At 43.9% G+C, this 57,671-nt stretch carries 56 protein-coding genes and 1 riboswitch (1 of these 57 running past the window's edge); of the genes, 44 read left to right on the top strand and 12 right to left on the bottom strand.

The window, feature by feature from the left end; genetic code table 11:
- From thiI to rarD, 5 genes are all read left to right on the top strand, one after another.
- Nucleotides 1-136 carry the end of a tRNA uracil 4-sulfurtransferase ThiI gene (gene thiI, locus M3593_RS06160; protein WP_144477296.1) on the top strand. Its footprint begins 1,073 nt before the window's first position, so 136 of the gene's 1,209 nt are visible here — the last part of the coding sequence; the start codon falls outside the window, past its left edge; the stop codon is at nt 134-136.
- A gap of 91 nt (nt 137-227) precedes the next feature.
- Nucleotides 228-434, top strand: a complete 207-nt coding sequence (locus tag M3593_RS06155) for an alpha/beta-type small acid-soluble spore protein (protein ID WP_125479516.1) — start codon at nt 228-230, stop codon at nt 432-434.
- Nucleotides 435-629: 195 nt separating this feature from the next.
- The gene (gene mbcS, locus M3593_RS06150; protein ID WP_251541146.1) at nt 630-2,210 is read left to right on the top strand and encodes an acyl-CoA synthetase MbcS; all 1,581 of its coding nucleotides are present in this window, start codon (nt 630-632) and stop codon (nt 2,208-2,210) included.
- A 131-nt stretch (nt 2,211-2,341) separates the two neighbouring features.
- The gene (locus M3593_RS06145; RefSeq protein ID WP_144477302.1) at nt 2,342-2,662 is read left to right on the top strand and encodes an iron-sulfur cluster biosynthesis family protein; all 321 of its coding nucleotides are present in this window, start codon (nt 2,342-2,344) and stop codon (nt 2,660-2,662) included.
- Between the two features lie 105 nt (nt 2,663-2,767).
- A complete protein-coding gene (gene rarD / locus M3593_RS06140) occupies nt 2,768-3,703 on the top strand; it encodes an EamA family transporter RarD (protein WP_251541144.1) in 936 nt (311 codons plus the stop codon).
- Nucleotides 3,704-3,747: 44 nt separating this feature from the next.
- Here rarD and M3593_RS06135 read toward each other — a convergent pair whose 3' ends face one another.
- On the bottom strand, nt 3,748-4,548 hold the full coding sequence (locus M3593_RS06135) for an NAD kinase (protein WP_144477308.1): 801 nt from the start codon (nt 4,546-4,548) through the stop codon (nt 3,748-3,750).
- Nucleotides 4,549-4,692: 144 nt separating this feature from the next.
- Between M3593_RS06135 and sppA the strand changes: the two genes are divergently transcribed.
- The 10 genes from sppA (at nt 4,693) to M3593_RS06085 (ending at nt 13,896) form a co-directional block, all read left to right on the top strand.
- Entirely contained in the window at nt 4,693-5,703 is a 1,011-nt protein-coding gene (sppA, locus tag M3593_RS06130; RefSeq protein ID WP_251541143.1) for a signal peptide peptidase SppA, read from the top strand.
- A gap of 383 nt (nt 5,704-6,086) precedes the next feature.
- Entirely contained in the window at nt 6,087-6,536 is a 450-nt protein-coding gene (locus M3593_RS06125; RefSeq protein ID WP_251541288.1) for an RDD family protein, read from the top strand.
- A 71-nt stretch (nt 6,537-6,607) separates the two neighbouring features.
- Nucleotides 6,608-7,306, top strand: coding sequence for a DUF2953 domain-containing protein (locus tag M3593_RS06120; RefSeq protein ID WP_353056072.1), 699 nt, complete (start codon nt 6,608-6,610; stop codon nt 7,304-7,306).
- Between the two features lie 18 nt (nt 7,307-7,324).
- Nucleotides 7,325-7,849: a GerW family sporulation protein gene (gene ytfJ, locus M3593_RS06115; protein ID WP_251541141.1), complete on the top strand. Its 525-nt coding sequence runs from the start codon at nt 7,325-7,327 to the stop codon at nt 7,847-7,849.
- A 140-nt stretch (nt 7,850-7,989) separates the two neighbouring features.
- Complete coding sequence (gene tpx / locus M3593_RS06110) at nt 7,990-8,490, top strand: thiol peroxidase (protein WP_251541139.1); 501 nt, start codon at nt 7,990-7,992, stop codon at nt 8,488-8,490.
- Between the two features lie 303 nt (nt 8,491-8,793).
- Nucleotides 8,794-9,783, top strand: a complete 990-nt coding sequence (locus tag M3593_RS06105) for a class I SAM-dependent methyltransferase (protein WP_251541138.1) — start codon at nt 8,794-8,796, stop codon at nt 9,781-9,783.
- A gap of 259 nt (nt 9,784-10,042) precedes the next feature.
- Nucleotides 10,043-11,230: an acetate kinase gene (locus M3593_RS06100; RefSeq protein WP_144477323.1), complete on the top strand. Its 1,188-nt coding sequence runs from the start codon at nt 10,043-10,045 to the stop codon at nt 11,228-11,230.
- Nucleotides 11,231-11,328: 98 nt separating this feature from the next.
- The gene (locus M3593_RS06095) at nt 11,329-12,165 is read left to right on the top strand and encodes an EcsC family protein (protein ID WP_251541137.1); all 837 of its coding nucleotides are present in this window, start codon (nt 11,329-11,331) and stop codon (nt 12,163-12,165) included.
- Nucleotides 12,166-12,168: 3 nt separating this feature from the next.
- Entirely contained in the window at nt 12,169-12,681 is a 513-nt protein-coding gene (locus M3593_RS06090; RefSeq protein ID WP_144477329.1) for a MogA/MoaB family molybdenum cofactor biosynthesis protein, read from the top strand.
- Nucleotides 12,682-13,383: 702 nt separating this feature from the next.
- Nucleotides 13,384-13,896 (top strand): GNAT family N-acetyltransferase, encoded by a 513-nt coding sequence (locus M3593_RS06085; protein WP_251541136.1) that lies wholly within the window; start codon nt 13,384-13,386, stop codon nt 13,894-13,896.
- A gap of 195 nt (nt 13,897-14,091) precedes the next feature.
- On the opposite strand, the gene M3593_RS06080 is transcribed toward M3593_RS06085, so the two are convergent.
- Nucleotides 14,092-14,409 carry a DUF4391 domain-containing protein gene (locus M3593_RS06080; protein WP_251541135.1) on the bottom strand — a complete coding sequence of 106 codons (318 nt, stop codon included), beginning with the start codon at nt 14,407-14,409 and terminating at the stop codon, nt 14,092-14,094.
- A 198-nt stretch (nt 14,410-14,607) separates the two neighbouring features.
- On the opposite strand from M3593_RS06080, the gene M3593_RS06075 reads away from it, so the two are divergent.
- Complete coding sequence (locus M3593_RS06075; protein ID WP_251541134.1) at nt 14,608-15,813, top strand: argininosuccinate synthase; 1,206 nt, start codon at nt 14,608-14,610, stop codon at nt 15,811-15,813.
- On the top strand, nt 15,810-17,186 hold the full coding sequence (argH, locus tag M3593_RS06070; RefSeq protein ID WP_144477337.1) for an argininosuccinate lyase: 1,377 nt from the start codon (nt 15,810-15,812) through the stop codon (nt 17,184-17,186). Before M3593_RS06075 ends, argH begins: the two co-directional genes overlap by 4 nt.
- Before the next feature lie 42 nt (nt 17,187-17,228).
- On the opposite strand, the gene M3593_RS06065 is transcribed toward argH, so the two are convergent.
- Nucleotides 17,229-17,678: a universal stress protein gene (locus tag M3593_RS06065; protein WP_144477340.1), complete on the bottom strand. Its 450-nt coding sequence runs from the start codon at nt 17,676-17,678 to the stop codon at nt 17,229-17,231.
- Between the two features lie 105 nt (nt 17,679-17,783).
- Here M3593_RS06065 and M3593_RS06060 point away from each other — a divergent pair, with 105 nt between their 5' ends.
- The 3 genes from M3593_RS06060 (at nt 17,784) to M3593_RS06050 (ending at nt 20,540) form a co-directional block, all read left to right on the top strand.
- Nucleotides 17,784-17,939, top strand: a complete 156-nt coding sequence (locus tag M3593_RS06060; protein ID WP_186326762.1) for a hypothetical protein — start codon at nt 17,784-17,786, stop codon at nt 17,937-17,939.
- A 390-nt stretch (nt 17,940-18,329) separates the two neighbouring features.
- Nucleotides 18,330-19,451 (top strand): alanine dehydrogenase, encoded by a 1,122-nt coding sequence (gene ald / locus M3593_RS06055; protein WP_251541133.1) that lies wholly within the window; start codon nt 18,330-18,332, stop codon nt 19,449-19,451.
- Nucleotides 19,452-19,610: 159 nt separating this feature from the next.
- Entirely contained in the window at nt 19,611-20,540 is a 930-nt protein-coding gene (locus tag M3593_RS06050) for a manganese-dependent inorganic pyrophosphatase (RefSeq protein WP_251541286.1), read from the top strand.
- 80 nt (nt 20,541-20,620) lie between these two features.
- Here the strand turns inward: M3593_RS06050 and M3593_RS06045 are convergent, their stop codons facing one another.
- The 3 genes from M3593_RS06045 to deoC all read right to left on the bottom strand — a co-directional run bounded on the left by M3593_RS06045 (nt 20,621) and on the right by deoC (nt 22,503).
- Complete coding sequence (locus tag M3593_RS06045; protein ID WP_144477346.1) at nt 20,621-21,235, bottom strand: AmiS/UreI family transporter; 615 nt, start codon at nt 21,233-21,235, stop codon at nt 20,621-20,623.
- A gap of 134 nt (nt 21,236-21,369) precedes the next feature.
- Nucleotides 21,370-21,792 (bottom strand): cytidine deaminase, encoded by a 423-nt coding sequence (locus M3593_RS06040; RefSeq protein ID WP_144477349.1) that lies wholly within the window; start codon nt 21,790-21,792, stop codon nt 21,370-21,372.
- 36 nt (nt 21,793-21,828) lie between these two features.
- Nucleotides 21,829-22,503: a deoxyribose-phosphate aldolase gene (deoC, locus tag M3593_RS06035; RefSeq protein ID WP_251541132.1), complete on the bottom strand. Its 675-nt coding sequence runs from the start codon at nt 22,501-22,503 to the stop codon at nt 21,829-21,831.
- A 266-nt stretch (nt 22,504-22,769) separates the two neighbouring features.
- A riboswitch (PreQ1 riboswitch) is annotated at nt 22,770-22,816 on the top strand.
- A 95-nt stretch (nt 22,817-22,911) separates the two neighbouring features.
- Between deoC and queF the strand changes: the two genes are divergently transcribed.
- Complete coding sequence (gene queF, locus M3593_RS06030) at nt 22,912-23,409, top strand: preQ(1) synthase (RefSeq protein WP_251541123.1); 498 nt, start codon at nt 22,912-22,914, stop codon at nt 23,407-23,409.
- A gap of 290 nt (nt 23,410-23,699) precedes the next feature.
- Here queF and M3593_RS06025 read toward each other — a convergent pair whose 3' ends face one another.
- Complete coding sequence (locus M3593_RS06025) at nt 23,700-24,797, bottom strand: M24 family metallopeptidase (protein ID WP_251541121.1); 1,098 nt, start codon at nt 24,795-24,797, stop codon at nt 23,700-23,702.
- Nucleotides 24,798-25,007: 210 nt separating this feature from the next.
- Between M3593_RS06025 and M3593_RS06020 the strand changes: the two genes are divergently transcribed.
- The 3 genes from M3593_RS06020 (at nt 25,008) to M3593_RS06010 (ending at nt 27,507) form a co-directional block, all read left to right on the top strand.
- Nucleotides 25,008-25,688: a metal-dependent hydrolase gene (locus tag M3593_RS06020; protein WP_251541119.1), complete on the top strand. Its 681-nt coding sequence runs from the start codon at nt 25,008-25,010 to the stop codon at nt 25,686-25,688.
- Between the two features lie 102 nt (nt 25,689-25,790).
- Nucleotides 25,791-26,039, top strand: a complete 249-nt coding sequence (locus tag M3593_RS06015) for a hypothetical protein (RefSeq protein WP_251541118.1) — start codon at nt 25,791-25,793, stop codon at nt 26,037-26,039.
- 148 nt (nt 26,040-26,187) lie between these two features.
- Nucleotides 26,188-27,507, top strand: a complete 1,320-nt coding sequence (locus M3593_RS06010; RefSeq protein WP_144477366.1) for a CBS domain-containing protein — start codon at nt 26,188-26,190, stop codon at nt 27,505-27,507.
- Nucleotides 27,508-27,551: 44 nt separating this feature from the next.
- Here M3593_RS06010 and M3593_RS06005 read toward each other — a convergent pair whose 3' ends face one another.
- Nucleotides 27,552-27,848, bottom strand: coding sequence for a YtpI family protein (locus M3593_RS06005; protein ID WP_251541115.1), 297 nt, complete (start codon nt 27,846-27,848; stop codon nt 27,552-27,554).
- Between the two features lie 370 nt (nt 27,849-28,218).
- On the opposite strand from M3593_RS06005, the gene M3593_RS06000 reads away from it, so the two are divergent.
- Nucleotides 28,219-29,154 (top strand): DHH family phosphoesterase, encoded by a 936-nt coding sequence (locus M3593_RS06000; RefSeq protein ID WP_144477372.1) that lies wholly within the window; start codon nt 28,219-28,221, stop codon nt 29,152-29,154.
- 38 nt (nt 29,155-29,192) lie between these two features.
- Here the strand turns inward: M3593_RS06000 and M3593_RS05995 are convergent, their stop codons facing one another.
- The 3 genes from M3593_RS05995 to ytrH form a co-directional block, all read right to left on the bottom strand.
- Complete coding sequence (locus M3593_RS05995) at nt 29,193-29,516, bottom strand: hypothetical protein (protein ID WP_144477375.1); 324 nt, start codon at nt 29,514-29,516, stop codon at nt 29,193-29,195.
- 817 nt (nt 29,517-30,333) lie between these two features.
- The gene (gene ytrI, locus M3593_RS05990) at nt 30,334-30,837 is read right to left on the bottom strand and encodes a sporulation membrane protein YtrI (protein WP_144477378.1); all 504 of its coding nucleotides are present in this window, start codon (nt 30,835-30,837) and stop codon (nt 30,334-30,336) included.
- A 1-nt stretch (nt 30,838) separates the two neighbouring features.
- On the bottom strand, nt 30,839-31,168 hold the full coding sequence (ytrH, locus tag M3593_RS05985) for a sporulation membrane protein YtrH (RefSeq protein ID WP_144477380.1): 330 nt from the start codon (nt 31,166-31,168) through the stop codon (nt 30,839-30,841).
- Between the two features lie 169 nt (nt 31,169-31,337).
- On the opposite strand from ytrH, the gene dnaE reads away from it, so the two are divergent.
- The 8 genes from dnaE to M3593_RS05945 all read left to right on the top strand — a co-directional run bounded on the left by dnaE (nt 31,338) and on the right by M3593_RS05945 (nt 42,879).
- Nucleotides 31,338-34,700, top strand: a complete 3,363-nt coding sequence (gene dnaE, locus M3593_RS05980; RefSeq protein WP_251541113.1) for a DNA polymerase III subunit alpha — start codon at nt 31,338-31,340, stop codon at nt 34,698-34,700.
- Between the two features lie 221 nt (nt 34,701-34,921).
- Entirely contained in the window at nt 34,922-36,160 is a 1,239-nt protein-coding gene (ystJ, locus tag M3593_RS05975; protein ID WP_251541111.1) for an NADP-dependent malic enzyme, read from the top strand.
- A gap of 7 nt (nt 36,161-36,167) precedes the next feature.
- On the top strand, nt 36,168-36,791 hold the full coding sequence (locus M3593_RS05970) for a FadR/GntR family transcriptional regulator (protein ID WP_144477389.1): 624 nt from the start codon (nt 36,168-36,170) through the stop codon (nt 36,789-36,791).
- A 219-nt stretch (nt 36,792-37,010) separates the two neighbouring features.
- The gene (accD, locus tag M3593_RS05965; protein WP_144477392.1) at nt 37,011-37,889 is read left to right on the top strand and encodes an acetyl-CoA carboxylase, carboxyltransferase subunit beta; all 879 of its coding nucleotides are present in this window, start codon (nt 37,011-37,013) and stop codon (nt 37,887-37,889) included.
- Nucleotides 37,874-38,851, top strand: a complete 978-nt coding sequence (gene accA, locus M3593_RS05960) for an acetyl-CoA carboxylase carboxyl transferase subunit alpha (protein ID WP_251541109.1) — start codon at nt 37,874-37,876, stop codon at nt 38,849-38,851. The genes accD and accA overlap by 16 nt, the downstream gene beginning before the upstream one ends.
- Nucleotides 38,852-39,231: 380 nt before the next feature.
- Nucleotides 39,232-40,191, top strand: a complete 960-nt coding sequence (gene pfkA, locus M3593_RS05955) for a 6-phosphofructokinase (protein ID WP_251541107.1) — start codon at nt 39,232-39,234, stop codon at nt 40,189-40,191.
- A gap of 33 nt (nt 40,192-40,224) precedes the next feature.
- Nucleotides 40,225-41,985: a pyruvate kinase gene (gene pyk, locus M3593_RS05950; RefSeq protein ID WP_144477400.1), complete on the top strand. Its 1,761-nt coding sequence runs from the start codon at nt 40,225-40,227 to the stop codon at nt 41,983-41,985.
- 507 nt (nt 41,986-42,492) lie between these two features.
- Nucleotides 42,493-42,879 carry an FxsA family protein gene (locus M3593_RS05945; RefSeq protein ID WP_144477403.1) on the top strand — a complete coding sequence of 129 codons (387 nt, stop codon included), beginning with the start codon at nt 42,493-42,495 and terminating at the stop codon, nt 42,877-42,879.
- Nucleotides 42,880-42,976: 97 nt separating this feature from the next.
- Here M3593_RS05945 and ytvI read toward each other — a convergent pair whose 3' ends face one another.
- On the bottom strand, nt 42,977-44,104 hold the full coding sequence (ytvI, locus tag M3593_RS05940) for a sporulation integral membrane protein YtvI (protein WP_251541100.1): 1,128 nt from the start codon (nt 44,102-44,104) through the stop codon (nt 42,977-42,979).
- A 296-nt stretch (nt 44,105-44,400) separates the two neighbouring features.
- On the opposite strand from ytvI, the gene M3593_RS05935 reads away from it, so the two are divergent.
- The 11 genes from M3593_RS05935 (at nt 44,401) to polA (ending at nt 57,657) form a co-directional block, all read left to right on the top strand.
- A complete protein-coding gene (locus M3593_RS05935) occupies nt 44,401-44,859 on the top strand; it encodes a DUF441 domain-containing protein (protein WP_251541099.1) in 459 nt (152 codons plus the stop codon).
- A gap of 372 nt (nt 44,860-45,231) precedes the next feature.
- Nucleotides 45,232-46,347, top strand: a complete 1,116-nt coding sequence (citZ, locus tag M3593_RS05930; RefSeq protein ID WP_251541097.1) for a citrate synthase — start codon at nt 45,232-45,234, stop codon at nt 46,345-46,347.
- A gap of 171 nt (nt 46,348-46,518) precedes the next feature.
- Nucleotides 46,519-47,787 (top strand): NADP-dependent isocitrate dehydrogenase, encoded by a 1,269-nt coding sequence (icd, locus tag M3593_RS05925; protein ID WP_251541096.1) that lies wholly within the window; start codon nt 46,519-46,521, stop codon nt 47,785-47,787.
- Nucleotides 47,788-47,878: 91 nt separating this feature from the next.
- Entirely contained in the window at nt 47,879-48,817 is a 939-nt protein-coding gene (gene mdh / locus M3593_RS05920) for a malate dehydrogenase (protein ID WP_251541094.1), read from the top strand.
- 180 nt (nt 48,818-48,997) lie between these two features.
- Nucleotides 48,998-49,474 (top strand): MaoC/PaaZ C-terminal domain-containing protein, encoded by a 477-nt coding sequence (locus tag M3593_RS05915; RefSeq protein ID WP_144477421.1) that lies wholly within the window; start codon nt 48,998-49,000, stop codon nt 49,472-49,474.
- Nucleotides 49,475-49,609: 135 nt separating this feature from the next.
- Nucleotides 49,610-50,326 (top strand): response regulator transcription factor, encoded by a 717-nt coding sequence (locus M3593_RS05910; protein ID WP_144477423.1) that lies wholly within the window; start codon nt 49,610-49,612, stop codon nt 50,324-50,326.
- The gene (gene pnpS / locus M3593_RS05905; protein ID WP_144477426.1) at nt 50,323-52,089 is read left to right on the top strand and encodes a two-component system histidine kinase PnpS; all 1,767 of its coding nucleotides are present in this window, start codon (nt 50,323-50,325) and stop codon (nt 52,087-52,089) included. Before M3593_RS05910 ends, pnpS begins: the two co-directional genes overlap by 4 nt.
- A 73-nt stretch (nt 52,090-52,162) precedes the next feature.
- Complete coding sequence (locus tag M3593_RS05900) at nt 52,163-52,729, top strand: DUF4256 domain-containing protein (RefSeq protein WP_395883515.1); 567 nt, start codon at nt 52,163-52,165, stop codon at nt 52,727-52,729.
- 285 nt (nt 52,730-53,014) lie between these two features.
- On the top strand, nt 53,015-53,983 hold the full coding sequence (gene hflK / locus M3593_RS05895) for an FtsH protease activity modulator HflK (RefSeq protein WP_251541092.1): 969 nt from the start codon (nt 53,015-53,017) through the stop codon (nt 53,981-53,983).
- The gene (gene hflC / locus M3593_RS05890) at nt 53,976-54,911 is read left to right on the top strand and encodes a protease modulator HflC (protein WP_144477799.1); all 936 of its coding nucleotides are present in this window, start codon (nt 53,976-53,978) and stop codon (nt 54,909-54,911) included. The genes hflK and hflC overlap by 8 nt, the downstream gene beginning before the upstream one ends.
- Nucleotides 54,912-55,026: 115 nt before the next feature.
- Complete coding sequence (gene polA, locus M3593_RS05885; RefSeq protein ID WP_251541089.1) at nt 55,027-57,657, top strand: DNA polymerase I; 2,631 nt, start codon at nt 55,027-55,029, stop codon at nt 57,655-57,657.
- Nucleotides 57,658-57,671 lie beyond the last annotated feature (14 nt).

Raw genomic sequence — 57,671 nt, 5'->3', positions numbered from 1 at the left:
GCTGGATAAAGTCCAGAACTTTGAAAGCTTCTTCGACTTTGAAGAACTGATTCAGAGAGCTGTTGAAGGAACAGAGCGGATTATCGTCAAACCGGCTTCTGAAAGAGAAGATAATCCGGTGGATGATCTATTCTAACTTGTTAAAGATTTGTGAACATTTACCAATTAAAGTTTTGAATTAAGCCATGTGTTTCTACACACTCTATACTCACAAGGAGGTGAAACACATGGCAAACAACAACAACTCAAACCAACTTCTAGTTCCTGGAGTACAACAAGCTCTTGACCAAATGAAGTACGAAATCGCTACTGAATTTGGAGTACAGCTTGGCGGAGAAACTACTTCTCGCGCTAACGGTTCTGTAGGAGGAGAGATCACTAAGCGTTTGGTTCAAATGGCTGAACAACAACTTGGTGGCGGATTCTCTCGCTAATCAAAAAAAGAATAACATGGCTACAAAGAGCAGGGCGGATGCCCTGCTCTTTTTGTTGTGTAAAATTATTTCAGAATAACATTGTCATATAATTTTAAATTTTTTGAATAATTTAGTATAATGGGTTATGGGGATATGAAAGCTTGTTTTCTCATTCAAAGACAAGCGAAAAAAATGATAATCAGGGGGAAGAGTATGAAAAGGGAACAATTGATTGCACCTCAAAAGTATAATCTTGTATCAGAAATGGAGCGATTCGCCCAGGACCCGGCGAGAAAAGCGATTCTCTGGGAAAATGAAGCAGGAAGTACAAAAGAAATTACATACCAGGAGCTGCTAAAGAACGCCAATAAAATTGGAAACGTTTTCTTGGGAAATGGTTTGGCCAAAGGGGATGTAGTGCTTGTTGTCGTGCCAAGACTTATTGAAGCGTATCAGGTTTATATTGCCTCACTGAAAATGGGACTTGTTGTCATTCCAAGTTCAGAAATGCTGAGAAAAAAAGATTTTCAATATCGAATCAACCATGGCGATGTAAAAGCTATCGTCAGTTATGCTCCTTTTACCGGCGAGTTCGATGGAATCGAGGAAGTGGAAAAGCTGCCTAAGTTCATTATTGGGGCAGAAAAAGAAGGCTGGATTCAACTTGATAAAGAAATGGAAACTGCTTCCGAAGAGCTTCAGCTTGCCGACACCGATCGTGATGATATGGCATTCCTCAGCTATACTTCCGGTACGACGGGCAATCCGAAAGGTGTTGTCCATACACATGGATGGGCATATGCTCATTTGCGGACAGCGGCAACAAATTGGCTCGGCATAGAGGATGGGGACACTGTCTGGGCTACTGCCGGTCCTGGCTGGCAAAAATGGATCTGGAGTCCGTTCCTGTCCGTCATGGGAACGGGAGCTACAGGCCTCGTTTATCAAGGCAAATTCGAGCCGCAAAAATATTTATCGCTTTTGCAAAAGTATCATATAAATGTTCTATGCTGCACCCCAACTGAATACAGGCTGATGGCCAAAGTAGAAAATATTGGTGATTACAGTTTGCCTGGTCTTCATAGCGCGGTATCCGCAGGAGAACCGCTGAACCGTGAAGTCATCGACACATTCAGAAAGCATTTTAATGTTGAGGTGCGCGACGGCTATGGCCAGACAGAAAATACACTGCTTGTCGGTGTAACAAAGGGCATGGAGTTAAAGCCTGGATCAATGGGTAAGCCTACACCTGGCAACCGGGTTGAAATTATCAATGAGAACGGAGAACCATGTGCACCGGGTGAAGTTGGTGATATCGCTGTCCATATTGAAACACCTGCTTTATTCAAAAACTATTACAAGGATCCAGAGCGGACAGCCATGCAGTTCCGCGGGGATTATTACGTAACAGGCGATAAAGCGAGCAAGGATGAAGAAGGATATTTCTGGTTTGAGGGACGCGGGGATGATATCATCATCAGTTCAGGGTATACGATTGGTCCTTTCGAAGTCGAGGATGCACTCGTTAAGCATCCATATGTAAAAGAATGCGCAGTTGTCGCGTCACCTGACGAAATCCGCGGACATATCGTCAAGGCTTTTGTCGTCCTGCGTGACGGTGTCAGCCCCGAACTGGAAAATCTAGTTTCTGATTTGCAGCAGCACGTCAAGGATTTGACCGCTCCATATAAGTATCCGAGGAAAATAGAGTTCCTTGAAGAACTTCCAAAGACAACTTCAGGTAAAATCCGCCGCATTGAGCTGCGCAAGAAAGAATTAGAAGGCGCAAGATAATAGAATGCCATGAAAAAGCAGGCCAAAAGGTCTGTTTTTTTGTTGGCATTCTCAAGATTTTACTTTTAGATTGAGAGATGAGTGACACAACAAAACTTGGGTATATTTTTAATAAGAAAGGGTGAGGCAATTTGAAAATCGATATAAAAGAGGCTGCATTGGAACAGTTAAAAAAAGTCCAATTCGGTAATGGAGAAGGCATAAGAATATTAGCGGAGTTTGTAGGCACCTGTTCCATCGCGACAGATATCCAGCTTCAAATCGAAGAAAAGCAGGAAGATGATGAAGTGATATCAGAATCAGGTATCCATTTTTTCGTTCCAAAGAAATCAGTTGAGTCCCTTCCAGGCAGAATCTTTTTGGATTTCAAGCAGGGGCTGGGCTATAAGATTTCCTCCCCGGAAGAAACATTTGGCTACAACTTTAAATTAAACCCACGAACCACGAAATAATTCCGGCTTTGAATATATTGATTCAAAAAAAATGATTGTCAGCCCGGAGCATCCCCCTTATAATTGATATTATTTCGAGTCTAGAAAGATTAGGGGGATGTTCGGATGAATAACAGGACCGAACAACAGGCTGGCGTCTTGTACGCAGCCTTTTCATATATACTATGGGGGATTCTTCCGGTTTATTGGAAGCTATTGCAACATGTGAATGCTGATGAAATTCTTGCAAACCGCGTGTTTTGGTCATTTTTCGTTGTTGCATTCATATTGCTCCTGAATAAAAAATGGAGTCTTTTTACAGGGACCCTCCGCGGGCTTTCGCAAAACAAAAAACAGCTGGCGGCACTGACAATCGCATCAATCCTGATCAGCATCAACTGGTTCATCTATATTTGGGCTGTCAATAGCGATCAAATGATCGAGGCAAGTCTCGGTTATTATATCAATCCGCTTGTCAGTGTGCTTTTAGGAATGGTTTTCCTTAAGGAAAGACTGTCCCTGCCGCAGTACCTGTCATTTCTCCTTGCAGCCATCGGTGTGCTGATCATGACGATTTCTTACGGGCAATTCCCGTGGATCGCTTTATCACTGGCCATTTCATTTGGCCTGTATGGACTTGCAAAGAAATTGATCAAAGTTGATTCTTCGGTCGGCCTCGCGCTAGAAACGCTGGTCGTGATGCCGCTCTCCGCCATTTACATTGGCTATCTAGTTGCCCAGGGGACAAATTCGCTGTTCTCAGGTTCGTGGACAACAACGCTGCTGCTTGTCGGAGCAGGAGCAGCAACGGCGGTTCCTTTGCTGTTTTTTGCGAAAGGTGCACAGAGAATCCCACTTGCTACACTTGGGATCTTGCAATATATCGCACCAACTTTGACACTTATTTTAGGGGTATTCGTTTATCACGAAACATTTTCGGCGGTCCATCTGCTTGCCTTTACCTTTATCTGGTCGGCACTGATCCTGTACTCACTATCCCGGACAAAACTGGCAGCGGCCCTGACCCTCAAGTTAAAAAAAGAAAAAGGCATGCATATGTAACAAAGAGAGCTGCGGGGGATCCGCAGCTCTTTCTTAATAGGATTTTATAAAAATGTCCTTTTCACTTTTTCCCAGAAAGAATTGTCCTTGAGCTTAATTGTCTTGATGAATTTATTGCTCAATTTTACATCGAATTTTTCAACATGCTGGATGCTCAGCGCTTCGTTATCCATCCCCATGATTGGATAATCGTTGCCGTCCTGGGCAACCTTGAAGGTAAGCTTGCGGTCACCGCTAAGGATGAAGGATGAGCCGAGTGTCCGGTAATGATTATTGTTCACTGACGCAAGCTCACTCACCTGCATGCACGGCAGCAGCGGGTCCACAACCGCTCCGTTCACGGACTTGTTATAGGCGGTGCTGCCTGTTGGGGTTGCGACAATCATTCCGTCACCACGGAAGGTTTCAAAATGGTTGTCATCGATGAATACATCCATTACGAAAGCCTTTATAATCGCGGAACGGACGCTGAATTCGTTCAAGCATTCAAACGATGTTTCTCCGTCGATGGTTACCTCGATCGTCGGATAGCGCCTTACCTCAATTTCTGAATTCGTACTGGCCTGGATCATTTTATCAGTATCTTCAAGATGGAAATCACAGTACATATTGAGGGAGCCAGTGACTGATATGCCTGCGTACAGACAGTCATCGCGGAAACCAGTTTTCCTTACTGCCTCCAAAAAGGTACCATCGTTACCAATGCTGACAATGATATTGGCATTCTTGTGGTCAGTGACAATATTGAAATCATATCTGCGGGCTAGTTCGTAAAGGGGCTGTACTTTTTCCAGCATAGTTGTGTCAGGGGTATGGTGAAAATAAATATTGCGGCGATCTGGCATTACTGATTCCTCCAAACATTATGTATTTCTTCCAAATTTTTACCCACAATAAAAAACTTTTGCTAAAATATAGGTTATTGACATTAGTTTATCATTTTTTCATAAGGTTTTGAAAGTACAAGGAATTTTCAAGGGGGATTCAAAATGAATGGTAAAAGGTGGGCGGCATTAGGAATAGCCGCTGGTTTATTTATTGCGTCAATTGTGATTAATCTACTATCAACATTCGCATTCAGCGACGCGGAAAATGCGTTTGAAGATATGTTCGCTGTCTCGGAAGAAATGTTTGCTGAAGAAGTCATCGAAGAGGGTGACATGCTGAGCAAAATTGCGGTATTGACCATTAACGGAGTCATCCAGGATACCGGGGATGCACAATCGTTCTTTGAAAGCCCACTCTATAATCATCGGGTATTCATGGAGCAGCTTGATTATGTAAAAGAATCGGATGATGTGAAAGCCATTATCCTCCAGGTGAACTCTCCAGGCGGGGGTGTTGTGGAAAGCGCAGAAATCCACGATAAGATCAAGGAAATCCAGAAAGAAACGAAAAAGCCGATTTATGTATCGATGGGTTCAATGGCAGCATCAGGAGGATATTATGTGTCTGCTCCTGCCGATAAAATCTTTGCAAGTCCCGAAACACTGACAGGCTCACTTGGCGTCATCATGCAAGGCGTGAATTATGCAGGGCTTGCAGAAAAATACGGTGTCGAATTCACGACAATTAAGAGTGGTCCATACAAGGATATCATGAGCCCAACAAGACCGATGACGGATGAAGAACGGGAAATCCTTCAGTCCATGATCAACAACTCTTATGAAGGATTCGTCAAAGTCATTTCTGAAGGACGCGGCATGTCTGTCGAGCAGGTCAAAAAAATTGCCGATGGCCGCATCTATGATGGACGCCAGGCCAAGCAGCTGAACTTGATCGATGGATTCGGCTATCTGGAAGATGTCATTGACAACGTCAGGAAAGATGAGAAGCTTGGGGATGCGACTGTAGTAAAGTATACGGAAAGCATGGGCTTTGGTTCGTTTTTCAGCATGGGGGCACAGAAAATCATGGGGAAAGACGCAGAAATGGCAGGCCTGATGAAACTATTATCCCAGCCTAATTCTCCACGTCTAATGTACTTATACGCTGAATAAGGGGGGGACAAAAAATGAATTCCAAAGAATTTGATAAAGATGAAACGAAAGATTCGGCAGAACTTGGGCGGAATGATGTTCAAGGAGAATCTGGCGGCAACCTGGCTGATGCTAATCGTTTAGATACAGGAGACGGCAACATCCCTACAGATGCAGATCGTTTAGATCCAGAACACGGCAACATCACTACAGATGCTGATCGTTTAGATCCAGGACACGGCAACAACCCTACGGATCAAAAACATGACAGCATTGCGACAGATACTGATCGTACAAACCATAAAGAACATGAAAACATCCGACATAAAGGCGACAGTACTCGTTATGCAGAATCTGAAAAATCGGCACCACAGGCAGATTATGCAAATGCCTTTCATGATGAAATAGGCAGGCCAACTGGAGAGAATCATTTATTCGCTGGCCAATATGCCGGATTCTGGACGCGTTTTTGGGCCTATTTGCTGGATTTGATTGTCATTGGGAGTATTAACAGGCTGATCATCAATCCTGTTTTCCGGGCATTGGATATCCCATTACTTGAGGAAGGGGTCTTTTCACCTATGACCATCGCCACGGCTGTTGTTTTCTATTTGTATTTTGTGCTGATGACAAAATATCTCGGCCAGACTCTAGGGAAAATGGTGTTTGGACTGAAAGTGGTGGAACTGGACGGCACAAGCCTGACATGGAGCACTGTCATTTTCCGCGAGTGGATCGGCCGCTTCATTTCAGCAACCATTTTTGTGCTGTATGTTGTCGTTGCTTTTACAAACAAGAAGCAGGGATTGCATGACCTGTTCGCTGATACCACTGTCATATATGAACCACGCTAAAATGAACCTGCTGCGGCAGGTTTATTTTTTTGCCTTTTTGTTGATAATAATAGGCTGAAAGGTTGTGGAGGATGATGAAATGGGTGCTGCTTGCCATACTGCTCTTAACAGTGCTGGCCATTATAATCCTTTTTACTAGAGTTAAGATTTTTCTGGATTATTTCCACGGCAATGATAATGATCATCTAAAAGTGACATTAAAGGCCTGGGGTGGACTCATAAAATACAAGATTGACATCCCTGTCATAAAAATTGATGACAATTCCCCTTCTATCGTTGCCGAGAAAAAAACGGAAACAGGTCCTGATGAAACCATTAAAAAAGATCAAACCACTCAAGTAGACAAAAATGATGTACTGAACAGCATCCATGATATCAGGCAGCTCCTTACACATATTGCTGGCTTTCACAAAATCATCAGAGGATTTCTGAAGAAAGTAACGATCCGCAATATAGAATGGCATACTATGGTTGGCGTGGGTGACGCAGCAGCCACGGCGGTGATCACCGGTGCTTTTTGGGCGGCCAAGGGCGGTGTGATCGGGATTATGAGCCAGTATATGAAACTAAAAGAGATGCCGGTCATGACAATCACGCCAAGTTTTCAGCAAACCATTTCAATTACTAGTTTTAAATGTATGTTTCAAGTCAGAGTCGGGCATGCTATTTTAGCAGGAATAAAGCTGGTTAAATATTGGAAAGGCGGCTGGCCTGACTTCAAATCAAAGCAATTGTCCGCACTTTCCGGTGACAATACTAATTCTGTCTAAAATAAGGAGGAAACAGGAATGTCCGACCATCCAATTCAAGGACTAATGACAACTGCTATGGAAAGCTTAAAGGAAATGATTGATGTCAACACAATCATTGGGGACCCTGTAGAAACACCGGATGGAAGTGTAATCCTGACAGTTTCAAAGGTGGGTTTCGGATTTGCGGCTGGAGGCAGTGAATTCGTTTTGGAAAGTTCAAAGGGAGGATCAGGCGGCTCAGGCGGCTCAGGCGGCTCAGGTGGCTCAGGTGGCTCAGGAGGACAGCAAGGAGGACCGCAACATCCATTCGGCGGCGGTAGCGGCGGAGGGGTATCCATTACGCCAATCGCTTTCTTGATTGTGAGTTCAAGAGGCGTCAAGATGCTCCATCTTGATGAAAGCACGCATCTTTACGAGAAGATTCTTGATCTGGCACCACAAGCAGTGGAAAAAATCCAACAAATGATGTCCAAGAAAGATCAGGGCAGTCAGGAAGGCAACCAGAACAAGAACCAAAACCAAAACGACTACAACGGACCAAAAACTGACCTAGAGTTTTAAGCCAACGCTGCCTTTTCAAATTGAAGAGGCAGCTTGCTTATGTCATTGGCGACGTCAGTACAATTTTAAATAATTGCAAAAAAATTCTTTAAAAGATATATTAACACTGTACATAAAATGGACAAGGAGGATGAGCAGGTATGGCATCTGTTACATTTAAGGGGAATCAAGTTACATTATTAGGAAATGAAGTAAAGGTAGGAGACCAGGCACCTGATTTCAAAGTGCTTGCAAACGATCTTTCTGAAGTCACTCTCCAGGATTCAAAAGGACAAGTACGACTAATCAGTGTGGTACCATCACTTGATACAGGCGTCTGTGACGCACAGACTCGCCGTTTCAACGAGGAAGCTGCGAACCTTGATAACGTCAAGATTCTTACAGTAAGCGTTGACCTGCCATTTGCACAAAAGCGCTGGTGCGGAGCCGCTGGAATCGAGAACGTCCAGACTCTATCAGACCACCGCGAACTTTCTTTCGGTGAAGCATATGGAGTAGCGATCAAGGAACTTCGCCTGCTAGCTCGCGCAGTATTCGTTGTTGACTCAAACGACAAAGTAACTTACACAGAATATGTAAGCGAAGCAACAGACCACCCGAACTATGAAGCAGCAGTAGAAGCTGCAAAACAAGCAAACTAAAACAATCAGCCACCATGGAACAAGCCGCAGAATAAAACTGCGGCTTGTTTTGTTATTGTGATTGGACAGACGGAATGCTGGAATCGAGAAAAGTGTCCGATAGAAGGTGTCTAATTGACAAACAGAAGGCTGGGAACGTGTAGAATTTCAAAAGAAAGTCTTTTTAGGGATATAGAGAAGACGAATCATAAATCCCACATGACAAATGCTATATGGCTTGAGACATTCCAGCCATATACCTTGTACAGAACAAGAAACATGGCTAAAATAGATAAATATCTATTCAAATCGGGAGGAAGTAAATTGAGTATGACTCCGGTCGAACAATTATTTACCGCATTCAATACTACAGCGGACATTTTAAAAGAAGAACTTTCATGTACATATTTAGAGGCGCTGGCTGAAACAGGGGAAAATATTTTCCAGGGCACGGTGCTTCAGGACGAATTAGATGAAGTCACAAAGAAGAGGCTTGAAAAAGCATACAAAGATATCATTCTTGATTCTTTTAGCAAAGAGGAAATCCGCAAAGGCTTCCAGTTGGCGATCCTGAAGGGCATGAAGGAGCATATTCAGCCTAATCACCAGATGACGCCAGATTCTGTCGGCATGTTCATCGGATATCTCGTCAGTAAATTTGTTGACAAGAAATCATTCAGGCTGCTTGATCCGGCTGTCGGCACGGGGAATTTGCTGGCCACGGTTTTGAACCAGCAGACCAATAAAGAAATCGAATCTGTAGGTGTTGAGATTGATGATCTCCTCATCCGCCTCGCATTCGTCAATGCCAATCTGCAGAAGCATCCGGTTGAATTTTTTAACCAGGACAGTCTTGAACCATTGTTTGTCGATCCGGCGGATGTGGTCATTTGCGACCTTCCGGTTGGCTATTATCCAAATGACCTAAGGGCTGCGGATTATGAGGTCAAAGCAGCAGAAGGACATACGTATTCGCACCATTTGTTCATTGAGCAAAGCACAAGGCACCTAAAAGATGGCGGCTACTTGTTCTTCATGATCCCGAATGGACTTTTTGAAAGCGAGCAAGCTCCAATGCTGCATGAATTCATTAAGGATCATCTGATTGTCCAGGGGGTTTTACAGCTTCCAGCTTCTTTGTTCAAAACCAAGCAGGCTGCTAAGAGCATCCTGATCCTTCAGAAAAAGGGTGACGAAGTGAAGCCTCCAAAACAGGCACTCCTTGCAGAGCTGCCGAAATTCTCAGATGGGCCAGCAGTCAATCGGGTTCTGGATAAAATTGACCAATGGTATAAAGAGAATAAAAGGCAGTAAAATAGCGAAAAGGACCGGTTATTGCCGGTTCTTTTGTCGTTCAAAAGGGTAAATACACCATGATAATATTTTTTTCTAATCCTTAGAAGTATCAGAATAAAAACTCATTTTGCGTTTAAGCAAGCTTTTCTTGAAATGTGAAAAGGACAGTGTTTAAATGGGGTATTGAGAGATATATTCACGGCCTGTGGCACACAATAAAGGTGTACTATTTCACTGGGTTTTTAATCAGGTTGTTATATAAAAGGAGCGGTACAAAATGGCAAAAATCATTGCAATTAATGCCGGCAGTTCTTCACTTAAGTTCCAACTGTTCGAAATGCCGAGCGAAGAGGTTATAACAAAAGGAATCGTCGAGAGGATCGGTCTGAAGGATTCAATTTTCACAATCAGTGTGAATGGAGAAAAAAACAAAGAAGTTACCGATATTCCGAATCATGAGGTTGCGGTAAAAATCCTTCTTGATAAACTGACTACACTGGGCATTATCAAGTCATTGGATGAAATCGAAGGAATCGGCCATCGTGTCGTTCACGGCGGCGAGGAATTCAGTGATTCTATCTTGATCACAGAAGAGGTTTTACAGAAAATTGATCAGCTTTCCGAGCTGGCACCGCTGCACAACCCAGCAAACTTGACTGGTATCCGTGCATTCCAGCAGGTACTGCCGAATGTTCCGGCGATTGCTGTGTTTGATACAGCATTCCACCAGACGATGCCTGAAAACTCATTCCTTTACAGCCTTCCTTACGATTACTATAAAAAGTACGGTATCCGTAAATACGGCTTCCATGGAACTTCACACAAGTATGTTTCCCAGCGTGCTGCAGAAATGCTTGGCCGTCCTGTGGAACACCTTCGCCTGATTTCCTGCCACCTTGGAAATGGAGCTAGTATTGCGGCAATCGAAGGCGGAAAATCTATCGATACATCCATGGGATTCACACCTCTAGCAGGTGTGACGATGGGAACTCGTTCAGGAAATATTGACCCTGCATTGATTCCGTACATCATGGAAAAAACAGATAAGAGTGCGGATGAAGTATTGAATGTCCTGAATAAAGAGAGCGGTATGCTAGGTGTATCCGGATTCTCAAGTGACCTTCGCGACATCGAAGACGAAGCCGAAAAAGGAAATGACCGTGCAGAGCTTGCGTTGAAGGTGTTTGCTGACAGAATCCATAAATACATTGGATCATACGCAGCCCGCATGTGCGGTGTTGACGCCATCATCTTTACAGCTGGTATCGGTGAAAACAGTTCAGCAATCCGTGCCCGCGTATTGCAGGGACTGGAATTCATGGGTATCTACTGGGACCCAGCTTTGAATAAAGTTCGCGGGGAAGAAGCATTCATCAGCTATCCTCACTCACCAGTGAAAGTAATGGTCATTCCGACAGATGAAGAAGTCATGATTGCACGTGATGTTGTGCGTTTGGCGAAATAAATTGATTTCAGGCAGGAGCTGAGTGCTCCTGCCTTTTAATGTTGAATCCGAATTTATGCTATACTGGAAGAAAATTCACACTAGCTGGAGGGTTTTCGATGCCTTTGACTCAACGGGAACAAAAGGTGCTGGATGATTTGAATGCTTGGGAAAACAAGCTATATGACTATGAACCGAATGACTTTGAACTGGCATATGACCGATATCTTGAACGTTCTTTTACATCATTGCCAGTCGAGGTCCAGGAGCGCTTTTTTACGCTGTTCGACAGCTGGCTTTTCCACCTTCATTCTTTGATCCAGGGTTCGCAATTGCAAATGGATGCCAAGGAACGGATTCTTTCTGCTGGACGGGTATTCGATCCGGACTTAGATACGATCAAAGACCTGAGAGAACTGCCTATTGAGCAGCTGGAATTCATCGCCAAGCAGCAAATTGCCCGCCATAGACTCTATTCCTTTGTACAGGGAGGAATGTCAGGAAGCGGCGGAAACCTTGTGCTGGGAGTCGATATGCCGGCGATGGCGGTCATCAATCTGCGAATTGTTCAGCTTGTTGCGATGACATACGGTTTCGAGGTGAATACACCGTTTGAGATGATGGTCGCGCTGAAGGTCTTCCATACTGCCACAATGCCTTCGAGGATGCAAAGTGCCGGCTGGGAAGAATTGAAAAATGACCTTGACCAGGCAGAAGACTTCTATTTTTACGAAGGAAATGACGATCTTACAGACGTAACATGGCTTGAACAGCCAATTAAGCAAGTCTTCAAAGGTATGGCAATCTTGATGTTCCGCAAAAAGCATGTCCAGGGGATGCCGATCATCTCGATGGCAATCGGCGCAGGGGCAAACTATCAATTGACAAGGAGAGTCACCGATTTTGCCCATAGATTTTACCAAATGAGATATTTCAAAGAAAAAGGGGCATTGTAGGAAATGAGCATACAAGAGCATAAGCAGGCTGCACCAAGCCAAGTGCGCTGCAAAGTCATAACAGTAAGCGATACAAGGACACCCGAAACCGACAAAAGCGGGAAGTTGATGATGGAGTACCTTGAATCAGCAGGCCACAAAATCGTCGACTATGTGATTGTCAAAGATGAAGCAGAACCAATCAGGTCCGAAGTCCTGAAAGGCTCCGCCAACCCAGAAGTGGATGTCATCCTGACAAACGGCGGTACTGGAATCGCCAAACGTGACGTCACGATCGAAACAGTCCAGAGCCTCTTTGAAAAAGAAATCCCGGGATTCGGTGAGATCTTTCGGATGTTAAGCTATCAGGAGGATATTGGCTCAGCCGCATTGCTGTCAAGAGCCGCAGCAGGAGTCGTGAACGATCGGGCGGTCTTTTCAACACCAGGCTCAACAGGAGCAGTCCGCCTGGCCATGGAAAAACTGATTATCCCAGAGATTGGACATGTGGTGAGAGAATTAAAGAAGGACTTATAAATATTAAAGTGGATGGAATCTTAACGGATTTCATCTTTTTTTGTGGTGAAATGGGATTTGGTAAAAATTGTAGAATTAAGTATAGAAGTTTCCAGAGAAAAGGAAGTTGAAGTGTTGATAAAAGGAGACTCTAAAGCCGACTGAGGTAGTCAATCATTTGATAGGTTAGAGAGAAAAACGGGGAAGCTGTAAAAAGAGCCTGGATTCTGACAGGTTTGGACCATTTGGTGTTATAGCTGTCAAAATAAGTTCGGGATTATGACAGGTTTGAAGCAATAAGGGGAGAAGTTGTCAAAAAAAGTCCTGTATTCAGACAGGGTTGAAGCATTCAGAGGAAAAGCTGTCAAAAAAAGCCCTGGATTCAGACAGGTTTGAAGCATTCAGAGGAAAAGCTGTCAAAAAAAGCCCTGAATTCAGACAGGTTTGAAGCATTCAGAGTAAAAGCTGTCAAAAAAAGCCCTGGGTTCAGACAGTTTTGAAGCATTCAGAGGAAAAGCTGTCAAAATAACCGCTGAATTTAGACAGGTTTGAAGCATTCGGAGGAAAAGCTGTCAAAAAAAGCCCTGAATTCAGACAGGTTTGAAGCATTCAGAGTAAAAGCTGTCAAATAAAGCCCTGAATTCAGACAGGTTTGAAGCATTCGGAGGAAAGGCTGTCAAAAAAACACTGGAATAGGTTGAAGGGAACAAGGGGGAACTGGAAATGTTTAAGTTAAGAGAAATAAATAAAGATAAAGAGTTATTAAACCAAGTAGCGGACTTATATCAACAAGTATGGGCTCAAGAGGACCTTTCAATCAAGGAACGAGTTACGAGGCATGCAGGCTATGCTGACTACAGAGGGTTTGTGGCAATTTCCAATCAGGGGGAAATTGCTGGATATGCATATGGCTATTCTTCTCTACCGGGTCAGTATTATCATGGATTACTCTCAGACGCGTTAAATCCAGAAGAGGAACAAACCTGGCTGACAGATTGTTTTGAATTCGTTGAATTGGGTGTGCTTCCGGCATTCAGGAATCAAGGACTGGCAAAAGAGCTGGTAAATCACTTACTGGATGGAGCAGGTCATAAGACAGCGGTATTAACAACACAACTTGATAACGACTCTGCTAGGGGTTTATATGAAACATTGGGATGGCGCGTCATTAAACAGCCGTTTTACCCAAATGAAAATGGACAGCCTTATGTCATAATGGGAAAGCAATTGAGATGAAACTAATCATTGCCTTATTCATTGCCGTAATAGGAAATATTTTGATTGGTTCCTCTGTCAATGAACTCGGCCTGATGGGAAATGGCTGATTAAGGGTACGACTGTTCTTATTAGCGCGATCAATATAGGCAAAAAGCAGAGACACCAAAAATAGCCTGAGGCTCACCCAGGCTATTTTTTATGGAATTGAATGTGTTATCCGTGCATCTTCTCTGATGTAATATCCTGATGTGTTCGGTACCAGAGCCAGAGGTCGTTGATGATGGATGCGAGCTCGGCAATTTCGCTGTTTAATTCACAGGAGCGGATAAAGTTACTCTCATTTGAAAGCTCTGCTTGTTTATGGTTGATTGTTTTTTCGAGCTGGGCAATCCGGTCTGGAATGCTCCCGCGTATTTTTTCCCAGTGAAGCAGGATGGCGTGCTGTGTATCCAGGTCATATTCTTCCCAGTTCTTCTTAAAATCAGGCAGGGGTATGCCCAGTCGGCTGTTAAAAAGAAAATATTGATCCATTCGTGAAGCCCCCATTCCGGTAAACATGCTTACATTCTACTATACTTTCATTTCCTCTTCTACATTAGCCAATCAGAAGTTTTTTGGAAAATTAAAATTTAGCCTTGAAAAGTTCGATAAAACCTGTTAATTTTATAAACATGAATAAAAATTTATATGCATGCATAAATATCCGAACTAGAAAAGGAGATCAACAAAATGACTGAAAACAAAGTGGTGCTTGCCTACTCTGGCGGGCTTGATACATCTGTTGCGATTAAATGGCTAAAGGATCAAGGATACGCGGTAGTAGCGTGCTGCCTTGATGTCGGTGAAGGTAAGGACCTTGATTTTATTAAAGAAAAAGCTTTGAAAGTAGGGGCAGTTCAATCATACGTTTTGGATGTCAAAGAAGAGTTTGCCACCGAATATGCACTTTTCGCCCTCCAGGCACATGCGTTATACGAAGGGAAGTATCCGCTTGTTTCGGCACTTTCTCGCCCGCTTATTTCTAAGAAACTAGTAGAAATTGCAGAAATGGAAGGCGCTGTTGCTGTAGCCCATGGCTGCACGGGCAAAGGGAATGACCAGGTTCGATTTGAAGTATCCATCAAAGCATTGAATCCTGAACTTAAGGTGATCGCTCCAGTACGTGAATGGAAATGGTCACGTGAAGAAGAAATTGCTTATGCGGCCAACAATGGCATACCGATTCCCATCAATCTGGACAGTCCATTCTCTATCGACCAGAACTTATGGGGGCGAAGCAATGAGTGTGGAATCCTGGAAGATCCATGGCAGGCACCTCCAGTCGAGGCATATGAATTGACTGCTGAGCTGGAAGATACACCTGATACCCCTGATGTCATCGAGATTGAGTTTGTTGAAGGAGTGCCGACTGCCATTGACGGCAAAGCATATCCTCTTTCAGAATTGATCCTTGAATTGAATGCCGTTGCAGGCAAGCATGGTGTTGGAAGGATTGACCATGTGGAAAACCGCCTTGTTGGCATCAAGTCGCGCGAGGTGTATGAAGCACCTGCTGCGATGACTCTGATCAAGGCACATAAAGAATTGGAAGATATCACACTTGTAAAAGAAGTGGCCCATTTCAAACCGGTAATTGAGAAAAAAATGACAGAATTGATTTATGAAGGCTTATGGTTCTCCCCGCTTCAGGAAGCGCTGGCTGCATTCCTGAAGTCAACCCAGAAGCATGTCACTGGCACAGTACGCGTCAAGTTATTCAAAGGCCACGCCATCGTCGAGGGCAGAAAATCACCTTATTCTCTATACAATGAGAAATTGGCGACATATACTGCAGATGACGAGTTTGACCACAATGCTGCGGTTGGTTTCATCAACCTTTGGGGACTGCCAACAGTTGTCCACAGCATGGTCCAGGGCAAGAAGGTGACAGTGTGAAAAAATTATGGGGCGGCAGATTCACCGGATCTGCAGAAGAATGGGTAGATGAGTTCGGTGCATCGATCGGCTTTGACCAGGAATTGGCGAAGCAGGACATCGAGGGAAGCGTCGCCCATGCTACAATGCTTGCTGCCTGTGGAATCATCACAGAAGCGGAGGCGGACGAAATCATTCAAGGATTGAAAAAACTTGCGCAGCAAGCTGAGCAAGGTGAACTGGATTATTCAGCTAAACTGGAAGATATTCATTTAAATCTGGAGCATCACCTGACAGAATTGATTGGTCCGACTGGCGGGAAACTCCATACAGCAAGAAGCAGGAATGACCAGGTTGCAACTGATATGCATTTGTACCTGAAAGAGCAGGTGTCGGAAATCATTGCACTGATCACTGATTTCCAAAAAACACTCGTCGATCAGGCTGAGCAAAATATCGAGACACTGATGCCAGGGTACACCCATTTGCAAAGAGCACAGCCTATCTCGTTTGCACATCATCTCATGGCTTATTTTTGGATGCTGGATAGAGACAAACAGCGTTTTATCGATAGCCTGAAAAGGATCAATCTTTCGCCTCTTGGTGCCGGGGCACTCGCTGGGACTACTTTTCCGATTGACCGCCATATGACAGCTGAAATGCTGGGGTTTGCCGGTATTTATGAAAATAGTCTTGATGCGGTTAGTGATCGTGATTTCATTCTTGAGTTCCTGTCGGACAGTTCGATCTTGATGATGCACCTTTCAAGATTATGTGAGGAAATCATTCTCTGGACCAGCCAGGAATTCCAGTTCATCGAGCTATCCGATGCTTTTACTACTGGAAGCAGCATCATGCCGCAGAAGAAAAATCCTGATATGGCCGAATTGATCCGGGGAAAAACTGGCCGTGTGTATGGCAGCCTGATGGGTCTGCTGACCGTATTGAAAGGTTTGCCTTTAGCCTATAACAAGGATATGCAGGAAGATAAAGAGGGAATGTTTGATACAGTCAAGACAGTCAGAGGCTCCCTGAAGATTTTTGCTGGGATGATCAGTACGATGAAGGTTAAGAAAGAGAAGATGGAAGGCTCTGTAAAAAATGACTTCTCCAATGCAACGGAATTGGCTGATTATCTAGCCGCTAAAGGAGTTCCTTTCAGGGAGGCCCATGAAATCGTCGGCAAGCTTGTGCTGACTTGCATACAAAAAGGCTGTTACCTTGCGGATCTCCCGTTAGAGACATATAAAGATATGAACCCTTTATTCGAGGAAGATATCTATCATGCATTGAATCCGTATAATGCGGTAGAACGAAGGAAGAGTGCTGGAGGCACCGGTTTTTCACAGGTCGAGGTTCAAATCGGAAAAGCAAAAGCGTCCATTAAAATGTAAGAAGCACGCAGCTTTTGCTGCGTGCTTTATTCATGATGGTAATTAATCATTTTTGTCTGTTCTAACAACCAGGACATCACAAGATGCATAGCGGGTAATATGTTCAGACACACTTCCTATAAAGAAGCGTTCCACTGCGTTCATTCCTGTTGCCCCGCAAATAATCAGGTCGGCGTTGTATTTTTTCGCAACATCCTTCGCAATCTTGACCTTGGGTGAACCATAATCGATTTCGTAGCTTACATCTTTAATGCCGGCATCGGTTGCCTGTTGTTTGTAGCTTTCCATCAGCTCAGTGGCAAACTGGTTCGCACGCTCAGAGATTGTGCGGTCATATGCCTCAACAGTGGCAAATGTGCGCAAATCGATGATATGGGTCATGACCAGTCTGGCATCGTTCCTTTTTGCGATTTCAATGGCTTTCTTGAAAGCCCATGCTGCTTCTTTAGAACCATCAACGGCAACTAAAATATTCTTATAATATAGCGCCATAGTTCTCGCCTCCTTTACCTATATTATACAACAGTTTCCTTGGTATAGCTGTGACAATCCAACGAAAACTATATATGCAAGCATCACATCAAAGGAGGAACCAATATGGATAAAAAGGAGAGACAAGGCCGGTCATCCTATGATTATGATGACCAGGGTATTATGCAAGTCAGCCAGCAGATCATGGATTCCTACAACAGCGGAATAGTACCCCAGGAACAGATGAAAGCAGCCGCAGAAGCCGATGAGGAAATGAGATAGTTTTTAGGGAAATCAGCCTGAAAGGTCCTGCAAATTATAGAAAAAGTAGTAAGGGCTTGCTAATCTAGTGTTCTTAGCAAGCCTTTGACTTTTAAAAGGATAGCAATTTTTTGGCAAACGGAAGATGGCTGCAGTTGGAATAATGTAAAAGAGAGTGATTTTAAAAGTTAACCGTCAATATGAAATATAATTAAGAGAGATAATATCTTTAATATTCAGAATAGTATATTTTAGGGAAGTTCATACGAATTGTTTTGCCAAAAGCTCTTTTTTCTACTAAAATGAAAGTGTTTTCAATCTTGTTTCTTTTTACTTTTTTCCACTTTTAAAATAGTATGAAGAAGCAGCTTGAAATGGAAGAGCAATCTAATACATAGGAGGTATGCAAGAATGCGTATCGGTGTACCTAAAGAGATAAAGAATAATGAAAACCGTGTGGCGATGACGCCTGCAGGAGTCGTCAACCTTGTGAATTTCGGGCATGAGGTTTATATCGAAACAGGTGCCGGAATCGGCTCAAGTTTTACAGATGAGGATTACAAAGCTGCTGGCGCTTTAATCGTCGAGAGCGCTCAAGAAGCATGGGCACAGGATATGGTCATGAAGGTTAAAGAACCACTGCCAGAAGAATACGGATATTTCCGTGAGGGTTTAATTTTATTTACATATTTACACCTCGCTCCAGAACCTGAGCTGACAAAAGCATTGATCGAGAACAAGGTAGTCGGTATTGCTTACGAAACAGTTCAACTGGCAAACGGCTCACTTCCATTGCTGACGCCTATGAGTGAAGTGGCTGGCCGTATGTCCACACAAATCGGCGCTCAGTTCCTTGAAAAGGTACATGGCGGAAAAGGAATCCTTCTTGGCGGAGTTCCTGGTGTACAAAGAGGAAAGGTTACCATTATCGGCGGCGGTGTAGCCGGGACGAATGCAGCGAAAATGGCAGTCGGACTTGGTGCTGAAGTTACTATGATCGACTTGAATCCTGACCGTCTTCGCCATTTAGACGATATTTTTGGATCTGATATTACAACTTTAATGTCCAATCCTTTGAATATTGCTGAAGCAGTTAAAGCTTCTGACTTAGTGATCGGTGCTGTGTTGATTCCTGGCGCTAAGGCTCCTAAGCTTGTGACTGAAGAAATGATTCAGTCCATGAACCCGGGATCAGTCGTTGTTGATATCGCGATCGACCAGGGCGGAATTTTTGAAACAACTGACAGAATCACGACTCACGACAACCCAACTTATGAAAAGCATGGTGTTGTGCACTATGCAGTTGCCAATATGCCTGGAGCAGTTCCACGGACAAGCACAATCGCACTGACAAACGTAACAGTGCCTTATGCTGTGCAGATTGCGAACAAAGGGTACAAGAAGGCTTGCCTGGATAATGAAGCGTTGCTGAAAGGAATCAACACGCTTAATGGCTATGTAACATACCAGGCGGTCGCTGAAGCGCATAACCTTGTATATTCTGAAACAAAAACATTATTGGAACAAATCTAATGATTCACTGAGATCCGGAGCCAAGCATCCGGATCTTTTTATATGGGCCAATTTTGGACAAAGCTGTTTAAAATCTTTCAATTTTAGCGTATATTATTTATGGGATACGGGTTCTTTAATGGAATGTCCGTGATAAATTGTAACTTGAGGAGTGTCATGATGGAAAAAGTACTTGTTTTTGGTCATAAAAATCCTGATACAGATACAATCTGCTCTGCGATTGCGTATGCAAACTTAAAGCAAAAGCTTGGTGTCGATGCAGAAGCAGTCCGACTGGGCCAGGTCAATGGGGAAACTCAATATGCACTAGATTATTTCAAGGCTGAGGCACCTCGCCTTGCTGGAAGGGTTTCTGAAGAAGTGGACAAGGTCATCCTTGTCGACCATAACGAACGTCAGCAAAGTGCGGAAGATATTACTGATGTACAGATCGTTGAAGTAATTGACCACCACCGTGTGGCCAATTTTGAAACAAGCGATCCACTTTATTTCCGTGTTGAGCCAGTTGGCTGCACAGCGACAATCCTGAACAAGATGTACAAGGAAAACAATGTTGAAATCGATAAGAACATTGCCGGATTGATGCTGTCTGCAATCATTTCCGATTCCTTGCTATTCAAATCACCAACCTGCACAGACCAGGACGTGGCGGCTGCTCGTGAACTGGCTGAAATTGCTGGCGTGAATGCAGAAGAATACGGTCTTGAAATGCTGAAGGCTGGCGCTGATCTTAGCAGCAAAACGATTGAAGAGCTCATCTCCCTTGACGCAAAGGAATTCCAAATGGGTGAGTCCAAGGTTGAAATCGCCCAGGTGAACACAGTGGACGTCAATGATGTTCTCTCACGCAAGGTTGAGCTTGAGGATGCATTGAACAAGAAAGTGACTGAAAAGAAGCTTGGTTTATTCTTGCTGGTCATCACGGATATTTTAACAAATGATTCTGCTGCACTTGCGATTGGTGAAAAGGCTTCAGCAGTCGAAGAAGCATTCAATGTGACGCTTGAAGACAATACAGCGACACTTAAAGGCGTCGTTTCCCGCAAGAAGCAAGTCGTTCCAGTACTGACAAACGTATTGGCTAAATAATCGCCAACAAAAGAAAACCGTCCATGCCAAATCGGCAGGACGGTTTTTGCTTTTTTGGGGGTCAGATAAACCCATCTTGGCTAAGCGAATCTCTCAGATCTTGCTGTTGCTTTTTTCAGCTTGAATGTAATATAGGCAAAATAGACAAAAGCTGCAATCGAGAAATAGATCCATGCTTGCGCTACCTGATCAGTCTTCCATAGGCCGGTCATGGACAGCAATGCCGGGAAAGTCAAAGTCAGCCATGACTGAACCATTGCTACCTTGCCGACGTACGCATCGATTTTTTTGTTTATTCCCATCGACAGGAAGAACAGGAACCAGAGATAGGCCCACATCAGCCAAGTAAGCGTATTGACGATGTCTCCAAAATGGATATATGCAACGAATGCGTAAATAAGGGCTATGACAGCCACCCAAAGAGAGTACCAGCCCAGTCCGCTGCCATCAAGGTCCTTCAATAAGGTCATGCCAACATATAAATAAGTAAAGCCAAACAGAAAGATGCTGGCAAGGCTGTATATAGTCCAATTGCTTTGGTCAGATGCGATGATTAAATAGAATGGAACGATGACCTGCATGGCTCCGATAAATAAATTGAATACTGCTACACTTTTCGCATTCGCTTTTCCCAGAAGCATCAAGCTGTTCAGGAAAAGTGCTGCGCCTGATAATAATAAACCTGCGTCTCCCATGATGTATGCCGTCCTGATGAATGGACGGCTCTTTCCTCCTTTATCGAGCAGCGATAGATTAAATAAGAAAGAGCAATTCCAAAACCCTATTTTCGAGGATGAAAGGAATTGCTCCTTATGTTAACTTGCAGCTATTAAACCATTTTCTTCGACTGATCGACTTTGTCCATATCCTTGGATGTAAAATATCCCGGCAGGATCTCATCAATTGTCGTTTCCTTCACATCACCGTTCAGGTTCGAAAGATAGATTTTAGTATCCTCAGTCGCAAATTCTGCAATAACCTGGCGGCAGGCACCGCAAGGAGAAACAGGACCTTCAGTATCAGCGACTACTGCAATCGCCTTGATTTCTGTATCACCCTCGGATACAGCCTTAAAAATGGCAGTTCTTTCGGCACAGTTTGTCAGTCCGTAAGAGGCATTTTCAATATTGCAGCCAAGATAGACATTGTCATTGCTCGTAATGATTGCTGCGCCAACCTGAAACTTAGAATATGGAACGTATGCTGTGCTTCTTGCTTCTATAGCTTTTTCAACAAGCGTCTTTTTATCCATCGTCCATTCCCCATTCCCAAATGGTATTTTTGTTGCTTAGTATGAAGAGTCAGAAGACAATCCGTTGACAATTGCTACGCCAGAGCTTGCACCAATTCTTGTTGCACCAGCTTCGATCATGCTTTGTGCATCCTCAAGGCTTCTAACGCCACCTGATGCCTTAACGCCGATATCAGGGCCCACTGTTTTTCTCATCAAAGCGATGTCCTCCACAGTTGCTCCTCCTGTTGAGAATCCTGTAGATGTCTTGACGAAATCAGCTCCTGCACTAACAGAAAGCTTGCAAGCCATTTCTTTTTCCTCATCAGTAAGAAGGCAAGTTTCGATGATCACCTTAGTCAATGCTTTGCCTTTTGCTGCGTCAACAACAGCTTTGATATCTTTTTCAACAAGGTCATACTGCTTGTCCTTCAAAGCACCAATGTTGATGACCATGTCAACCTCAGTCGCGCCATTTTCAATTGCATTTTTTGTTTCGAATGACTTTGTTTCAGAAGTTGCAGCTCCAAGAGGGAAGCCGATTACTGTACAAACTTTTACACCTTCAGCATCCTTAAGAATTTCAGCAGCAGTCTTTACCCATGTTGGGTTAACACAGACAGAAGCGAATTTATATTCTTTTGCTTCCTCAGCCAGCTTTACAATCTCTGCTTCAGTTGCATTTGCTTTAAGCAATGTGTGATCAATCATACCCGCTAAATCTTTAATCATATAATTCATTCCCTTTCCAAAAAAAATGTAATGAAACGCTTTCATAATGAGCAAAAATATATAGCACAAAGTTATTATGTGTTACTTACATGAATAATATATCAGGTGGTTGAACAAATGTAAATAACCTAATGAACATATGTAAAAATAAAAACTGGAAATACACGGGATTGTCATAACTCCTTTTGTCTTTGTAAAATTTTCTTTTGACTTTAACAGGACATTTCTTTATAGTGGCAATATAAATTGAATACAAATCCTGCATCGCGGGAGAGGTTCATAGCGGACACCCTCTATAAAAAACTATGGATTTGAATAATTTCAACCATATCCATGAGGATGTGGTTTTTTTATTAGCAGGGTTTTCGGCCTCGTTTAGCGTTTGCGGACATTAGTGGAGGCTTTATAATGGCAGGAAGAAAAGATGAGGAAATGAAAGATTTGACGTTACTTGGAAACCAGGGGACCAAATACTTATTCGAATACAGCCCTGAAATATTGGAAACCTTCGAAAACAAGCATCCATACAGGGATTATTTTGTAAAATTCAATACACCGGAATTTACGAGCCTGTGCCCGATCACAGGACAGCCGGATTTTGCTTCGATTTATATCAGTTACATCCCGGATAAGCTGATGGTAGAAAGCAAGTCCTTGAAATTGTATCTGTTCAGCTTCAGGAACCACGGTGATTTCCACGAGGATTGCATGAACATCATCATGAATGACTTAATCAAGCTGATGGATCCAAGATATATCGAAGTCTGGGGAAAATTCACGCCAAGAGGCGGAATCTCGATCGATCCGTACACAAACTACGGAAAGCCAGGAACAAAATACGAGGAAATGGCTAACTACCGGATGATGAACCACGATATGTACCCGGAAAAAGTCGATAATCGCTAATTAGGAAAAAGAGCAGCTGCAGATGCTGCTCTTTTTTAACTGGAAAAAAACACGGATTTTTTCCAACTCGCTACAAAAATTCAAAAGTCGCTATATAAAAAAGAAAGTCGCTATAAAAAAGAAATTTTCGCTATATAAACAGGAAAGTCGCTATAAAAAATTTTTTCGCTATATAAAAAAGGAAATTTCCGCTATAAAAAATTGAAACTCGCTAAAAAAGAAGCTTCCTCAATGAAAATCAAAAACAAACCGCCTGGATCACATGACAGCAGGCGGTTTTTGGGCTTATTTTACGATACAAATACCAATTCTTTAGGGTATTTCGTTAAAATTTCAATTCCATCCTCGGTGATGACCACATCATCTTCAATTCTTACGCCCGCGACGCCTGGCACATAGATTCCCGGCTCTGCAGTGAACACCATTCCTTTTTCCATTAGTAATGGATTCGTGCTAGTCAATGATGGATACTCGTGGACGCTGACTCCGAGTCCGTGGCCTAGGCGGTGCGGGAAGTAGTCGCCGTATCCCGCTTCTTCAATCACTTTGCGTGCAGCAAGGTCAACCTCTGAGCAGGCTATGCCGGCACGAGCTGTATCCAAAGCTTTCAGCTGTGCTTTCAACACGGTGTTGTAGATTTCTTCCTGCTGTTTATTAATCTCGCCATAGGCAACGGTCCTTGTGATATCTGAGCAGTAGCCATCCATCACAACGCCAAGGTCGAATAAGACGAGGTCGCCTTTCTTGATCTTTGTCAGCCCTGGAGTGCCATGCGGAGCTGCAGCATTCTTTCCTGTGAGTACCATTGTTGAAAATGACATTTCTGTAACGCCTTTTTTCTTCAATTCATACTCAATTGCAGCAAGGACATCCAGCTCGGTTTTGCCTTCCTTGATCTCGCTGACTCCTGTCTCAATCGCAAAATCAGCCAGTTCACAAGCTTTTCCGAGCTTTTGCAATTCTTCTTCAGTTTTCACCATCCGCATCAGGCGCAGTTTTTCCTCTGCTGAAACGAATTCACCATTGCCTACAAGTCCAGTCAGCTTCTCATAACGCTCGACATTCAGCTGTTCCTTCTCAATTGCAATCTTCTTGATGGAAGAAATACGCTTCTTCATCGCATTGAAGGCAAGTTCCATTGAATCATCTGTGTCGCTGTAGCCAAGGATTTCAAGCTCCCATCCGGCATTCTTGGCATTTTCCTTATCCATAGCCGGGCAGATCATGAAAGGCTCAGCATCCTGGAACACGGCAACAGCCAGTAATCTTTCGTGTGGATCGCTTAAAAATCCGCTCAAATAAAATACATTATCAGGGGATGTAATAAATGTGACATCCACATCATTGTCCTTCATCCATCCTGATAACGCAGCCAATCTTTCAGTCATAGATATTCCTCCTCTATATGTACATCACACTATGAGAGTAGCAATTACCTGGTCAAAAGTAAAACTTTTAATGATAAGAGTTGTTGGGTAAAAAGAAAATGGAAGCAGGAGATTGTCAAAGGGTGTTGAAATAGTTTATTTATATGGCTGATTTTTGCAAGGTTTCTAACGTGATTTTTGTGAAAATAGCCCAATGAAAGGAGCGATAATATGAAAGTATCTTATCACGGCCATTCTGTTGTTAAAATTGAATCGAATGGGAAAACCATCCTGATTGATCCATTCATTACTGGAAATGACCTGACCGATCTGAAGGTGGAGGATGTGAAGCCAGATGTGATTATCCTCACCCATGCGCATGGAGACCACCTCGGGGATACCCTTGAATTGGCGAAGAAACATGATGCTCTGGTAATCGCCAATTTCGAAGTCGCTACATATTTAAGCTGGAAAGGCCTGAACACACATGGGATGTCGATTGGCGGCGCGTATGAATTTGATTTTGGCAAAGTCAAGATGACCCAGGCCTTCCATGGAACAGGTATGGTCACGGAAAACAATGAAGTGATTTATGGAGGCATGCCTGCTGGCATCCTGTTCATGGCAGAAGGAAAAACAGTGTTCCATGCGGGCGACACTGGTCTGTTTTCTGACATGAAGCTGATTGGCGAAAGGCATCCAATTGACCTGGCATTCCTGCCGATTGGCGACAATTTTACGATGGGACCAGAAGATGCGGCACTGGCTGCTGAATTTCTAGGCGCAAAGCAAGTTGTGCCAATCCATTTCAATACGTTCCCGCCAATCAAGCAGGATCCCCATGCCTTCGTAAAAATGCTGAAAAACAATCAAGGTCGTGTCCTTGAAGCGGGAGAAGCGATCGAATTGTAATACCCATGGCTGCACAAAATTTGTGCGGCTTTTTTATTTACCATGCTTTTTTCTGCCTGTTAAGCATAGATATGAATTAAGACAACCTATAGGAGGGCAAGAATGAAGAAGAACCGTTACTTATTGTACCTGCTGTTATGCGGCGTCATGCTTTACATCGCATTGCCGGAGATTAATCTCCAGGCGGGAGGAAAGGAAGCCCTGTTTGCAGGCTCCTGGCTGTTTCTCGCTCTGCTGGTTTTTGCCGGGAATCTGGCGGCTTTCTTATACACGGCGAAAAAGAAGGCCGGCACAGGAAGCGGAAAAATGGGAAGCAACCAGAAAAGAAAATCGCGCGTCTACACTGGCTGATTTAAATCGCCAGTTTTTCTTTTTAAGAGTATCATTCTTCTAAATTATGGCCTTGACCCTAATACAATTGAATCAAACCCTTTAAAACCTTATAATGTAAATGGATAGAGCTACATTGAACGGAAAATTATGATAAAGGGTGAAAGTCTTGGCAACTAAGCATGAACAAATACTTCAATATATAGATGAATTGCCAATAGGTGAAAAAATATCGGTGCGCCAAATCGCCAAGGCACTTAACGTAAGCGAAGGAACTGCATACAGAGCCATAAAGGAATCGGAAAATAAAGGGTATGTCAGCACGATTGAACGTGTCGGCACCATCAGGATTGAGCGGAAAAAGAAAGAAAATATCGAGAAGCTTACGTTCGCAGAAGTCGTCAACATCGTTGATGGACAGGTCCTTGGGGGACGCGGAGGGCTTCATAAAACATTGAATAAATTTGTCATCGGGGCGATGAAACTGGAGGCGATGATGCGCTATACGGGCGCGGGCAACCTGCTGATCGTCGGGAACCGCGATAAAGCGCACGAGCATGCGCTAAGAGCCGGAGCAGCCGTATTGGTTACTGGCGGTTTCGATGCCGAGGACCATGTCAAAAAGCTGGCCGATGAATTGCAGCTGCCGATCATCTCAAGCAGTTATGATACATTTACAGTCGCGACGATGATCAACCGTGCGATTTATGATCAACTGATCAAAAAAGAAATCATCCTTGTCGAGGATATCCTTACTCCGGTAGCCGAAACGGTTTTCCTTAAGGCGAATGACACTGTATCAGATTGGTATCGCCATAAGGACGAAACGCTGCACAGCCGTTTTCCTGTCGTCGACCACAATATGAAAGTGATTGGGATGATCACTTCAAAGGATGTCATGGGCCATGAACAGGATACCTTGATCGAGAAAATCATGACGAAAAGCCCAATGACCGTCAGCGGGTCGACGAGTGTTGCTTCATCTGCCCATATGATGGTGTGGGAAGGAATTGAGGTATTGCCAGTTGTTGATGATGGAAACAAGCTTCAGGGCATCGTCAGCAGACAGGATGTATTGAAAGCCCTTCAGATGGTCCAGCGCCAGCCGCAGGTAGGGGAGACGCTGGACGATACAGTGACGAACCAGCTTGTCCTGGCAAAAGGAAAAACCAAGGATGAAGATATTTTCCGCTGCCAGGTGACTCCGCAGATGACGAACCACCTTGGGACCATTTCATACGGTGTTTTTACAACCATCGTGACAGAAGCAGCGAACCGTGTGTTGCGAGGATATAAAAAAGGTGACCTGGTCGTTGAGAATATGACGATTTATTTTATCAAGCCTGTACAAATTGACAGTGTCATAGAAATTTATCCGAAGGTTCTCGAGGTAGGAAGGAAGTTTGGGAAGGTCGATATTGAAGCCTTCAATGACGGAGTTCTTGTCGGCAAGGCGATGATGATGTGCCAGCTGATCGACAGACATTAATAGATTAAAAAGCCGATCCGTGATTGGATCGGCTTTTTTGAACGTTAATTTTCCTGCGCTTCCTTCACGGCATGGGGAAGATAGAACTTGTAGGCTTTAATCCCGCCCCATACACTCAATGAACCTATGGCAATGAATATAGCACCAACGATGTAGGTGACAGTTGTCTGGAAAAGGAATAGCTGGTTAATCCCAAAAAATGCGACGAAAAGTCCCAGGGCGATGCTGGATTTGGCAGAAAGCCATTTACGCTCCGCAGGACGTTTGCTGCGGACATATTTAATCTTGTAAAAGATATAAAAGACGAATGAAAGAACGATCAAAAGTACGAGAATAGGCATTGCAATTCCTCCAAATTCAATAATCTACTCTATTTTACCGTTTATTTAAGCAGAATGCCATACAGTTGTCCTTGTAGCGGCCTTATATAAAGGTTAAAATCTATTATTTTCGAATTAACTCCTTCCCACATAAGCAAAAGAAATAATTATGTCACGAAAAAATTATTTATTCGCAAAAAGATAATTTTAATCGCAAAAAAAGGACTTTAATCGCAAAAAAAGAATTTTATTCGCAAAAACCACCATTCGCAAATTGGAAAAAAACACGGCTTTTTTTCAGCTCCACACTCCCCGTAAAATGTCTTCATGCTTTTCTTTTCCAAAAAATATGTTCATAATTGAGATATGAAAAAGGTGAAGGAGCATTTAAATGAAAGAGCAAATACTTGAGGCAATTGAAAATTATGAAACCATCATTATCCACCGCCATGTGAGGCCTGATCCTGATGCGTACGGTTCCCAGGGGGGACTTGCCGAGATTTTAAAGGCTTCCTATCCTGAAAAGAATATTTACACTGTTGGCGCAGAGGAACCATCACTTCATTATCTGAGAAGGCTTGACTCTGTTCAGGACGATATTTTTAAAGGTGCGCTTGTCATTGTCTGTGACACCGCTAATGCCGAGCGGATTTGTGACGAGCGTTACCGCCTGGGAGAACAGCTTGTGAAGATTGACCACCATCCAAATGAAGATCCATATGGTAACCTTCAATGGGTTGATACTACTGCAAGTTCCACGAGTGAAATGATTTATGAATTTTACCTTACTTTCAAGGATAGGGGCTTAAGGATGTCTGATGAGGCAGCAAGATTGCTTTATGCCGGGATTGTCGGAGACACGGGCCGATTCCTTTATCCAAGCACGACCAATAAGACATTTGCCTATGCGGGAGAACTGATTCACTACAATTTCTCACGCACAGAGCTATATGACAGAATGTATGAACTCGCACCTAATGTGGTGAAGTTGAACGGATACATCTTACAGAACTTTGAGTTGCTCGAAAATGGTGCTGCGAAGGTCGTAATGAAGCAGGAATTACTGGACCAGTATTCCGTGAAACCTTCAGAAGCATCGTTGCTTGTCAGTGAACTGGGCAATGTTGGGGGAATCAAAGCGTGGGTGTTCTTTATCGAAGAAGAAGACCAAATCCGTGTGCGTCTCCGCTCTAAAGGACCTGTCATCAATACGATTGCCAGGAAATATAATGGCGGCGGACATCCGCTCGCTGCAGGGGCGTCAATTTACTCATGGGATGATGTCGACCGTGTCCTGGCTGACCTTATCGAAGCTTGCAGAGAATAAAAATATGGTGCGTTTCATTCAGAAACGCACCTTTCCAATCATCTATTGTTAAAATAAACCCGCAAAGCATCAGCAATATCGGCATCCATTCCATCGGTTCTGATTGTATAATGGTCACCATCGAGGGACGAGGTAAAATCAGCGATGCCCTGCAGTTTTAAAAAGTCATCAATGTCGGATAGATGCTCACCCTGGTTCTTAAGGCTTTTTTGTCCGATAAAATCATCATTCACATAAACATCATACTGATCTTCATTTAGTTTTACCTGATTATCAGAATCAGCATTGTTCATCGCATAAGGCGGGAATAAACCACCTCCGACGCCGCTACCACTATTTCCAGCTCCGTTGTTAAAACTCATCTGAAATCCCTCCTGTCTATACTTGCTCTGATAATGTATGATTCCCGTATCTTGCAAGAGTCACACGAGTAGATAACGAATGGAATAAATTACCTTTGTTTATGGATATCGGGTGGGAAGCCCAAAACTGTCAAGAAAACGCGGTGATTGTGACAGGTTTCCGGGTTCAGTACCCAAAGCTGTCAAAAAAACGTAGTTATTGTGACAGGTTCCCGGGTTCAGAGGCCAAAGCTGTCAAGAAAACGTAGTTATCGTGACAGGTTTCTGGGTTCAAAGGCCAAGGCTGTCAAGAAAACACAGTTATCGTGACAGGTTTCCAGGTTCAGAGGACGAAGCTGTCAAGAAAACGTAGTTATTGTGACAGGTTTCCGGGTTCAAGGGCCAAAGTTGTCAAGAAAACATCGGTATTGTGACAGGTTACAAGGTTCAAAGCCCAAGGCTGTCAAGAAAACGTAGTTATTGTGACAGGTTTCAGGGTTCAGCGGCCAAAGTTGTCAAGAAAACATCGGTATTGTGACAGGTTACAAGGTTCAAAGGCCAAAGTTGTCAGGAAAACACGGTTATCGTGACAGGTTACAAGGTTCAAAGGCCAAAGCTGTCAAGAAAACATCGGTATTGTGACAGGTTACAAGGTTCAAAGGCCAAAGTTGTCAGGAAAACACGGTTATCGTGACAGGTTACAAGGTTCAAAGGCCAAAGCTGTCAAGAAAACGCGGAATCGTGTCGGGTTTCCAGCCATCTTCCTATTCTTGTCCTTCAAGCTGTATCCTCCAATGAGGTGTCCGAGCTCTAACCAAAAACTGTCTCGCAAACCCGGTCAATCCAGACTGATTTCCACCAGTATGCTGACTGATGTATAAATGACCATTGATTTGATTTTCAGTTTATAGCGTTTGTCACTGATTCTGATTGATTTATTTTCAATCACCTTTGTAATCAGTTCCCTGCTTTTGAAAACAGAATCGAGGTCTTTGGCGAGGAGCATGTTTAATTGTCCTTTGGTCTCCTCCTCGATTTCGTAGATGCTGAGTGTATCCAGCTGTTTATACTTTTTATCATTGACGATTTTCACCTTGATTTCCTGCACGGTGAGCTTTTCCTGGTTCTTTTTGTTTAATTCTTCATAATCCTCCATCCAGATTTCGATGTCACTTTTCAAGTCTGCGATTTCATCTTTTTGCTGCTCGATCGTTTTCGCGTGTTTTTCCATCCATGCGCCATTCATATATAAAAACAAAACCCAGCTTACGAGTGCGCCAACTGCTGCACCGGAAAAGAATCGCTGCCATTCTGGCTTTCGGTAATAAGGAGGAACCCTCATATCAGACATGCTCCTGTGTCAGCCAGTCAATGAGAAGGGCCCCAGTCTGGGCACCGCCCATGGCAGTGAGGATCAATAGAAACTGTTTGAAAATATCCTTTGTTTCTCCGTGTAAAAGTCCCTTTTCAAAGCTGTAGACAGTATCAAATGTGCCGCCAATCGCAGCGATGATGGCCCAGATCCGAATGGAGCTGGAGAAACGGGCGATTTCCGTCATTAAAGGCTGTCCTGTTAAAAAAGCGGCTAACCCTCCGATCAAAGAGCCGCCCAGCAAAACGCCTAGCGCAATGAAATATGCTTCAAACAAACCCGGGATAAATGGCTGGTTCATCGTATACACCCTTTGTAAAAAGTCGATTTTTTACCTCGTACTTCATCATATGGACAATCAGCCTGCGATATGTTTAAACTTACGTGAATAAAGGAGAACATATTTTCTTTTTTGGTCTTAAAAGCCTATAATGAAAGAAGATGAACCTTACCTAAAGGGTGTGAGAGATATGCCGTTTATTCACCTTCATGTCTATAGTGCATTCAGCCTGCTCACCAGTACGGCTACAGTCGAGCAGCTTGTCCGCGATGCAAAGGCAAAAGGCTTTTCCGCACTCGCACTGACAGATCATAATGTAATGTACGGAACGGTTGCATTTTATAAAGAATGCCTGAGGAATTCAATAAAGCCATTGCTGGGACTGACAGTTGATGTCGTCAGTACCTCTCTGGAAAATGAATCCTTCCCGCTTGTTCTCCTCGCGAAAAACAATGAGGGATTCCAGAATCTGATCAAGATATCAAGTGCTGTACAGACGAAATCCCCTGAAGGAATTCCGGTGAAGTGGCTGAAGCATTATGCCGCGGGACTATTTGCGATGACACCAGGTACCAGGGGTGAAATAGAATATTATCTGGCAAATGAAGAAAAAGACAAAGCATTAAATACAGTTGCTTCATATAAACAAATCTTTGGAAACGATAACTTTTACCTGGCCATACAGGATCACGGTCTCCCCGGACAGAAGGAGCTGGTCAAACAACTGGCTGGTCTAGGCTCGGAAACTAACACGCCATTGGCTGCTTCGAACAAGGTGCATTATCTGGACAAGGAGGATTCCTTTGCCCAGGAATGCCTGCTTGCGATCAAGAATGGCGATAAACTTCAGGATGATGCCCGCGAAAGGCTTGGCAGCAGCGAGTATTATCTGAAAACCGCAAAAGAAATGGGCGATTTGTTTTCGGAATATCCAGAAGCCTTGGAGAACACGCTGAAAATAGCGGAAGAGTGCAATGTCATGCTTGACTTTGGTACAAGGCATTTGCCAAAGTTTCCGGTCGAACCGGGTAAAAGTGCCGATGGGATGCTTGAGGAGCTCTGTTTCCAGGGGCTCGAAAAACGTTACGGAAACCCTTCACCCCAGCATGTGGAAAGACTTCAATATGAATTATCCATCATTAAGAAAATGAACTTCAGTGATTATTTCCTGATTGTATGGGATTTCATTAAATATTCGAGAGAAAAGGGGATTCTGATTGGTCCTGGCCGTGGTTCAGCTGCGGGGTCGATTGTATCCTATGTACTGTTCATTACCGATGCCGATCCGATTGAACATAATCTTCTCTTCGAAAGGTTCCTGAATCCGGAACGAATTTCCATGCCCGACATCGATATCGATTTTCCTGATAATCGCAGGGATGAGGTTATAGAATATGTTGCAGCAAAATATGGGGAGCTGCATGTCGCGCAGATTGCTACCTTCGGAACACTTGCAGCCAAGGCGGCGGTCAGGGACGTAGGCCGTGTTTTCGGTCTGAACACTAAGGAACTCGAGAGGCTCTCCAGGCTTGTTCCATCACGATTGGGAATCACTCTGAAGGATGCCATCAATGAATCCGGCGGACTCAGGGAGTTTATCGAAGAATCTTCAAAGAATAGGAGAATCCTTGAAACGGCGATGAAACTGGAGGGCTTGCCGCGACATACTTCCACTCACGCTGCAGGTGTCGTCATCAGTGAACAGCCGCTTACGAATGTCGTGCCGATCCAATCAGGCCAGTCAAGAGTGTTCCTTACCCAATATTCAATGGATCATCTTGAAGAAATAGGTTTATTGAAGATGGACTTCCTTGGCTTAAGGAATCTGACTTTAATTGATTCCATCCTGCATTCGATCCAGCATAAAACCGGGAAAAAGCTTAGGGTCCATGATATCCCTGGTGAAGATAAACAAACATTTCAATTGCTTGGCAGGGGAGAGACGACAGGGATTTTCCAGCTTGAGTCTGAAGGAATGCGGAAAGTACTGACAAGGCTGGAGCCAACACGATTTGAAGATATCGTCGCAGTCAATGCCCTTTACCGTCCGGGCCCGATGGAGAATATTCCTCTGTTCATTGACCGAAAGCATGGGAGACAGCAAATCGATTATTATCATAAGGACCTCGAACCGATCCTGCACGATACATATGGAGTCATTGTATACCAGGAGCAAATCATGCAGATTGCCTCTAAAATGGCTGGTTTCTCCCTCGGAGAAGCAGACCTGCTCCGAAGGGCGGTCTCGAAGAAAAAGAAAGAAGTCCTTGCCCAGGAACGGGAACATTTTGTGAATGGCGCGTTAAGGAAGGGATACGATACACAGACCGCCAATCTGGTCTATGATTTAATCGTCCGTTTCGCCAATTATGGCTTCAACCGCAGCCATGCTGTCGCGTACAGTATGATCGCCTATCAGCTGGCCTATCTCAAAACACATTATCCGCTTTACTTCATGGCTTCCCTGCTGACATCCGCCATCGGCAATGACACCAAAATCGCCCAGTATGCAAGGGAACTGCAGCAAATGGAAATCAAACTCTTGCCTCCATCCATCAACAGAAGCGCTTTCAGCTTCCAGCCGGAAGGAGACAGTGTTCGATACAGCCTGGCAGGAATCAAAGGCGTGGGAATCGCATCACTAAAGGAAATATTCCAGGCGAGAAGAACTGGGCATTTCAAGGATATCTTCGACTTTTGCATCCGTGTGCCGCAAAAGGCCGCAACAAGAAAAGTAGTGGAAGCTCTGATCTATTCAGGCGCTTTCGATGAATTCGGGCAGGACCGTGCCGTCCTTTTAGCGACTATAGATGTGGCGCTTGAACACGCACAGCTCGTAGCACCGGATGACAACGGGCAAATCGATATGTTCGCAGAAGCAGAGTTTTCCCTGAAGCCGAAGTATATAGAGGTTGATCCGATGCGAATAGAAGACAAACTCTGCCTTGAAAAAGAGGTCCTGGGAGTCTATCTCTCCAGGCATCCTGTTTCCATCCATGAGAAGGAGTTCGAGGCCGCCGGAGTTAAAAAGATTGCGTTAAAGGCTCCGGGGAGCAAAATAAGGCTTGGCGTCTATATAACGGAACAGAAGAAAATCCGCACAAAAAAAGGAGAAGCCATGGCCTTCCTCACTCTCAGTGACGCAAGCGGAGAAACAGAAGCGGTTGTTTTCCCAACTGTCTACAAGCAGTACGGACATGTACTGAAACAGGGTGGGATGGCGCTTCTGGAAGGAAAGTTCGATGAACGGGATGGAAGGAGCCAATTTATCGTACAGCAAGTGCTTGACCTTGAAAAAGAAGCACAAAAAAACGGACAGAAAAAGCCGGTCTTGTATTTGCGAATCACGAAGGGTGCCGACAGCGCCGGTAAAATGAATGAACTTAAAGCTTTATTGAAAAAACATCACGGCACTGTTCCGGTTATTGTGTATAACGAAGAGAACGAAAAATCCATGCTGTTGCCAAATGAGTTCTGCGTGAATCCCGAACGGGGAAGTGTGGGAGAATTAAAGAAGATATTGGGCGACAAGAATGTTGTCCTGAAAAATTAGTTCTTTACAAGTATAATAGATGTGTTATATTGGAAAAGGATATGTGTGGTCAGACCACTGAAGTAGGCAGCTTTTTTAAATAATCAGGCCGTTCGCCTATTATTGTGTCGCTGATCTTTCGCATTTTTCATCGAAGAGTACCAGCCGTAGTCAAGAGTGCGGAATATGATGAATGCAATGATATTGTCGGAGAGAGCCCATAATTAAGGAGTGGACCTGAGTTGACTTTACGTGAAGAAGCTTTGCACATGCACCGTGTGAATAAAGGGAAATTAGAGTCGAAATCGAAAGTGCCTGTAAGGAATGCCAGAGATTTAAGCCTGGCCTATTCTCCGGGTGTCGCGGAGCCTTGCAAGGAAATATATGATAAGCCAGAAACTGTTTATGATTATACAATGAAGGGCAATATGGTGGCGGTCGTATCCGATGGCACTGCTGTCCTTGGACTGGGAAATATCGGTCCTGAAGCCGCGCTGCCTGTAATGGAAGGAAAGGCTGTCCTTTTCAAAAGCTTCGCTGGTGTAGATGCTTTTCCAATCTGTCTAAACACAACGGATGTAGATAAAATTGTTGAAACGGTGAAGCTGCTTGAACCAACATTCGGCGGTGTCAACCTTGAGGATATAGCTGCACCAAACTGTTTTGCAGTAGAAGAACGTTTGAAAAAAGAGACAAATATCCCTGTTTTCCATGATGACCAGCATGGAACGGCAATAGTGACCGTGGCAGGTCTCGTCAATGCGCTGAAAATTGTCGGGAAAAAAATGAATGAAATCAAGGTGGTTGCCAACGGAGCAGGAGCTGCAGGAATTGCCATCATCAAGCTTCTGTATTCATACGGTGTCCGTGACATCATCATGTGTGATACTAAAGGCGCGATTTACGAAGGACGCCCAAACGGCATGAATGCAATCAAGGACGAAGTAGCGAAATTCACTAACCGTGACAATGTTGAAGGTTCCCTGGCTGATGCGATCAAAGGTGCAGATGTTTTCATCGGCGTTTCTGTTGCTGGAGCACTGACTTCAGAAATGGTCGCAACAATGAATAATGATTCAATCATCTTTGCGATGGCTAATCCGGTTCCGGAAATCATGCCAGAGGAAGCGAAGGCTGCGGGGGCTGCTGTAATTGGTACTGGCCGCTCCGATTTTCCTAACCAGGTGAATAATGTTCTCGCTTTCCCTGGAATCTTCCGTGGAGCATTGGATGCAAGGGCTACCCATATCAACGAAAAGATGAAGGTGGCTGCTGTGGAAGCAATCGCTGGGCTGATTGAGGAATCAGAACTTTCAAGCGATTATGTGATCCCCGGCCCATTTGATCCTCGTGTAGCACCTGCTGTTGCCGCAGCTGTCGCGAAAGCCGCGATGGAAACCGGGGTTGCGCGAATCAAAGTGGATCCTCAGGAAGTCAGGGAGCGTACTGAACGCCTTGCATTGATTGGAAAAGGTGAGTGATTTCTTAGTGGCACAGCCTGAGAAGAGCACGAAAGTATATGTTGAAATCGTCAGGCAGCTAAGGGAAATGATTAATAAAGACGGCTTGAAGCCCGGAGATAAAATTCCTTCCGAACGTGAACTCTCAGAGCGCCTGAATGCTGGGCGCTCCTCTGTTCGCGAAGCCTTGCGCGCCCTTGAGCTCCTCGGGCTGATCGAGACAAGAAGGGGAGAAGGAACCTTTATAAGGGACTTCCGCGGCAACCAGCTGGTCCAATTATTAAGTACCTTTATTCTGCAGGATAAAAAAGCCAAAGATGATGTGGTGGAAACGAAAAACATGATCGAGGCAGATTGTCTATATCTTGCGGCTGAAAAGATCCGGGAAGATGAAATCAGAAGATTAAAGGTCTGGATTGATGACCATAATTTTGAGGACGAGGAATTTTTCAGGAAAATTGCCGAACTTGCTGACAATCACCTTTTTTATCGAATTTGGTATATATTGAATGATTATTACAAGGCACTTGAGCTGAAAGCAATTCCAGCTGAAAAAGAAGAATACCATCTGTTGCTGGACTCGCTTGCAACAAAAAATGGAGAACTGATTCTGAATAGGCATCGCATGCTGCGGAAAATGTCGACGGAATGACGACATGAAGTAACATCTTTCGAAGAGAGGATGTTATATACTTGTGGACATGCCTATGATGCCAGGATGGCAGTCTCTCTTTCTTTTTTGCTGTAGTGGTCTGACCACCTGGGGCTTTATGACTAAGGCTCTTTTCGCAACTGAAAAAACAAGTGGAAGATAAGCCTTACAATTTAGGATATTACAAAACAACCAGTATTATTCGGAGGGGGTTATACATTGCTTAAGGAACTTTTTACGAAAACGAAAAAGAAAAAGTACGCGACAATTCCTTCTGAAGCAGCAAAGCAGGATGTTCCTGAAGGAATCATGACAAAATGCCCGAACTGCAAAAAAATCATGTATACGAAAGAACTAAATAAAAACTGCAAGGTTTGTATACAGTGTGGTTATCATCATCAAATGAATTCTGCAGAACGAATCGAAAGTTTCCTGGATTCAGAAAGCTTCCGTGAACTGGATCGGGAAATGGTATCCGGCAATCCGCTCGGATTTCCTGGATACGAAGAAAAGCTTGAAAAGGACCGGGAGAAAACGGGTCTAAATGAGGCAGTAGTTACTGGCATAGGCACTGTGAACGGATATGATGTCGCCATCGCGATCATGGATGCTACTTTCAGAATGGGAAGCATGGGATCGGTTGTAGGCGAAAAGATTACGAGAGCGATCGAGAAGGCTGATGAATTGTCCATTCCATTCATCATCTTTACCGCATCAGGCGGAGCAAGAATGCAGGAAGGTGTATTAAGCCTGATGCAAATGGCGAAAACCAGCGTGGCTTTGAAAAGATTCAGCGATAACGGAGGGTTGATTATCTCCATCATGACCCACCCCACCACTGGAGGAGTTTCTGCAAGTTTTGCCAGTCTGGGGGACTATAATTTCGCCGAACCAGGAGCACTGATCGGCTTCGCAGGACGAAGGATCATCGAGCAGACAATTCGAGAGGAACTGCCGGAAGACTTCCAGACAGCCGAGTTTTTGCTGAAGCATGGGCAGCTTGATGCAGTGATTTCGAGAGTCGATATGAAGGAAAAGATTGCGGGAATACTTGAAATCCATCAGCCAGGAGGGACGTTCGAATGGCAGGAGAACTAGAATTCGAGAAACCGGTATTGGAATTAAGGAAAAAAATCAGTGAGCTAAAGGAATTCACCAAAAATACGGATGTGGATCTCACATCAGAAATAAATAAACTTGAAGCAAGACTGCAAAAGCTCGAATCAGAAGTTTATGAGAACATGAAACCGTGGGACCGGGTGCAGATTGCCCGTCACCCAAATCGTCCGACGACCCTTGAATATATCTCATTGCTGTTTACCGACTTCTTCGAATGTCACGGCGACAGATTATATGGAGATGATGAAGCGATTGTTGGGGGAATTGCCAAATTCCATGGCTATCCCGTGACAGTCATTGGCCATCAGCGTGGGAAAGATACAAAGGAAAATATCCGCAGGAATTTTGGTATGCCGCATCCTGAAGGTTACAGAAAAGCTTTGCGTTTGATGAAGCAAGCGGAAAAATTTAAGCGTCCGATCATTTGCTTCATCGATACTAAGGGTGCTTACCCTGGTAAAGCAGCAGAAGAGCGTGGGCAAAGTGAAGCGATCGCCCGTAATCTATTCGAGATGGCTGGACTTACCGTTCCAGTGATCTGTGTGGTCATTGGCGAAGGTGGAAGTGGCGGAGCACTGGCACTGGGTGTAGGCAATTATATTCACATGCTGGAAAACTCCACATATTCCGTTATCTCTCCAGAAGGTGCGGCAGCGATTCTTTGGAAAGATTCTTCGCTGGCGAAGAAAGCTGCTGAAACGATGAAAATCACTGCTCCTGACCTTAAAGGACTGGGGATCATTGATGAAATCATCCCAGAAGTAAAAGGCGGGGCACATAAAGATTTAAAACAGCAGGCAAAGTATATGGATAAAATTCTAAAAGACTCGATGTCAGAACTTCTGGTTTTGGATGAAGAGACATTGCTGAGCCAGCGCTATGAGAAATATAAACGAATTGGCGAGTTTTCGTTTCCAACGGAATTTATCGGGGTAAAATAAAACGTGCTATCGTGCACGTTTTATTTTTTTTTGAGAAGGCTGCCAGGGCAGAATAAGGCGCTTTCGCGTTTCTTTTTCCATACAACCCTATAATAAAGCGCTTGCAATTACGTGATAATTCCAACTTATTGTCAATATTGAGGATTCAGTTGAGATACCGCACCCTACATGTTATTTTAGAAATATTCCCGGGTATTCTGTTCATAATAAGAGAAGCTAACAGAATACACAGTAATTAGTTTTATGTATGTTTTTCCGGATTCGTTGCTTTTATATTCAAGAGTAAATAATAGACTTCGATGAACTTTACAGTTGAAATATGGAAGGAACCATTCGAAAGAGCAGCAAAGTACATAGATATACCGAATGAGGTGAATGAAATGAAAAGAATTGGTGTTTTGACGAGCGGCGGGGATGCGCCAGGGATGAACGCTGCGATTCGTGCTGTAGTAAGAAAAGGTATTTATCATGATGTCGAAGTTTATGGCGTAATCGGCGGTTACGCTGGATTGATGAATGGAAATATCGAAAAGCTGGAGCTTGGTTCCGTAGGTGACATTATCCATCGCGGAGGAACATTCCTTTATTCCGCACGCAGTGAAGAATTCAAGACCAAGGAAGGCCAGCAAAAGGGAATTGAACAACTAAAGAAATTTGACATTGATGGCCTGGTCGTCATTGGCGGCGACGGATCTTATCGTGGTGCAAAGGCCCTGACAGAGCAAGGCTTTCCATGTGTCGGAGTTCCAGGGACAATTGATAATGATATTTCAGGCACGGAGTTTACAATCGGCTTTGATACTGCACTTAACACAGTAATCGATGCAATTGATAAAATCCGCGATACCGCCTCTTCACATGAAAGAACCTTTGTCGTGGAAGTTATGGGACGTAATGCTGGAGATATCGCACTGTGGGCAGGTTTGGCAGGCGGAGCTGAAACGATCCTCATCCCTGAAGACCCTCATGATATGAAGGATATTGCCAGCCGTCTTAAAAAAGGCCATGAACGCGGTAAGAAGCACAGCATCATCGTTGTGGCTGAAGGCGTCATGAACGGCTACGAATTCGCGAAGAAATTAAAGGAAGAGACAGATTTCGATACGAGAGTAACGGTTCTTGGACATGTCCAGCGCGGAGGCTCTCCGACTGCATTTGACCGTGTACTGGCCAGCCGTCTTGGCGCCCGTGCTGTAGAGCTTCTTTTGGAAGGAAAAGGCGGACGGGCTGTTGGTATGGAGAAAAACCAGCTGGTGGATTATGATATCATTGAAGCACTGGCAAAAGAACACACTCTTGATTTGAACTTATATAAATTATCAAAAGAGCTTTCTATTTAATTTCTTTTACAGTAAACCAGGAGGTTGCAATCTATGCGCAAAACAAAAATTGTTTGTACGATTGGTCCCGCAAGTGAAAGTGTAGAAAAATTAACTCAGCTGATTGAAGCAGGAATGAATGTATCCCGCTTGAATTTCTCTCACGGAAATCATGAAGAGCATGCAGCACGTATCAAAAATATCAGAGAAGCTGCGGAGAAAACAGGGAAGAAGGTAGGGATCCTGCTTGATACTAAAGGCCCTGAGATCCGCACAAATGATATGGAGAATGGTGCAATTGAACTGAAGACAGGCCAGGAATGCATCGTATCAATGACAGAGGTTCTGGGTACAGTTGATAAGTTCTCTGTTACTTATGACCAGCTGATCGATGATGTCCATCCAGGAGCCAAAATCCTCCTTGATGACGGCTTAATCGGTCTTGAAGTTATCAGCATCGACAAGGAAAATAATGAGATTAAAACCAAAGTCCTGAACACGGGTACGCTTAAAAATAAAAAAGGTGTAAACGTGCCGGGTGTTTCTGTGAATCTTCCAGGAATCACGGAGAAGGATGCTAAAGACATCCTATTCGGAATCGAGCAGGGAGTGGACTTCATTGCAGCATCATTTGTGCGCCGCGCAACTGATGTATTGGAAATCCGCCAGCTATTGGAAGAAAACAACGGATCACACATCCAGATCATTCCTAAGATCGAAAACCAGGAAGGCGTTGACAACATCAACGAAATTCTTGAAGTTTCCGATGGTCTTATGGTTGCTCGTGGTGACCTAGGAGTGGAAATTCCTGCAGAAGAGGTACCACTCGTTCAAAAAGACCTGATCAAAAAGTGTAATACACTAGGAAAGCCAGTCATCACTGCTACACAGATGCTGGATTCGATGCAGCGCAACCCGCGCCCGACTCGTGCAGAAGCGAGTGACGTTGCGAATGCGATTTTCGATGGAACTGACGCAATCATGCTATCTGGCGAAACAGCAGCTGGGCAATACCCAGTAGAAGCTGTTCAGACCATGCATAATATCGCTTCTCGTGCAGAAGAGGCGCTTAATCATAAAGAATTGCTGTCATTCCGCAGTAAAGAGACGGACCACAATATCACCGATGCCATCGGACAATCGGTTGCACATACGGCTCTTAATCTTGAAGTGAATGCCATCATCACACCAACTGAAAGTGGGCATACTGCACGTATGATTTCAAAGTATCGTCCAAAGGCACCGATCATTGCGGTTACTTCTAATGATCATGTGGTCCGCCGTCTTGCCCTTGTATGGGGAGTGTATCCACAGCTTGGAGAAAAGGCAGAAACAACGGATGAAATGCTTGCGAGCGCAGTCGAAGAAAGTGTCAACAGCGGACATGTTTCCCACGGTGACCTGGTAGTCATTACTGCAGGTGTACCAGTAGGTGAAGCAGGCACAACGAACTTGATGAAGATCCATGTGGTTGGCGATATCCTGGCAAAAGCACAAGGTATTGGCCGCAAATCTGCATATGGAAGAGTAGTCGTGGCAAAAGACGCACAAGAAGCGATCAGCAAGGTAAAACAAGGCAGCATCCTTGTAACTATTGGCTCTGACCGCGAAATGGTACCTGCTCTTGAAAAGTGCAGCGCGTTGATCACGGAAGAGGGCGGTTTGACCAGCCATGCTGCTGTTGTCGGGCTGAACCTCGGAATCCCAGTCATCGTAGGTGTAGAAAATGCGATGAGCCTTTTCAAGGATGGACAGGAAATCACCGTTGATTCTGCTAGAGGTGTCATATACAAAGGACATGCAAGCGTACTATAAGTAAAATAATCCTTCAAAAATATTTAGCGTGAAATCTACAGATTTCACGCTTTTATTTATAAAGGCTCTTTTCTCAAACTTTGTTGCTATTGACTACTAAATTGGATTGAATGACCTAGTTTTCTTTATAAAATTCAAGCTTATTATGAGAAAAGAGCTTGCACACTTAAAAACGAACTGCAAAATTGCTTATAGCACGTTAAAATCGCCTTTAAGATTTTAACAACATTCTTTACTAAAACAGCCTTTATAAATAACTCAATTCACTAAAGGACCCGAAAAAAATAGAGGGGTTCCATCGAGTGAATTGCTGAGCAGGTCAAGGTTCGGACAAGACGGCAGCGGATTTTTGGGAAAGTATCCGAAGTCACCTCGCATTATATCTTTCATGGAATCTAATACCAGTGTTCACCAAGCTTTCATGTCTGGGCAATCATATTATTGTATTATCGCCAGTTCGCCACGTATAATAGAAGGACAGCCTATTCCAACACATTGAGGTGGAAAATGAAGTACATTTTTATGTTTTTAATTATTATTCCGGCGGCTGAAATCGCTGTCCTGCTGCTTTCAGGGCAAACAATCGGCATTTGGCCTACGATTTTACTCATTATCCTTACAGGCTTCCTTGGCGCTTACCTTGCTAAGCAGCAAGGATTGGAAACCATCAGAAGAACACAGGATCAATTAAGGAGAGGCATGATGCCTGGAGATGTTATTCTCGATGGAGTAAGCATCCTTGTTGGCGGAGTCCTGCTTCTGACACCGGGATTCATTACTGACATTCTGGGAATTTTACTTCTGGCGCCACCTACAAGGAAATTTTTTAAAGCATTGATGTTAAAGCTGTTCCGTAACTGGATGGATAAAGGAACCATAAAGGTTATACGCTAATATAAAAACGCCAACATCTATTGTTGGCGTTTTGTTATTTACTCGGTGAAAATTCCTGCTCTTCCCAATAAAAGCTCGCAAGTTCCCTGTAATATAATTATTTGATAATCACTTCATCCTTCCCTTTGATGAATGTCCATACATCCTGGAATACATTTGCTCGTTGCAGGGTATTAAAGACAACCAGGACGACAGGACCGACAATCAGACCAAGGAAGCCGATGGTCTTGAATCCGACAAAAAGGGCAATCAAGGTTGCGAGCGGATCCAGCCCAATGCTGGAAGACAGGATTTTCGGCTCCATGACCTGCCTCTGCACGAGGACGACAATATATAAAACACCCAAACCAATTGCGGTAGCCATATCACCGGCGATTGCTTCATAGATGATCCATGGAACAAAAACAGCACCTGTGCCTAGATAGGGAATAATATCGACAATCCCTGTAACAAGGGCAATTGTGATGGCATAATCGATACGAAGGATCAGCAAGCCAATCAGGATGATGACCGTTGTGATCGATATCAGGGTAGCCTGAGCCTTCACAAAACCAAATAACGCCTTTTTTAAATCGATAAAAACGGTTCTGCTGCTTGTCCTTGCACGGTTCGGCAGCAGCCGGTTACTCAAAGCGGATAGTCTGTACCAGTCTTTGCTGATGAAGAAAGTTCCCAGCAGTGAGAAAATAAGAACGGTAGCTGCATTGGGAAACCATGAAAGGATGTTGGGAATTTTTTCGAAAAAGTTCTTGATGAAATTCCCTGCAGTGGTCCCGATGTTGGCGCCGACATTCTGGATATTACTCATGATCGTATCCTGCTGGTCCGCTTCAAGGTTCTGGAACATTCCAGCCAACTGGTTATAAAGCGGAATGAGCTGTGCAGCGAATAAGTGCTCTACGTAATCAATCAGTGTAACAAGGTGTTCGGGAACAACCTTCGCGAGATATTCGGCTCCAGAAGCGATTTCGACAATAAGCAAAGTAATCAGTCCGGCAAACAATGACATAATCAGGGCAAGGGCAATAATCACTGCCAGGGCCCTGGGCATTTTCACCCGTTCTTGAAAAAAGTTGACGAGTGGGTTCATCATAAATGCAATCAGAAACCCGATGATGAATGGATATGTGACCTTTGAGACAAAAAATAAGGCTAATGCTCCTGCGACAATCACGCTGATGACCAGAATAAAGCGCAGTGTTCGATGAAGATATACGAGGTTCAAGCAGGTTCCTCCTTTTGGAATGGCCAATCTGGCGGGGGTGTTTCCAATTGTACGTCCTGCAAACTTGATGCCAGTCCTGAAAGTTTTTCTACAATATACGGTCTGTCCATAAAAAAGATTCGACCTCTATATGAAAATCCCTTTAAAAACCTCTTCTGCATGAAGAATATAATAGTGAATACGGACAAAGAATTGCAGCGTATATTAATAGATGCAATGCCAGGGATACTACTTGCTTGGTGCAATATTTTAAATTATGTTACAATAGTTTTAACCGTGGAAGGATGACAAATTTTATGCTAGAGCCTATGCTATTTTTACTAACTTTGCTGGTGATTGCCTTTGTGGCCAAGAACCAATCATTAATCATTGCGGTATTGGTCCTCCTTGTAATGAAGATTGCTGGATTTGAGGCTAAAACGTTTTCACTTTTACAGGGAAAAGGAATTAACTGGGGAGTTACCGTCATCACGATCGCCGTCCTGGCTCCGATTGCGAGCGGGGATATTGGCTTCAAGGATTTATCAGGTGCGTTTAAATCGCCATATGCATGGATTGCCCTCATTTCAGGAATGGCAGTTGCTTTGCTTGCAAAAGGCGGGGTTACGTTGCTGGCTGAAGATCCGCATATCACTACTGCACTCGTCCTTGGAACGATACTGGCGGTTTCAATTTTCAAAGGTGTAGCTGTCGGTCCGCTGATCGGCGCAGGGATTGCCTATGCTGCAATGAAAATCTTTGATTTTCTTAAATAGCCTTTTTTTAAAATAATATTTTCTGCTGAATTAAGTTGTTTTCATTCACAAATGTCAGATAATTGTTTATAATAGGACTTGTAACTGCTTCCATTCTCTTATATAGGCTAAGGAGAGAAGCGGAATCCACGGTTTTATTCATTTCATAAAATGTAAGCATTTTCTTTTTTTTGACGGCTGCCTGAGCAAGCGCTCGATACCATCTTGTGTATGGCAAATCCGGTCGGAATCGGTCTGTCGCCGGCGTATGATTCGGCTTTTCGTATAAAGTGTCAGAAATTTCTTTTTTCTGATCGCTGTTCTGAACAGCAATTCAACATACAGACAAATTATGGGATATGGGGAAATTAAACTACAAAGGAGAGATTGAGTATGACAGTAACACGTGGTCTTGAAGGGGTAGTGGCAACAACATCTTCTATCAGTTCTATCATCGATGATACGCTGACTTATGTTGGCTATGACATTGACGATTTAGCTGAAAATGCTAGTTTCGAAGAAGTGATTTACCTATTATGGCACCGCAAGCTTCCTACAGCGGCAGAGTTGGACGAATTGAAGAAGCAGCTCGCAGAGAATGCAGCATTGCCAAAGGAAGTGCTTGAGCATTTCAAGATGTACCCGATCGATAAAGTCCATCCGATGGCTGCAGTTCGCTCGGCAGTATCTCTTTTAGGATTATATGATGATGAAGCAGATGTCATGGAGAAAGAAGCGAATTACCGCAAAGCAATTCGTCTTCAGGCGAAAATGCCAGCTATTGTTACCGCTTTTGCAAGAGTTAGAAAAGGCCTTGAGCCAATTGCTCCAAGGGAAGACCTTAATTTCGCAGCAAACTTCCTGTATATGCTGACAGGCGAAGAGCCTGAAGATGTAGCTGTAGAAGCTATGAACAAAGCTCTTGTCCTGCACGCTGATCATGAGCTTAATGCTTCAACATTCACAGCACGCGTATGTGTTGCGACACTATCAGATGTTTACTCTGGTGTAACAGCTGCTATCGGTGCATTAAAGGGACCTCTTCACGGAGGAGCTAACGAAGCAGTTATGAAAATGCTGACTGAAATCGGCACACTTGAAAATGTAGAGCCGGCAATCCGTGAAAAGCTTGCGAAAAAGGAAAAAATCATGGGCTTCGGCCACCGTGTATATCGCCAGGGCGACCCTCGCGCAAAGCACTTGAGAGAAATGTCCAAGAGATTGACTGAACTTACTGGCGAACCACATTGGTACGATATGTCCACTAAGATCGAAGAAATCGTCACAGGCGAAAAGAACCTGCCGCCGAATGTGGATTTCTATTCTGCATCCGTATATCACAGCCTTGGCATCGACCATGACCTGTTCACGCCAATTTTTGCTGTGAGCCGTGTATCCGGATGGCTTGCGCATATCCTTGAACAGTATGACAACAACCGTCTGATCCGCCCTCGTGCTGATTATACAGGTCCTGGAAAGCAAGAATATGTTCCCGTTGAAATGAGATAATTTTTAGAAATAGAGGAGCAATATTTTACTTTTGGGTGAAAAATTGCTGTAATAGGAGAGTGAGGGCAGTCAGTCATTATTGCCTGGCTTCCCTGAGAAAAGGTTAGAGGCATACAAGCCTGCTAACCTTTGATTATGAATTGAATGAGGATTTTGGAGGGAGAGAAAACAATGCAAGGTGAAAAAATCACAGTCAAAGATGGAGTTTTAAACGTACCAAACAATCCAGTCGTTCCTTTTATCGAAGGTGACGGCACAGGTCCGGATATCTGGGCAGCTTCTGTCCGCGTTCTTGATGCAGCTGTTGAAAAAGCATACAAGGGTGAACGCAAGATTGTCTGGAAAGAAGTATTAGCTGGAGAAAAGGCATTTAACCAAACTGGCGAGTGGCTTCCAAGTGAAACATTAGAGTTGATCAATGAATACCTGATCGCAATCAAGGGTCCACTGACAACACCGATTGGCGGCGGAATCCGTTCTTTGAACGTTGCTTTGCGCCAGGAGCTTGACCTGTTTGTATGCTTGCGCCCTGTACGCTGGTTTGAAGGTGTTCCATCACCTGTAAAGCGTCCTCAGGACACTGACATGGTCATTTTCCGTGAAAACACTGAAGATATCTATGCGGGCATCGAATATGCAAGCGGATCTGACGAAGTCAAGAAGCTTCTTGAATTCCTGCAAAACGAAATGGGCGTAAATAAAATCCGTTTCCCTGAAACTTCAGGTATCGGTATCAAGCCTGTTTCCAAAGAAGGAACAGAGCGCCTTGTACGTTCAGCGATCAATTACGCCATTACAGAAGGCCGTAAGTCATTAACGCTTGTACATAAAGGCAATATCATGAAATTCACAGAAGGCGCGTTCAAAAACTGGGGTTATGAACTTGCTGAAAAAGAATTTGGTGATAAGGTTTTCACATGGGCTCAGTATGACAAGATTAAGGAAAAACAAGGTACGGATGCAGCAAACAAAGCTCAGTCTGATGCAGAGGCTGCTGGCAAGATCATCGTTAAAGATGCGATTGCTGATATCTTCCTTCAACAGATCCTTACACGTCCGAAAGAGTTCGATGTTGTTGCAACAATGAACCTTAACGGCGACTACATTTCAGATGCACTTGCAGCACAGGTAGGCGGTATCGGTATTGCTCCTGGAGCAAACATCAACTATGAAACTGGCCACGCTATTTTCGAAGCGACTCATGGTACAGCTCCTAAGTATGCTGGTTTGGATAAAGTTAACCCGTCTTCAGTAATCCTTTCAGGCGTCCTGATGCTTGAACACCTTGGCTGGACTGAAGCAGCTAACCTGATCGTCAAGTCAATGGAAAAATCAATCGCTTCAAAGGTTGTAACATATGACTTCGCACGTTTGATGGATGGCGCTACAGAAGTCAAGACTTCTGAGTTCGGCGATGAACTGATCAAGAACATGGGCTAAAAATGTACGGAAGGCTATCCTTTTATAGGATAGCCTTTACATAAATAACATATATTTTATTAAAATATATTCGTTCTGAGGAGGAAGCCTTATGTCATTGAAACGCAAAAAGATTTCGGTCATTGGTGGAGGATTCACAGGAGCAACAACAGCATTCTTGCTTGCACAGAAGGAACTTGGGGATGTAGTATTGGTTGATATCCCGCAAATGGAAAATCCGACAAAGGGTAAAGCGCTTGATATGCTAGAAGCAAGCCCTGTCCAGGGATTTGATGCGAACATTACCGGTACATCCAGCTATGAGGATACGAAAGACTCAGACATCGTTGTTGTCACAGCAGGCATTGCCCGCAAGCCAGGCATGAGCCGTGATGATCTTGTCCAGACGAACCAGAAAATCATGAAAAGTGTAGCCCAGGAAATCGCCAAGCATTCTCCTAATAGCTTTATCGTCGTTTTGACTAACCCTGTTGATGCGATGACTTATACTATTTTCAAAGAATCAGGTTTCCCTAAGAACCGTGTAATCGGCCAATCGGGTGTATTGGATTCTGCTCGTTTCCGTACATTCGTAGCCCAGGAATTGAACCTTTCCGTAAAGGATGTTACTGGTTTTGTCCTTGGAGGCCATGGAGATGATATGGTACCACTTGTGCGTTATTCATATGCAGGAGGCATTCCTCTTGAGACATTAATTCCAAAAGAACGCCTTGAAGCGATTGTAGAGCGCACTCGCAAAGGCGGAGGCGAAATTGTCAACCTTCTTGGAAATGGCAGCGCTTACTATGCACCTGCAGCTTCGCTGGTAGAAATGTGTGAAGCAATCCTTAAAGACCAGCGCCGTGTTCTTCCGGCGATTGCCTATCTTGAAGGCGAATATGGATATGAAGGAATCTATCTGGGAGTTCCAACGATCCTTGGAGCCGGGGGAATCGAGAAAGTAATTGAACTTGAACTGACAGAAGATGAAAAAGCAGCCCTCGATAAATCAGCAGAATCAGTCCGTAATGTGATGGCTGTTTTGGCATAATACGGTCATTCATTCGGGAAACTTTTTACATCACATGCTATGACTCAATCGATTCGAAAACAGCCTAAAAAGAATCGGGGAACCTTCCCCGATTTTTTTCCAATATGGGACGTATATTGTTTTCGGACAGGGGAATATAATGCAACTAAATCGAACTTCTATTGCAAAGGGGTAAATGCTATGCTGCTTGGAAGAAAACGTAAGCTTGGCAGGAAAATAGAAGAAATGACTGTCGGAGAAAAATTGACATTAACAGAAAAGATTGAGGATAAAGACCTTCTGTTGTATTTGGGTTTGACGAATGATGCGAATCCTTTGTATATCCAGCATGATTATGCTTCACAAACACCATATGAAAAGCCGATTGTTCCTGCAATCATGCTGAATGGGATCATCACTTCGGCTGTTTCCAAATATCTTCCGGGACCTGGAAGCCATATTCTTAAGCAGGATATAGAGTATTTGAAACCTGTCTATCATTATGGGACAGTGCAATTCTTGTTTGAAGTGACCGAAGTCATCAAGAGCAAGCATAATGTTGAGATCACGGTTACTGGAAAAAATGAAGATGATGAGACAGTGGTAAAAGGCCGGATGCTCGTCTGTCCGCCATATCCAGTACAGCGCTTGGACGGTAAGGCATTGGAGAATTTTTGAGTTTTGGGATGTACATTCATTTGTACATCCTTTTTCATTTTATTCTAAAATTTGATTTTAGACAGCGGGTTGATATTATAATGTAGATAGAGCTAATTGGATGAATCAGGGGTAATAACTTTTTTGGAGGCTTATATGAACAAGAAGGTCTTGGTTGTGGATGATGAACAATCTATTGTGACACTGCTGAAGTATAATCTGGAGCAGGCTGGTTATTCCGTTGTGACAGGAATGGACGGTGAGGAAGGGATTCGCCTTGCTGCTGAAGAAAAACCCGATTTGATGGTCCTGGACTTGATGCTTCCGAAGCTTGATGGCATGGAAGTGTGCAAGCAGCTTAGGCAGCAGAAAATCAATGTACCGATATTAATGCTGACGGCAAAGGATGACGAGTTTGACAAAGTACTTGGCCTGGAGCTGGGTGCAGATGATTACATGACGAAGCCGTTCAGCCCGCGGGAAGTTGTTGCAAGGGTAAAAGCCATTCTTAGAAGGGTGCAGGCAGTGCCGGATCCCGTCGAGGAGAAGCCTGAGGACGAAGCCCAGATCAAAATAGGCGAACTCAGGATCATGCCGGATTTCTATGAAGCCTATTTCATGGAAGACTTGCTCGAATTGACACCGAAGGAATTCGAATTGCTTCTCTATCTGGCCAAAAGCAAAGGCCGGGTACTGACGCGTGACCAGCTGTTAAGTGCGGTCTGGAATTATGATTTTGCCGGAGACACAAGAATTGTAGATGTACATATAAGCCACTTGCGCGAAAAGATCGAACAGAATACAAAGAAGCCGTCCTATATCAAAACCATTCGTGGTCTTGGCTATAAGCTGGAGGAACCGAAGGGAGAATGACAAAGTACCGGACACGACTTTTATTTGCCCTCATTTCCTTGATCATCATCGTGTTAATAGGCCTGGGCCTTGTGTTGGGGCAATTATTCAAGAATTATTATATCAATTCATTCAATGAACGCCTGATGATTGAAATGAATCTTTTAACTTCCAATATCGAGCAAAACGGAGGGCTTGATTCGCTGGATAAAGAAGAAATTTTAAGGATGAGCCGGTTGTTGAATTCAAGGATCACCATCGTTGATCTGGACGGCGATATTCGTTACGACACTGGTGAACTATCAAGTACCAAAATCAGCAGGCATAGGGATATTATTGGGGATATTGTGGAAAATCCACCGAAATCAGAGAGCGACCTTGAAGTAGGCGGAGGCTTCGACCTGCATTATTATTGGAATCCGCTCAGCCATGAAGGTAAAAAAGAAGGCTATGTATTTCTAACTACAAAAATCGATGAGCTGCAGAAAGCATATCGCCAAATCTGGTGGATTCTTACCGTTAGTCTTGGCTTGGCCTTGGTTGTGATCATCCTCCTCGGTACAAGGATTACGAACCGCTATACGAAACCAATCGAGTCTGCGACAAATGTAGCGATCGAACTGGCAAAAGGGAACTACCGTGCAAGGACTTATGAAGATCATATAGATGAAACGGGGATGCTCAGTTCGTCCATCAATATCCTGGCCAGAAACCTTCAGGAACTGATGAAGCTAAAGGAATCCCAGCAGGATAGACTGACAACATTGTTAGAAAATATGGGCAGCGGTCTGATCCTGATTGACAGCAGGGGATTTATCAACTTGATCAATAAGCCCTACAAGGAAATTTTCAATGTGGAACCTTCTGAGTATCTGTATAAACTTTATTATGAAGTCATTGACCATGAGGAAATAATCAGGATGGTCGAAGAGATTTTCATGACTGAGCAAAAAGTAAGGAAGCAAGTTGTTCTTCCGATTGAGATTGAAAGACGCCATTTTGAAGTGTACGGAGTGCCAATCATCGGGACAAACAATGTCTGGAAAGGAATTCTCCTTGTCTTCCATGACATTTCGGAACTGAAAAAACTCGAGCAGATGAGGAAAGACTTTGTGGCCAACGTTTCGCACGAGCTTAAGACGCCCATCACTTCGATCAAGGGCTTTTCGGAAACACTTCTGGATGGCGCGATGCATGATAAAGATACATTGGAAGCTTTCCTTGAAATCATCTTGAAAGAAAGTGACCGCCTGCAAGTATTGATACAGGAGTTGCTTGACCTTTCCAAGATTGAACAGCATGGTTTCCATCTGTCAGCTGGAAGTGTGGATCTCCGCCAGCAAGCAGCTGAAGTCATTGAGATTTTAGAAGGAAAAGCTGCACAAAAGGATATCGTGCTAACGCTTGACCAGAAAGACCGTCAGGCAGTCATTGAAGGAGATGCTGACAGGCTGAAGCAGGTACTGATCAATCTCATCAGCAATGCCATAACGTATACACCAAATGGCGGCCGTGTGGAAATCTCTTTAATTGATCAGGATGACACTGTGTCTATTCTGGTAAAAGATTCAGGTATCGGTATTGAAAAAAGTGAGATTCCAAGGATCTTTGAACGCTTTTACCGTGTGGATAGGGCAAGGAGCCGGAATTCTGGGGGAACAGGCCTTGGCCTTGCCATCGTCAAACATATCGTGGAAGCCCATAGAGGACAAATTGAGGTAACCAGTCAAGTCGGCAAAGGAACCACCTTTACCATCAAGCTTTATAAGAAGCTGCCTCAATAAGGAAATGGTTGAAGGTGTTCATTGCCTGCTTGGGAGAAGTGAAAGCAGAAACTTAATGAATAGGAGGATTGAAATGACAGACAAATCGAAGAAATTGCCTCTGGAAGAGCAAGAGCAACTGCTACTGATTTTAAAAACACGTTTTGAAAAAAATATGAATCGGCATAAAGATATTGTCTGGGAGGATGTACAAGCCAGGCTTGAATTGAACCCGGAAAAAATATGGTCACTCAACGAGATGGAAAGAACAGGCGGAGAACCGGATGTTGTTGGCACTGAGAAAGAGACAGGAGCATACCTTTTCTACGACTGCTCAGCTGAAAGTCCAAAAGGCCGCAGAAGTGTTTGTTATGACCGTGAAGCGCTTGAGTCCAGGAAAAAGCATCCACCTGAAAATAACGCCATGGATATGGCAGCTGACATGGGAATTGAACTTTTAACAGAGCAGCAATATAGAAAGCTGCAAGAGCTCGGGAATTTCGATTTGAAAACATCGAGCTGGGTGCAAACACCTGATCATATTAGAAGCCTTGGAGGCGCAGTTTTCTGTGACCGCCGCTACAATATGGTGTTTTTATATCACAATGGAGCAGATTCGTACTATGCTGCAAGAGGATTCCGCGGAGTCCTCAAGGTGTAAGTTCGCAATTGGCCAAAAAGCTTTGGTGAAGAGAGGTTTTTCCAAATTTACATAGTCTTAACAAGGGATTTAATTTTTCTTAACACTTTCTTGTTATCATCATTAGTGAAAACCCCTTCATCCAAGGAGCCGAAAGAAGCACAAGCAGACCCCGCTTGTGCTTTTTTCATACCCGAAAATTCCACTCCGGCAAAATAATATTACAAATCTCATGCATTTTGAAACTTTTCTGACTTATAAACGTAAAAATCAACATAGACAGAAACACAGGAAGAGGGGAATCAGATGGTGAGCCTAAAAAAGATTTACGTGACGAGCGGGATTGTCGTTCTTGCCATTATTTTAGGACTTTCTGCTTTTACGACCTGGTATACGGTCGATGAATCAGAACAGGCGGTCATTTTGACATTTGGCAAGGTGGAGGAAGGAATCAGCGAACCTGGCTTGCATTTCAAGCTTCCTTGGCCGATTCAGAGTATTGAGAAGTTATCGAAGGAAACATTCAGCCTTCAGTTCGGCTATGAAGAGAAAAATGGAGAAATCGTCGAGTTTCCAGATGAAACGAAAATGATCACCGGTGACGAGAATATTGTGCTGGCCGACCTGGTTGTTCAATGGAAAATTACTGACCCGGCAAAATATTTATACAATGCGGATAATCCTAGAGAAATTTTGTATGATTCAACTTCAGCGTCTGTCAGAAGTATCATTGGCAGTTCCAAAATTGATGATGCCCTTACATCCGGGAAGGCACAAATTGAAGCAGATGTCCGTGACTTATTGTCATCATTGATTGAAAAATACGATATGGGGATTTCCGTCCTTGGTGTAAAACTTCAGGATGTTGAACTGCCAAACCAAGAAGTCCGGAAAGCTTTTACCGATGTAACGGATGCCCGTGAGACGATGAATACCAAAATAAATGAAGCGAAGAAGTACCGTAACCAGAAACTGAACGAAGCACAGGGTGAAAAGGATGCGCTCATTTCAAGGGCAGAAGGTGAAAAAGCTGCAAGAATAGAAAGGGCGCGCGGTGACGTGGCCGTATTCAATAAGCTGTATGTTGAATATAAATCGAATCCGGAAATCACCAGACAGCGTCTAATATTGGAAACACTTGAGCAGGTTCTGCCGGGAACGGAAATATACATCATGAATGATGACGGAAATACAATGAAGTACTTCCCGATTCGCCCGCTTGAAACAGAAAAGCCTAAGTCAGAGAAGGAAGGCAGTGAGAAGAATAATGGCTGATCAAAAAGTGATTGATTTGAAGGAACGAGGCGGCGGTTCGTTCAATTGGAGAAATTATACCAAGATGGGGATTTTCCTGATTATTCTCATTGCCCTTCTTGTTTTCATTTTCACCAACGTTTTCGTGGTAAAACAAGGCGAGTACAAGGTCGTCAGACAGTTCGGTGAGGTCGTTCGGATTATTAAGGAACCTGGGCTTAACTACAAAGTCCCGTTTATCCAGAGCGTATCCACTCTGCCAAAGTATCAAATGACCTATGATGTCTCGCAGGCAGAAATCAATACAAAGGACAAAAAAAGAATCCTCATTGATAATTACGCGATCTGGCGAATTGAAGATCCGAAAAAAATGATTTCCAATGCAAGGACGCTTGAAGGTGCGGAATCGCGCATGGAAGAATTCATCTACTCTGTTGTCCGTTCTGAACTGGGGCAGCTAGACTATGATGAAATCATCAACGATGAAAAATCCTCACGTGGTTCATTGAATGACAGGGTGACTGAAAAGGTCAATGAATTGCTGGCTGGCGGCAACTATGGTGTCGTTGTTACAGATGTCCGGATGAAAAGAACAGATCTTCCTGCGGAAAACGAGAAATCGGTCTTCACTCGTATGATCTCCGAACGTGAAACAAAGGCGCAGGAATATCTATCAATGGGTGATGCTGAAAAGAACAGGGTCATTGCCCAGACAGACCGTGAAGTAAAAGAGATTTTGGCAAAGGCGACAGCTGACGCAGAAACCATCCGCGGTGAAGGAGAAGGGGAAGCCGCAAAAGTATATAATCAAACATTCTCAAAAGATCCAGAGTTTTATACCATGTTCCGTACCCTGGAATCCTATAAAAAGACAATCAACGGCGAGACCGTCATTGTCCTCCCATCTGATTCACCTTACGCAAGGATGCTGATGGGTTACACAGATTAATAGAAGGCTGACAAAGGCCGTTATTTTTCTTTCTATCATCTCTCATGATAAAATAGGAAGGAATCTAACGGTCTTTTTTTATATAAAATTCCCATGATACTGGAGGAGGAATGACATGTCCAAGAAGCTTGTATTGATCGACGGCAATAGTATCGCCTACCGCGCATTTTTCGCTTTGCCGCTGTTGAATAATGAAAAAGGGATACATACAAATGCAGTTTACGGTTTTACCATGATGCTGATGAAGATTCTCGAGGATGAAAAGCCTACTCATATTCTCGTTGCGTTCGATGCAGGAAAAACGACGTTCAGGCATAAAACATTCAGTGAATATAAAGGTGGCAGGCAAAAGACGCCGCCGGAGCTTTCCGAGCAATTCCCATTCATCCGTGAATTACTGACAGCATACGGGATCGCCCAATATGAGCTGGAAAATTATGAAGCCGATGATATCATCGGTACATTAAGTTTGTTTGCTGAAAAAGAAGGGTTTGAAACGAAGGTCATATCTGGTGATAAGGACTTGACTCAGTTGAGTTCTGACAAAACGACAGTCAGCATCACCCGGAAGGGCATCACGGATATCGAGGAGTACACCCCGGAGCATATCCTGGAGAAATACGGGCTGACAGCACAACAAATCATTGATATGAAAGGACTTATGGGGGATGCATCAGATAATATACCCGGAGTTCCTGGTGTAGGGGAAAAGACGGCTATCAAGCTGCTGAAAGAGCATGGCACGCTTGAAAAGCTGATTGAATCGATTGATCAGGTCAACGGGAAAAAACTCAAGGAAAAGCTTGAGGAATTCAAAGACCAGGCGATCATGAGCAAAGAACTTGCGACCATCACCCGTGAAGCTCCGGTGGGAATCGAGTTAAGCGAACTTGAATATGAAGGCGCAGAGAACGAGAAGCTGGTGAAGATGTTCAAGGAACTGGGATTCAACTCGTTATTGGACAAGCTTGGCGCGGAAGCAGTGACTGAAAATGTCGAGCTTGAAGACATTGAGTTCAAACAGCTCGAGGCAGTCGATCCAAACATTTTTGCGAAAGACAACGGCTTTTATGTCGAGGTGCTTGAGGATAACTATCACTATGCTGATATCATCGGTTTTGCGGTCGTGAATGAAAACGGGCACTATTATCTGCCTGTGCAAACCGCTTTGGAGTCTGAAGAGTTCAAAAAATGGGCAGAAGATGAGTCCAGCAAAAAGACAGTCTATGATGCGAAACGTTCCGAGGTTTCCTTGCGCCATCACGGAATCCATCTGAAAGGCGCCGAATTCGATGTATCACTAGCATCCTATATCATCAATCCTTCCGAATCGCCGGACGACCTGGCTGCCATAGCCAGGCAGCATGGCTTCATAAGCGTACAGTCTGATGAAGCGGTCTATGGAAAAGGCGCCAGACGGAAGATACCGGATGAAGCAATACTAGGGGAACACCTGGTGCGCAAAGCAGATGTTCTGGTGTCCTTAAAGGAAAAGCTTGAGCAGGAACTGTTGGATAACGACCAGCACGATTTGTTCAGCAGCCTGGAAATGCCATTGTCACTGGTGCTGGCGGATATGGAATACCTTGGCGTCAAGCTTGATATGGTCCGCCTTGAAAACATGGGCGAAGAAATCAAAGGGCGTCTTGCTGAAATCGAAATGAAGATTTTCGAAATGGCAGGAGAACAATTCAATATCAATTCACCGAAGCAATTAGGTGTCATTCTGTTCGAAAAACTGGGTCTTCCTGCTGCCAAAAAGACGAAGACCGGTTATTCAACTTCAGCAGACGTACTGGAAAAATTGGCGCCTAAGCATAAAATCATCGAAGAAATCCTAAATTATCGCCAGCTTGGCAAGCTGCAATCAACCTATATTGAGGGGCTGCAAAAGGTTGTAAATAAGGAAACCGAAAAAGTCCATACAAGGTTCAACCAGGCCCTCACCGCTACAGGGAGGCTCAGTTCAACGGACCCTAACCTGCAGAATATTCCGATTCGACTTGAAGAAGGCCGGAAAATCAGGCAGGCATTCGTTCCTTCAGAGAAAGACTGGGTGATTTTTGCGGCTGACTATTCGCAAATTGAATTGCGTGTCCTTGCCCATATAGCCGGGGACGAAAAACTGATCGATGCATTCCGCCATGACATGGATATTCATACTAAGACAGCGATGGAAGTTTTCCATGTCGGAAAAGATGAGGTCACTTCAAATATGCGCCGCCATGCGAAAGCGGTAAACTTCGGGATTGTTTACGGAATCAGCGATTATGGTTTATCCCAGAGCCTGAACATCACGAGGAAGGAAGCCGGAGAATTCATCGAACGCTATCTTGAGAGCTACCCTGGGGTAAAAGACTATATGGATGAAATCGTGATAGATGCGAAGGCGAAAGGGTATGTCCAGACATTGTTGCACCGACGCAGGTATATACCGGAAATCACTGCGCGCAACTTCAACCTGAGAAGTTTTGCGGAACGGACAGCGATGAATACGCCTATACAGGGAAGCGCTGCTGATATCATCAAAAAAGCGATGATCGATATGGCTGAAAGGCTGCGTGAAGAAGGCTTGAAGACTAGGCTGCTCCTCCAGGTGCACGATGAATTGATTTTCGAGGCGCCGCAGGATGAAATTGAGCAGCTGAAGAAAATAGTCCCGGATGTCATGGAAAATGCAATCGAATTAAAGGTTCCTTTGAAGGTGGACTTCTCATACGGTCCAACCTGGTATGATGCGAAGTAAAGGAAAGACAAGAG

The sequence above is a fragment of the Mesobacillus sp. MER 48 genome, from assembly GCF_023714225.1.
Taxonomy (GTDB): domain Bacteria; phylum Bacillota; class Bacilli; order Bacillales; family Cytobacillaceae; genus Mesobacillus; species Mesobacillus oceanisediminis_A.
Note: the sequence above shows the minus strand (reverse complement) of the source record. Positions and strands in the feature narration are given on the sequence as shown.

Coding starts and splice junctions, on each gene's coding strand:
- M3593_RS06075 (WP_251541134.1), top strand. CDS start 14,608: ATGACTGAAAACAAAGTGGTGCTTGCCTACTCTGGCGGGCTTGATACA.
- ytrH (WP_144477380.1), bottom strand. CDS start 31,168: ATGAACCAGCCATTTATCCCGGGTTTGTTTGAAGCATATTTCATTGCG.
- ytrI (WP_144477378.1), bottom strand. CDS start 30,837: ATGAGGGTTCCTCCTTATTACCGAAAGCCAGAATGGCAGCGATTCTTT.
- M3593_RS06065 (WP_144477340.1), bottom strand. CDS start 17,678: ATGGCGCTATATTATAAGAATATTTTAGTTGCCGTTGATGGTTCTAAA.
- M3593_RS05945 (WP_144477403.1), top strand. CDS start 42,493: ATGAAGTACATTTTTATGTTTTTAATTATTATTCCGGCGGCTGAAATC.
- M3593_RS06100 (WP_144477323.1), top strand. CDS start 10,043: ATGGCAAAAATCATTGCAATTAATGCCGGCAGTTCTTCACTTAAGTTC.
- tpx (WP_251541139.1), top strand. CDS start 7,990: ATGGCATCTGTTACATTTAAGGGGAATCAAGTTACATTATTAGGAAAT.
- citZ (WP_251541097.1), top strand. CDS start 45,232: ATGACAGTAACACGTGGTCTTGAAGGGGTAGTGGCAACAACATCTTCT.
- M3593_RS06015 (WP_251541118.1), top strand. CDS start 25,791: ATGAAGAAGAACCGTTACTTATTGTACCTGCTGTTATGCGGCGTCATG.
- icd (WP_251541096.1), top strand. CDS start 46,519: ATGCAAGGTGAAAAAATCACAGTCAAAGATGGAGTTTTAAACGTACCA.
- dnaE (WP_251541113.1), top strand. CDS start 31,338: ATGCCGTTTATTCACCTTCATGTCTATAGTGCATTCAGCCTGCTCACC.
- M3593_RS06095 (WP_251541137.1), top strand. CDS start 11,329: ATGCCTTTGACTCAACGGGAACAAAAGGTGCTGGATGATTTGAATGCT.
- accA (WP_251541109.1), top strand. CDS start 37,874: ATGGCAGGAGAACTAGAATTCGAGAAACCGGTATTGGAATTAAGGAAA.
- M3593_RS06050 (WP_251541286.1), top strand. CDS start 19,611: ATGGAAAAAGTACTTGTTTTTGGTCATAAAAATCCTGATACAGATACA.
- M3593_RS05900 (WP_395883515.1), top strand. CDS start 52,163: ATGACAGACAAATCGAAGAAATTGCCTCTGGAAGAGCAAGAGCAACTG.
- hflK (WP_251541092.1), top strand. CDS start 53,015: ATGGTGAGCCTAAAAAAGATTTACGTGACGAGCGGGATTGTCGTTCTT.
- ald (WP_251541133.1), top strand. CDS start 18,330: ATGCGTATCGGTGTACCTAAAGAGATAAAGAATAATGAAAACCGTGTG.
- M3593_RS05935 (WP_251541099.1), top strand. CDS start 44,401: ATGCTAGAGCCTATGCTATTTTTACTAACTTTGCTGGTGATTGCCTTT.
- M3593_RS06090 (WP_144477329.1), top strand. CDS start 12,169: ATGAGCATACAAGAGCATAAGCAGGCTGCACCAAGCCAAGTGCGCTGC.
- rarD (WP_251541144.1), top strand. CDS start 2,768: ATGAATAACAGGACCGAACAACAGGCTGGCGTCTTGTACGCAGCCTTT.
- M3593_RS06135 (WP_144477308.1), bottom strand. CDS start 4,548: ATGCCAGATCGCCGCAATATTTATTTTCACCATACCCCTGACACAACT.
- M3593_RS06025 (WP_251541121.1), bottom strand. CDS start 24,797: ATGACTGAAAGATTGGCTGCGTTATCAGGATGGATGAAGGACAATGAT.
- queF (WP_251541123.1), top strand. CDS start 22,912: ATGGCAGGAAGAAAAGATGAGGAAATGAAAGATTTGACGTTACTTGGA.
- pyk (WP_144477400.1), top strand. CDS start 40,225: ATGCGCAAAACAAAAATTGTTTGTACGATTGGTCCCGCAAGTGAAAGT.
- M3593_RS06005 (WP_251541115.1), bottom strand. CDS start 27,848: ATGCCTATTCTCGTACTTTTGATCGTTCTTTCATTCGTCTTTTATATC.
- pfkA (WP_251541107.1), top strand. CDS start 39,232: ATGAAAAGAATTGGTGTTTTGACGAGCGGCGGGGATGCGCCAGGGATG.
- M3593_RS06085 (WP_251541136.1), top strand. CDS start 13,384: ATGTTTAAGTTAAGAGAAATAAATAAAGATAAAGAGTTATTAAACCAA.
- pnpS (WP_144477426.1), top strand. CDS start 50,323: ATGACAAAGTACCGGACACGACTTTTATTTGCCCTCATTTCCTTGATC.
- ytfJ (WP_251541141.1), top strand. CDS start 7,325: ATGTCCGACCATCCAATTCAAGGACTAATGACAACTGCTATGGAAAGC.
- M3593_RS06000 (WP_144477372.1), top strand. CDS start 28,219: ATGAAAGAGCAAATACTTGAGGCAATTGAAAATTATGAAACCATCATT.
- M3593_RS06120 (WP_353056072.1), top strand. CDS start 6,608: ATGATGAAATGGGTGCTGCTTGCCATACTGCTCTTAACAGTGCTGGCC.
- M3593_RS05995 (WP_144477375.1), bottom strand. CDS start 29,516: ATGAGTTTTAACAACGGAGCTGGAAATAGTGGTAGCGGCGTCGGAGGT.
- M3593_RS05910 (WP_144477423.1), top strand. CDS start 49,610: ATGAACAAGAAGGTCTTGGTTGTGGATGATGAACAATCTATTGTGACA.
- M3593_RS06060 (WP_186326762.1), top strand. CDS start 17,784: ATGGATAAAAAGGAGAGACAAGGCCGGTCATCCTATGATTATGATGAC.
- M3593_RS06080 (WP_251541135.1), bottom strand. CDS start 14,409: ATGGATCAATATTTTCTTTTTAACAGCCGACTGGGCATACCCCTGCCT.
- M3593_RS06040 (WP_144477349.1), bottom strand. CDS start 21,792: ATGGATAAAAAGACGCTTGTTGAAAAAGCTATAGAAGCAAGAAGCACA.
- M3593_RS06020 (WP_251541119.1), top strand. CDS start 25,008: ATGAAAGTATCTTATCACGGCCATTCTGTTGTTAAAATTGAATCGAAT.
- hflC (WP_144477799.1), top strand. CDS start 53,976: ATGGCTGATCAAAAAGTGATTGATTTGAAGGAACGAGGCGGCGGTTCG.
- mdh (WP_251541094.1), top strand. CDS start 47,879: ATGTCATTGAAACGCAAAAAGATTTCGGTCATTGGTGGAGGATTCACA.
- M3593_RS06045 (WP_144477346.1), bottom strand. CDS start 21,235: ATGGGAGACGCAGGTTTATTATTATCAGGCGCAGCACTTTTCCTGAAC.
- polA (WP_251541089.1), top strand. CDS start 55,027: ATGTCCAAGAAGCTTGTATTGATCGACGGCAATAGTATCGCCTACCGC.
- deoC (WP_251541132.1), bottom strand. CDS start 22,503: ATGATTAAAGATTTAGCGGGTATGATTGATCACACATTGCTTAAAGCA.
- M3593_RS06155 (WP_125479516.1), top strand. CDS start 228: ATGGCAAACAACAACAACTCAAACCAACTTCTAGTTCCTGGAGTACAA.
- mbcS (WP_251541146.1), top strand. CDS start 630: ATGAAAAGGGAACAATTGATTGCACCTCAAAAGTATAATCTTGTATCA.
- sppA (WP_251541143.1), top strand. CDS start 4,693: ATGAATGGTAAAAGGTGGGCGGCATTAGGAATAGCCGCTGGTTTATTT.
- M3593_RS05915 (WP_144477421.1), top strand. CDS start 48,998: ATGCTGCTTGGAAGAAAACGTAAGCTTGGCAGGAAAATAGAAGAAATG.